Raw genomic sequence first — 54,845 nt, 5'->3', positions numbered from 1 at the left:
GCGGGCCTGTTGTTCGCCGTGTCGGTGGTCGGTTTCAGCCTCGGGGCGAGCCTGCCGCTGGTGTCGTTGCGTCTGCACGAGGCGGGGGCGGGGACGCTGGAGATCGGCATCATCTCGGCGATCCCGGCGGCGGGCATGATGCTCTCGGCGTTCATGGTCGACGCTTGTTGCCGGCACCTGACCCGCCGCGTCATCTACTTGCTGAGCTTCAGCCTGTGCACCCTTAGCATCGCCTTGCTCGAGTGGGCCTTCGACTCGATGCTGTGGCTGGCGCTGCTGCGCCTGGGGCTCGGTATTGGCATGGGCATCGCGATCATCCTCGGCGAGTCGTGGGTCAACGAGCTGTGCCCCGAGCACAACCGCGGCAAGATCATGGCGCTGTACGCCACCAGCTTCACCGGCTTCCAGGTGCTCGGCCCGGCGCTGCTGGCGCTGTTGGGCGCCAATAGCCCATGGCTGACCGGCGTGGTCACCCTCTGCTATGGCCTGGCCTTGCTGTGCATCCTGTTCACCGTGCCCAACGATCATGTCGAGCATGAGGAAGACGCCAAGAGCTTCGGCCTGGCCGGTTTCTTCCGTGTGGCCCCGGCCTTGTGCGTGGCGGTGCTGTTCTTCTCGTTCTTCGATGCCGTGGTGCTGTCGCTGCTGCCGGTGTACGCCACCAGCCATGGTTTCGCCGTGGGCGTGGCGGCGCTGATGGTGACCGTGGTGTTCGCCGGCGACATGCTCTTCCAGCTGCCGCTGGGCTGGCTCGCCGACCGGGTCGAGCGTACCGGGCTGCACCTGGTATGCGGGTTGGTGGCAATGATGATCGGCATCGCCTTGCCCTGGCTGCTGCAGATGACCTGGCTGCTGTGGCCGCTGCTGGTGGTGCTCGGCGCGGTGGCGGGGGGCATCTATACCTTGGCGCTGGTACTGATCGGGCAGCGCTTCAAAGGCCAGGACCTGGTCACGGCGAACGCCAGCGTCGGCTTGCTGTGGGGCGTCGGCAGCCTGGTCGGGCCGCTGGTCAGCGGCGCGGCGATGGACGTGGCGCCCCATGGCCTGCCCATGGCGCTGGCGCTGATGGCGGGGCTGTTCGTGTGCTTCGCCCGCCAGGCCTATCGCCGGGCAGGCAAGCTTCAGGCGGTGGCGGACTGACCCCCAGCCATCGAACGGCAGGTCAGAAGGTTCCGCGCAAGGTCACCGACACATTGCGCGGATCGCCCCAGTAGTACCCGGTCGGCGTCGGCGCCACCTGGCGGTAGTACTTCTTGTCGAACAGGTTGTTGGCGTTCAACTGCAACGAATAGTTGTCGTTGAAGCGGTAGTTCACCATCGCGTTGTACACCGCATACCCCGACTGCGAAGCTTCGGCTGTGCCGCTGCGGTTGTAGATGGCGCTCTGCGCCTGCACGCCGCCGCCCACGGTCCAGGCCTGCAGCTCGCCCGGCAGGCGATAGCTGGTGAACAGGCGCAGCATGCGCTTGGGGTCGGTGGTGCGGATCGGGTTGCCGTTGTTGCCGGTGGTGTCCTTGAGGTATTCGGTGGTGTTGTAGGTGTAGCCGCCGGTCACGTTCCAGCCCGGCAGCACTTCGCCGGAAATCTCCAGCTCGAAGCCCTGGCTGCGGTTCTTGCCCGCGGCGACCTTGCAATAGCCGCTGGTGTAGTTGGGCAGGCACGGGTTAGGCCCGCTGAGGTCGTCCAGTGCGTTGCCGACCTGGTAGATGCGGAAGAACGCCAGCGAGGTGTTCAGCCGGCCCTCGTAGAACTCGCCCTTGATCCCGGTCTCGTAGGCTTCGCCGGTGACCGGCTCGAGCACGGAGCCGGCGGCATCGGTGTTGGTCTGCGGGTTGAAGATCTCGGTGTAGCTGGCGTAGGTGCTGAAGTTCTCGTTGAGGTCGTAGATCAGCGCGGCGTAGGGCACGATCTCGTTGTCGACGCTGAACTTGCCGTTGGCCTTGGTGTTGTTTTCCTGCTCGTAGTCATACCAGTTGGCGCGGGCGCCGATGATCGCGGTGAGCGGATCGGCCAGGGAGATGCGCCAGGTGGCATAGGCACCTTCCTGGGTGGTGCGGGTGCGTACCGGGTGGGCGGTGATGTCGATGCTCGGGTTGGCCAGGCTGGTCTTCGGGTCCCAGGTGCGGATGTCGAACACGCCCGATTGCACATTGTTGGTGGCCGAGGCGTAGGAGTCGTTGCGGATGCGTTCGACGCCCAGCATCAGCTCGTGGCTGCGACCGAGCAGGTCGAACGGGCCGTTGAGGGTGGCACTGAGGTTGTTCTGCAGGCTCTCGCCGCCATCGCCTTCGGTGACCTGGTAGCTCATCAGGTAAGGGTTGCGGGTCGGGTTGGCGGTGCCGGTGGCACGGCTGAAGTAGGTCTGCTTGAAGCCGTTGTCGTCCAGCTCGAAGTGGGTGCGCTGGGCCATCAGCTTGAGCGTCCAGTCATTGTCGAAGCGATGCTCGAGCTCGGCGAAGGTCTGCAGGTTGCTGCGGTTCCAGCGGTTCCAGTCGGCGCCCAGGTAGGTGCTGCGGCCGAACGGCAGTGGCGAACCGTCGTAGTCGGCCGGCAGGTTGCCCCAGGCGCCGGTGGCGTCGAGCTGGGTCCACTCGAGGCCAGTGGTCAGGGTGGTGCTGTCGTCGAGATCGAAGGCCATGACCCCGTACAGCACATCCTTGCGCTCCTGGCGCGATTGCTGGAAGTGGTCCTTCTCGTCATGCACCGCGATCACCCGGCCACGCACGTTGCCAGTCTCGGTCAAGGGGCCGGAAAGGTCGGCGACGTAGCGCTGGGCATCCCAGGTGCCGAGGGTGACGCTGCCTTCGCCCTGGAACTCATAGGTGGGGCGCTTGCGCACCAGGTTGACGGTGCCGGAGGGGTTGCCGGCGCCGCGCAGCATGCCGGTGGCGCCGCGCAGGATCTCGGCGCGGTCGAGGATTGCCGAATCGCTCTGGATGAACGAACCACCGCCACTGCTCTGCACCACGGTGGCGCCGTCGTACTGGATGGCATCGATCTGGTAGCCGCGCGAGTAGTACTGCACCCGCTCACTGTCGGTCAGGTTGACCACCACGCCTGGGGTCTGCTCGAGCAGGTTGGTGAGGTTGGTGATGTTCTGGTCGTCGATGCGCTGGCGGGTGACCACGGTCACCGATTGCGGCGTGTGGCGGATGCTTTGCGGCGTCTTGCCGATGGTGACCGCCCCAGTGGTGTAGGAGCCGCTGTGCTCGGTGGTCTCGCCCAGGCGGTTGCTGGAGATGCTGGTGGCGCCCAGTTGCAGGGCATCGCCTATCTCCAGGGCGGGTATCAGCAGGAAGCTCTTTTCGCTTTCCTGCTGGACCTGCACATCGCTGCCCCGCAGCAGGATCTGCAACGCCTGCGCGCTGTCATGCCGGCCCTGCACGCCTTGGGTGGTCTTGCCCTGCAGGCTGCCGGCGTCGAACGACAGGTTCAGACCCCCCTGGCGCGCCAGCTGGTCCAGCGCGGCGGCCAACGGGCCGGCCGGGATGTTCCAGTCGCGCTGCTGGCTCTGGCTGGCGGGCGCGGCGACGGCGACTGTCGGCAGCACGCCTGCGCAGGCCATGCCCAGGCCGAGGGCGGCAGCGTGGATGGCATGGCGCAGGGTGGCGTTGCGAGGGGAACACGGGCGAATCATGAAGCGCTCCTGAAGGTTGTCAGACCACTGTTCGGGCTTGTTTTCCTTCAGGCCGGACGAGAATGAGATTCCACCTCATTTATTTTCATCAATTGTTCAGGCGGCGCCGATGCTCACCCAATAGCGTGTGCGGTAGTCGACGCGCACCGGCAGGCTACGGGCGACCAGCAGCAGGACCTGGTCGGTGTCGGCCAGCTGGTAGGTGCCGGAGATCTTCAGCCCGGCCACCTCCGGCGCGCAGCGCAACACGCCGGGGCGGTAGCGCGACAGCTCGTCGATGAACTCGCCCAGGGGCATCTGCTGCACGCTGAGCACGCCGTCGGTCCAGGCCCAGGGGTCGCCATGCACGGTGGCAGGCCGATAGTCGCCTTGGGCGAACACCTGCAGCACCTCGCCAGGCTTGACCGAATGCGCGGCGCTGGAGGCGGGGAACAACGTCACCTCGCCTCGGCGCACGGCCAGCAGCAGGCCCTGGGCGTTCTCGCGCAGCAGCAGCTGGCCGCCCTGGGTGCCGAGGGTGCCAACCGGGGTGTCGATGCTGAACGGGCGGTTGTCGTTGACGTTGCTGTCCAGGCTGATTTCGCCACGGAGCAGGGTCAGCCGGCGCTGGTCGGCGCTGTAGCGCAGGTCGATGGCACTGGCGGTGTTCAGGTGGATCAGGCTGCCGTCGCTGCCGAGCAGTTCACGGCGCTCGCCGGTGGCGGTGCGGCTGTCGGCCATCCAGGCCGACAGGCCCAGCGGTTCACGTGCCGCCCAGCCAGCGCCTCCGCCAAGGGCCAATACTGACAGCAGCTTGAGATGGTCGCGCCGGCTCATGCGTCGGCGCTCGGTACCGGCGAGGGTCTGCCGACTCAACTCGGAGGGCAGGCTGGCCAGTTCGTCACCGAGGCTGCTGACCCGCTGCCAGGCCTGGGCATGCTGCGGGTGGCTGGCCAGCCAGCGCTGGAACTGCTGTTCGGTGCGTGGGCCGGGGCTGTCGTAGCGCAGTTTGACCAGCCATTCGATGGCCTGGTCGACCTGGGCCTGGGTCGGTGACTGGTCAGGCGTCGGCATAGCGCATCCGGTAGCAGACGCCTAGGGCCTTGGCCAGGTCGCGTTCCACCGTGGCCCGGGAAACGTCCAGGCGCTGGGCGATCTGCGTCAGGCTGAGGCCGTCGAGCTGGGCCAGCAGGAAGGCCTGTCGGGCCCGGGGCTTGAGGCGTTGCAGGGCAAGGTCGAGGCGCTCGAGGGTGTCGAGGATCAACAGGCGTTGCTCCTCGCTGGGCGCCTCTTGTTCCGGCAGGTTGGCCAGGCTTTCCAGGTAGGCTTTTTCCAGGGCGCGACGGCGGAACTGGTCGATCATCAGGCCACGGGCGATGCTGCTCAGATAGGCGCGCGGCTCTTTGAGTGGCGAGGCCTGGCGCGCCTTGAGCAGGCGCACGAAGGTGTCCTGGGCCAGGTCCGCGGCGTTCTCCCGGCAACCCACCCGGGCGCCGAGCCAGCCGCGCAGCCAGCGGTGATGGGCCTGATAGAGCAGATCGACCTCGGCCGGTTTCAGCGTGTCTGATCTGCATCGTCTGGAGAGCCTGCGCGGATAATGTGATTGTTAATAGTTCTCAATTCTATGCGGGGCGCCACGGGCGGATCAATGGTATGCCAGCGATTAGATGCGCAAGATTGAGCGTTTCACCGATGAACGGTTGGGCTAGGCTGGGAGGCTGTGTCCATGGGAACGCCAACAATGATCCTTGCAGACCTTTCCCCGCAGGCCTTTGAGGCTGCCGCTGCCTGGCTGGCCGAGCAGGATGCGGACTGGGCGCGGCATATTGCCGCCGTGGGGCCCTGCCTGCATCGGGCGACCCCCGGTCGTGAGCCCTACGAGGCGCTGGTGCGGGCCATTGCCTACCAGCAGTTGCATGCGCGGGCGGCCGAGGCGATCCTCGGGCGGTTGCTGGCGTTGTTCCCGGATGGAGCGTTTCCCTCGCCCAGACAGTTGCTGGCGGTGACGCCGGAGGCGATGCGCGCCTGTGGGCTCTCCGCTAGCAAGATCGCCACGGTTCACGGGATCGCCCAGGCGCGTGTGGAGGGTGTGGTGCCCAGCCGGGAAGAGGCGCTGCATATGTCGGATGCCGCACTGGTCGAACGCCTGGTGGCGCTGCGAGGAGTCGGGCGTTGGACGGTGGAGATGCTGTTGATCTATAGCCTGGAGCGATCGGATATCCTGCCGGTGGATGATTTTGGCGTGCGTGAGGGGTATCGACGCATGAAGGGCCTGGACAAGGCGCCGACGCCCGCGCAAATGCGGGTATTGGGCGGGGCGTGGAGCCCCTATCGCACCGTGGCGGCCTGGTACCTGTGGCGGGCTTGACCCGTGATTGGCCCGTTAAAGATAACGCAAGATTCGGAGTGTTCACTTTCGGCCAAGCCGTCAAGCTCAGCGCATCGAACCAAGGAGAGGCGCCATGACCCCCGCCCCGACCACCTACACCACCGACGCTGAACGCTGGCACGCCGTGCAGTCCCGCGACACCGCCGCGACCGGCCACTTTGTCTACGCCGTGCGCACCACCGGCGTCTACTGCCAGCCCGCCTGCAAGTCGCGCCTGGCCAAGCGCGAAAATGTCGAGTTCTTTGCCGACCCCGGCCAGGCCGAGGCAGCTGGCTACCGCGCCTGCAAACGCTGCAAGGCCGGGCAGGGCAGCCGGCGCACTGACCTGGTGGCCCGCGCCTGCCGCCTGATCGAGGCCCGTGAAACCGCGCCCAACCTCGACCAGCTCGGCAGCGAGCTGAACGTCAGCCCCTTCCATCTGCATCGCCTGTTCAAGGCCGAGACCGGCCTGACCCCCAAGGCCTACGCCTCGGCCTTCCGCGCCCAACGTCTGCGCCAGCGCCTGGATGCCGCCGACAGCGTCACCGAGGCCATCTACGACGCGGGCTACAACTCCAACAGCCGGTTCTACGAGAGCGCCGCCGAGCGGCTGGGCATGCGCCCGCGGGAGTACCGTGCCGGCGGCCAGGGTGCCACCATCCATTTTGCCGTGGCCCAGTGCTCGCTGGGGGCGATCCTGGTGGCCCAGAGCGAGCGGGGCATCTGCGCGATCCTGCTGGGTGACGAGCCCGAGCCCTTGCTCAAGGACCTGCAGGACAAGTTCCCCAAGGCCCGGCTGATCGGCGGCGATGACGCCTTCGAGCGGCTGGTGGCCGAGGTGATCGGCTTTGTCGAGGCGCCGGCGCTGGGCCTGGCGTTACCCCTGGATGTGCAGGGCACGGCGTTCCAGGAGCGGGTCTGGCAGGCGCTGCGCGAGGTGCCGCCCGGGACCACGGTCAGCTACACCGACATCGCCGAGCGCATCGGCGCGCCCAAGGCCGTGCGGGCGGTGGCCCAGGCCTGCGCGGCCAACGCGATCGCCGTTGCCATTCCCTGTCACCGGGTGGTGCGCCGTGACGGTGACCTCAGTGGCTACCGCTGGGGCATCGAGCGCAAGCGTCAGTTGCTGGACCGAGAGACGGCACTCTCCTGAGCGCGCGGACCGAGTAGAATTCACGCCCTGTCGAGTTGCGTAGAGGAACATTCGATGAGGCGTGTCAGCCTTGACCGATTCTATGCGGGGATTTTCGCCCTGCTGTTGTGCCTGGCCGTCCCGGCCTGGGCTGCCCCGGCCACGCCGGCATCGCGCCTGGCCGTGGCCGAGCAGCAGGTGCTGGACGAGAACGCCAGCCTGGAAGAGTTGAGCGAACGCCTCGACCAGATCCGCCAGGGCGTCACCAGCAACGCCAACGATGACCTACTCGCGCAGTTGCGCCAGTCGGCCCTGCAGGTGCAGCGCCAGGCCGATGCGCTGGCCACCCAGCGCACCGCCGACGTGCAGCGCCTGGACGACCAGCTCAACGTGCTCGGCCCGCCCATGGCCGAAGAGGCCGAGAGCCTGACGCGGCAGCGCAAGCAGCTCACTGACGAAAAGAACAAGGTGGTCGCTGAGCAGAAAGACGCCACCACGTTGACCCAGTCGGCCCGTGACCTGTCCACGCAGATCGTCAACCTGCGCCGCAGCCTGTTCAACTCGCAGATCACCAGCCGCGCCGCCAGCCCGTTGAGCCCGGCGTTCTGGTCGAGCCTGATCCGCCCCACCGACGACGACGTGGCGCGCCTGCGCGACCTGCGCGACGAAGTCTCGGACGCCATGGCCAGCGCCCTCAGCGCCGAAAACCGCTGGTTGTTCATCACCGCGCTGGTGGCGGCGGTGCTGGTCTGGACCCTGGTACGGCGGCTGCTGGAGCGCCTGCTGGCCGATGCGATGATCCGCTGGCTACCCGAAGGCCGTCTGCGCCGCAGCGCCCTGGCCCTGAGCGTGAGCCTGGCCACTCTGGGCACCATCTCCGGCTCGGTGTCGCTGCTGCGTTGGGGCCTGGAGAGCAGCGCCGACCTGGGTACCGACGTCGCCAGCCTGACCAACCATATCCTGGCGCTGGTGATCTTCAGTGCCTTCATCTCCGGCCTGGGCCGCGCCATGCTGATGCTGCAGCGCCCGTCCTGGCGCCTGCCACCGATCCCTGACGAAGTGGCCAGCGCGCTGGGCTGGTTCCCCAAAGTCCTGGCCCTGGCACTGATGGTGCTGCTGACCCAGGAGCGCATCAACAGCGTGATCGGTGCCAGCCTGGCGCTGACGTTGGCCACCAACGGCGTGACCACGCTGGTGGTCTCGCTGCTGTTCGTCGTGGCCCTGCTGCGCTACCGTCGTGCCCGTCGTCAGCATGGCCTGGAGCGTCCCAAAGGCCTGGCCGGACTGATCCCGTTTGTAATCGTGGTGTGGGTGGTGGCGATCCTGCTGCCCCTGCTCGCCGGCTATCTGACACTTGCCTATTTCCTCACCGGCAAGCTGTTGTGGATCAGCGTGGTGGTGACCTGCGCCTACCTGCTGGTGACCGTGTTCGGCGACCTGTGCGAAACCCTGCTGTCGCCGCGTCAGCCTGGTGGCCTGGCGCTGGCCTCGGCGCTGGGCCTGCAGCAACGCCACCAGGCCCAGGCCAGCACGGTGCTGGCGGGAATCGGCCGCACACTGCTGCTGTTTGCCGCCGCGTTGCTGATATTCATGCCTTCGGGCACCAGCCCCGGCGAGCTGCTGCTGAGCCTGGCGGACTGGGACGGCACCGGTGGCAAGGTGCTGGGCAACCTGAACATCGTGCCCCAGGACATCTTCCTGGCCGTGGCGATCTTCCTCGGTGGCTGGTTCGCCATTCGCGTGGTCAAGCGCTGGCTGAGCGAACGCCTGCTTCCGGAAACCGACATGGACGCCGGCATGCGCGCCTCGCTGGTGACCCTGGTCGGCTACCTGGGCTTCCTGTTCCTGGCCATGCTGGTGATGTCCACCTTGCACATCAACCTGACCAGCCTGACATGGGTAGTCAGTGCGCTGTCGGTGGGTATCGGTTTCGGCCTGCAGCAGATCGTGCAGAACTTCATCTCCGGCCTGATCCTGCTCACCGAGCGCCCGGTGAAGGTGGGTGACTGGGTGAGCCTGGCGGGTGTCGAGGGTGATATTCGCCGGATCAACGTGCGCGCCACGGAAATCCAGATGTCTGACCGCTCGACGGTGATCGTGCCCAATTCGCAGTTCATCTCGCAGAACGTACGCAACGTGACCATGGCCAATGCCCTGGGGGTGGTGGGCATCACCCTGACGCTGCCGCTGGAGACCGACCCTGCGAAAGTGCGCGAGGTGTTGCTGGCGGCGTACAAGGAGCACGAGTCGATCCTCGACGCGCCGGCCACCTCGGTTACCTTCAAGGACCTGACCAGCAGTGGCATGGTCATCGGGGTAAGCGGCTATGTCGCTTCGCCTCGACAGGTATCGGGCACGCGCAGCGACCTGCTATTCACCATTCTCGGGCGCTTGCGCGAAGAGGGCATCGCCCTGTCGTCGCCGGCGAGCATGGTGCTGGTGCAGGAGAACGGGCGCCAGGCCGACGAACCGGCATAAGGCCAATCGCGGGGCCAGCCCGCTCCCACTGGTTGCACATGTCGGCGTGGGAGCGGGCTTGCCCCGCGATGGGGTTTGAATGCGATTGCGTGAAGGCTGGCAGGTGTTCGCCGATAGGCGTTGAAAAAACTCGCCGAACACCTGCCTGCCTCCCCGTTTTTTAAAAAGGGACGCCTAAAAAATCACCCCAAGCACCGCGTCACATGCTTCACCGACTGATACCCCGAAAGCCCCCAAGGCCCGAGCTCACGCCCGATCCCGCTACCCTTGGTCCCGCCCCACGAGGTTTCGACGAATACCGCCTGCACCGAGTTGATCCACACATGCCCCACCTCCAGCGCATCGGCCACGCGCTCGGCGCGTTCCAGGTCGGCGGAGCACACGGTGGCGACCAAGCCGAAGCGGCTGTCGTTGGCTTGGGCGATGGCCTCGGCCTCGCTGCCGAAGCGCCGCGCGCACAGCACCGGGCCGAAGATTTCTTCGCCCCACAGGCGACTGCTTACCGGTACATCCACATACAACGTCGGGCTGACGAACCAGCCGTCGCGGTCCAGCGCGGTGCCGCCGGCCAGGCACTTCAGGCCCTCTTCGCGGGCGGTGGCGAAATAGCCGGCGACCTTGAGCCACTGCGCTTGGCTGGTCAGCGGCCCCATGTCCACTTCTTCAGTGAGCGGGTTGCCCACGCGCAACGCCACCAGCGCCGCCTGCAAGCGCGGCAGCAGGGCATCGGCGATGCCCTCCTGCACCAGCAGGCGCGAGGTGGCCGAGCACATCTGCCCGGCGTTCCAGGTAATACCGGCGACGATCCACTCCACCGCCTGGTCGACATCGCAATCGTCGAACACCACGATGGCCGACTTGCCGCCCAGCTCCAGCGTTATCGGCCGGCACTGGGCCGCGGCGGCGCGCATCACTTGGCTGCCGACGCCGTTGCTGCCGGTGAACGATAGCTTGTCCAGGCCGTTGTGGCCGCTCAGCGCAGCGCCGGTCTCGGCCTTGCCGCCCACGATGTTCAGCACGCCGGCCGGCAGGCCCAGCACCTCGGCGATCTGGCCGTAGGCCTGCTCGATCAACGGGGTGATTTCGGAGGGCTTGAGCACCACGGTGCAGCCGGCCGCGAGGGCCGGGGCGAGCTTCCAGGCGCTGGTCACCAGCGGGAAGTTCCACGGCACGATAAGACCGACCACGCCCACCGGCTCAAGGCGAGTGCGGGCGGTGAAGCCCGGCGCGGCCAGGGGCACGTCACGGTTTTTCGCCGGTAACTGCTCGGCCAGGTCTGCGTAGTAGGCGAAGGTTGCACTGGCGTCGTCGAGGTCGATCTCGGCCTCATGGCGAGGCTTGCCGTTGTTGCGCATCTGCAACGCGATCAGTTCGTCGCGGCGCTGGCCCAGCTGTTCGGCGAAACCGCGTAGGTAGGTGGCACGCTCGGTGGCGCTGACCGTCTTCCAAGGCGCCAGGGCACGGCGCGCGGCGGCCACGGCCTGGTCGACCTGGGCGCTGCTGGCGGCCATCAGTTCGGCGAACGGCTGGCCGTCGGACGGGTTGTGGACAACGATGCAGTCGCTGCCCTGGCCTTCGACCCAGCGGCCGTCGATGTAGTGAGGTGTGGTCATGGTCGGATTCCAGTCAGGCCATTTCGGCAGTGGTCACAGGCTTTACCGGCGTGCTTTTGCAGCGCACCCAGCGCGGGCCACGGGGGCCATACACGCCAGCAGGTTCAGGGAACAGGTTGAGCAGGATCAGGTACAGCACGGCGGCGATGCCGAGGGTCGCCGGCAGGCTCAGGTCGATGCCGCCGGCGAGCTCGCCCAGCGGGCCGACGAACTGTCCGGGCAGGTTCACGAAGCACAGGCCAACCACCGCGCTGGGGATCCACGCGCCCATGCCGCGCCAGTTCCAGCCGTGCTCGAACCAGTAGTGGCCGCCTTGCTGGCCACGGGTGAACACTTGCAGGTCGTCGGCGTGGTAGAAGCCGCGGCGGGTGATCAGGCCGAGGATCATGATCACCATCCAGGGGCTTGTGCAGGTGATGATCAGCACGGCGAAGGTCGACACGCTCTGCACCAGGTTGAAGGTGAAGCGGCCGACGAAGATGAAGCCGATGGCCAGCACGCCGATCAGCAATGTGGCGGCGGCGCGGCTGAGCAGGCGCGGGAACACGCTGGACATGTCCAGGCCGGTGCCGTACAGCGCCGTGGTGCCGGTGGACATGCCGCCGATCACCGCGATCAGGCACACCGGCAGGAAGAACCAGCCCGGCGAAATTGCCAGCAGGCCGCCGACGTAGTTGTTGGCGGCGATGTAGTCTGGTGCCTGGCTGGCCACCAGGGTGGCGGTGCACAGGCCGAACAGGAACGGGATCAGCGTGGCGGCCTGGGCGAGAATCACCGCCAGCATGATGCGCGACTTGGGCGTTTGGCGCGGGATATAGCGCGACCAGTCGCCGAGGAAGGCGCCGAACGACACCGGGTTGCTCATGGCCAGGATCGCCGCGCCGACGAACGCCGCCCAGAAGCCGGCCTGGCCGAGGTAGACGCTGCCGGCGTAGCCCGCATCGAAGGGCCCGGCAAAAGCGAAGATGCCCAGCAGGAACAGCAGGCTCGAGGCCCACACCGCGATCTTGTTGACCCACAGCATGAAGCGGAAGCCGAAGATGCACACCACCAGCACCAGTATCGCGAACAGGCCGTAGGCCAGGCCCAGGGTCAGGTCGGTTTCCGGCAGGCCGACCAGGCGCTTGGCGCCGCCGACCAGGGCATCGCCGGAGCTCCATACCGACAGCGAGAAGAACGCGACGGCGGTCAGCAGTGACAGGAACGAGCCGACGATACGCCCGTGCACACCGAAGTGCGCGCCGGACGACACCGCGTTGTTGGTGCCGTTGAGCGCGCCGAACAGGCCCATCGGCGCGAGGATCAGCGCGCCCACGCCGACGCCGAGCAGGATCGCCCAGACCCCGGCCTGGAACGAGAGCCCGAACAGCACCGGGAAGCTGCCCAGCACGGCGGTGGCGAAGGTGTTGGCACCGCCGAAGATCAGGCGGAACAGGTCCAGCGGGGCGGCGTCGCGTTGATCGTCGGGGATCTGTTCGACGCCATTGGTCTCGATACCGGTCGAGTGGCTCATGGTGATGCTCCAGCGCGAATGTTGTCGGCCGTCGGGCGGCCTTGTTGTGGGTGCGATGGCAGTGCGGCAGGGCCGCTTGAAAGAGGATCAGGCCGGCGAGACGACCGACAGGTGCTCGTGACAGGCCAGCCAGCGGTCGCCGTGCAGGCGGAAGACGATGGTCTCGCGTTCATTCAGGTCGAGGGTCTCGCCGGCGACGTTCAGGCGTGTGGTCACGTCGTGCATGAAGATCGCCACCTCGCCCTGCAGGCTCACCTGGGCATTGCTTGACTCGCAGCCGAGCACAGCGAAACCGTCCGCCTGCCAGCTGGCCCAGAGTTCTTCATAGGCACGGCGCGACAGCAGCGGTTGCGGCACGGTGTGGAAGAGGAAGGTGGCGTCTTCGCTGAAGCAGGCGAAGTAGCGGGCGGTGTCGTTGTTGGCGAAGGCGGCGACGAGGTCGGCGGCGGCCTGCCGTACCTGGAGTGTCTGGTCCACGGGAGTGGCCTCACGGTTTATTGTGATTGTTGGTGAAGCGATTCTGGTGGGGGCCGGCGGGTGGAAGAATCGCTGTGGTCAAATAATCAGTTCAGGAAATCGTGAACCAATGGACTGACCGACCAAGTAACCGACCAAGTTATCGACCGAGTAGCGCTGCTGAAAATTACCGATCCATCGGATCGGTGATTGGGGCAGGCGTTTCATCATCGTTCCCCCAGCGCAACTCTGAGGGTTCACCCATGGGCCTACCGGCCCGCAACTCTCCTCTCTACCGTTAGGCCTGTCGCCCGCCTGGCCACAGGCCGCACGGGCATATTCCACGGCCCGCCGACTGACGGTCGCTTCGTTCAGCCTGCGTTGCCTACTCTCATAGTCCCCACTGTGGATGTGTGGGGCGCGGCCCGACCGCAGCGGCCAGGATGGCCAGTTCTCACACCAAGAGGAGAGAACGATGAGCAATTTCTCGCAAGCCGCCAACTTCGAAGGCCAGGTGCCATGCATCGACCCCGACAACGTCGCGATGCTGCTGATCGACCACCAGAGCGGCCTGTTCCAGACGGTCAAGGACATGCCCATGACCGAGCTGCGGGCCAATGCCATCACCCTGGCCAAGGTCGCCAGCCTGGCGAAGATCCCGGTCATCACCACCGCCTCGGTACCCCAGGGCCCCAACGGCCCGTTGATCCCGGAAATCCACGAGGCTGCGCCACACGCGCAATACGTGGCCCGCAAAGGTGAGATCAACGCCTGGGACAACCCCGAGTTCGTCGCTGCGGTGAAGGCCACCGGGCGCAAGCAACTGATCATCGCCGGCACCATCACCAGCGTGTGCATGGCCTTTCCCAGCATCAGCGCGGTGGCCGCCGGCTACCAGGTGTTCGCTGTCATCGACGCGTCAGGCACCTACTCCAAGATGGCCCAGGAAGTGACCTTGGCGCGGGTGGTCCAGGCCGGCGTGGTGCCAATGGACACCGCCGCCGTCTGCTCCGAGGTGCAGCGCACCTGGAACCGTCCGGATGCCGCGCAGTGGGCCGAGGCCTACAGCGCTGTATTCCCGCACTATCAACTGCTGATCGAGAGCTACGCCAAGGCCCAGGCCGTCGTCACCGGCCATGAGCAACTGGACTCGCAACGCAACTGAACCTGGCTGTTTCCCATCCAAGCAAGGAGATCCACCATGGCATTCCAATACAAGCGTCTGGACAAGAACAACGCCGCGGTACTGCTGGTCGATCATCAGACCGGGCTGCTGTCGCTGGTGCGCGACATCGACCCGGACCGGTTCAAGAACAACGTGCTGGCGCTGGCCGACCTGGCCAAGTACTTCAAGCTGCCGACCATCCTCACCACCAGCTTCGAGACCGGCCCCAACGGCCCGCTGGTGCCCGAGCTCAAGGAGCAGTTCCCCGAGGCGCCCTACGTCGCCCGCCCCGGCAACATCAACGCCTGGGACAACGAGGACTTCGTCAAGGCGGTGAAGGCCACCGGCAAGAAGCAGCTGATCATCGCCGGCGTGGTCACCGAGGTGTGCGTGGCCTTCCCGGCGCTGTCGGCGCTGGAGGAGGGCTTCGAGGTGTTCGTGGTCACCGACGCTTCCGGCACCTTCAATGAATTGACCCGCGACTCGGCTTGGCGCCGCATGGAAGCCGCCGGTGCCCAGCTGATGACCTGGTTCGGCGTGGCCTGCGAGCTGCACCGTGACTGGCGCAACGACATCGAAGGGTTGGGCACGCTGTTCTCCAACCACATCCCCGACTACCGCAACCTGATGACCAGCTACAGCAAGCTGGCCAAGTGACCGCCAACCCGGGCCCCGTTGCCGGGGCCCGGGCCTGGTGACGCCCACGGCCCCTGTGACGATCCCTGTAGAATGGCGGATGATGCAGCGGTGAGCCGTGGACGAGTGTTGCCGATGTTCGACCTGAACGACCTTTATCTCTATGCCAAGGTGGTGGAGCACGGCGGCTTCGCGCCCGCCGGGCGCATCCTTGGCCTGCCCAAGTCACGCCTCAGCCGGCGCGTGGCCAAGCTCGAGGAGCGCCTGGGCGTGCGCCTGATCCAGCGCTCCACGCGGCAGTTCCAGGTTACCGAGGTGGGCCTGGAGTATTACCGCCATTGCCTGGGCATGCTCGAGCAGGCCGTCGCCGCCGAGGATGCCGTCGAGCGCAACCGCGCCGAGCCCCGTGGCATCGTGCGCCTGGCCAGCAGCACCGCGCTGCTCGACTCGCGTCTGGCGCCGATGCTGGCGCGCTTCATGGCGCAATGCCCGGTGGTCGAGTTGTTGGTCAAGAGCTACAACCGCCGGGTGGATGTGATCGGCGAGGGCTTTGACCTGGTGCTGAGCGTGCAGCACCAGCCACTGGAAAGCAGCGAGCTGGTGATGCGTCGCCTGGCCCCGAGCCGTCAGTGCCTGGTGGTTGCGCCGGGCCTGCTGGCCGAACACGGGCGGCCCGTGTCACCGGAAGGGCTCCAGGTCCTGCCGAGCCTGAACTGGGGCGCCAATGTGCAGGACGCCACCTGGATGCTGATCGGGCCTGCGGGCGCCGAGGCTGCCGTGCGCCATCGCCCTCGTGTGGTGTCGGACGACCTCACGGTACTGCGCGAGGCCGCCCTGGCCGGTGTGGGCGCGGTGCTGTTGCCCGAGGAGGCGGTGCGTGCCGACCTGGCTGACGGGCGGCTGGTGCATGTCCTCGACGATTGGGCTCCACGGGAAGGGGAGGTGGTGGCGCTGTTCCCTTCCCGGCGCGGGTTGATGCCCGCGGTGCGCAAGCTGATCGACTACCTGGCCGACGCCTTCGAGCAGGAGCAGCAGACCGCTACGCCGGTTCGCGCTTGCTGAAAACTGGCTCGGCAGGAGGGCGGGCCGACCAGAATGCCAGGCCCGCCGCCAAGGCGGTCAGCGCGGCGCCGGCCCAGGGGGTGGCCGCCAGCGTCGCCCCGGTGATCACCACGCCGCCGATGGCCGAACCCAGCCCGACACCGAGGTGCATGGCCGACATGTTCAGGCTCATGCCAGCCGGGAAGGTATCCGGGCCACGGGTCACCAGGTAGCTCTGCACCACCGGTGAGGTGGTCCAGCTCAGCCCACCCCAGAGCATCATGGTCGCCAGGAACCACCATGGCGTGCCCACGCTCAAGGGCAGTACCAGCAAGCTGGCGAGATAGAGCAGCGGCGCCAGCGCGATGGAGCGGCCTGCGCCGAGTCGGTCCGCCATCCAGCCGCCGACATAGCCGCCCGAAACACCGGCGATGCCGAAGGCGGCGAACACTGCCGCCAGCCATTGCAGCGGAATGTCGGCGACCTGGTGGGCATAGGGGGCCAGGTAGGCGAAGACCGTGAAGTGCCCGGCAATCATCAGCAACGACACGCCCTGGGCTGCCATCAGGTGGCTGTCGCGCAGATGGCGGACATAGCTGCGCAGGGCGATGCGTTCGCTGCTCTGCAGCTGCGGCAACCCTTGCCAGGCCATCAGCAGTACCGCCATTGCCAGCACGCTCAGCCCGGTGAAGACGCCACGCCAGCCCAGCACGTCGCACAGCAGCATCCCAGCCGGCACCCCCAGCACCAGTGAGCTGCAGATGCCCATGAAGATCACCCCGATGGCGCGGCCACGCTGGGCCTCGGGCACCATGCGCGTGGCCATCAGAGTGCAGGTCAGGCAGGTCAGGGCGCTGGTCGCGGCCATGCCTATGCGCGCCACCAGCAACGCGGTATAGCCAGGCGCCAGGGCTGCTGCAAGGTTGCACAGGGCAAAGATCGCCAGGGTGGCGCACAGCAGGCGGCGCAAGGGCAGGCGTGTGGTCAGCAGGGGAGAGAAGGGCGCGGCGAGGGCGAAGCTCAGGGAGAACACCGTGGTCAGCTGCCCGGCAATACCGAGCGGGACTTGCAGGCCATCGGCCAGGGCCGGCAGGATGCCGACCGTGATGTTTTCTGCCATGCCCGTGACGAACGTCGCCAGGGCCAGCAGCCAGATACGCGGGCTCATTGTGTTGCCTCCGATAAACAGGCCGGCCAAGGTCCGGACCCATTTGTCCCGACGGTTGACCGGCAAGGGTCAGGTCCATCGGGTTTCGAGGCAGTGCTTCGGTTATCCCGGTTCAAGCAGGGGGAGTGTAGGGCCGCTGGGGTACACGCGCAACCTGGGCAGGCGCGCGCTTGTTCATCACTTCAGCTCGGTTTCGATGAACACCACTTCGTGATCGCTGGCATTGACCACGTTGTGCTCCACACCGGCCTTGCGAAAGTAGCTCTGGCCCGCCTCCAGAGGGGCGAGCTTCTCGCCTTCCGGGGTCTCCAGCAACAACGTGCCATCGGTCATCGGCACCACCACGTAGTCATGGCCGTGCAGGTGCCGGCCAGTCTCGGCACCTGGGGCGAAGCGCCATTCGGTGACGATCACTTCTTCGGTGTTCACCTGAACGGTGGGTACGGCTTTGGGACGTTGGGTTGTTTGCGTCATGGAAGCATGCCTGTTCACGGAAAGGCGACTAGCCTGGACCGGTGCCGAGCGACGTTAAATGCAACTCTGCTGGCAATCAGTTACGCAACTGCTCAACTTTTCCCGGCACAAATGCATCGCGGGGCAAGCCTGCTCCCACGCGTCCAGTACAGATTACGTGGGGAGCGGGCTTGCCCCGCGATGGGAGGGCGCCGGGCTGTGCTTAGACGTTGAAGCGGAAGTGCATCACGTCGCCGTCCTTGACGATGTAGTCCTTGCCTTCAAGGCGCCATTTGCCGGCTTCTTTTGCACCGCTCTCACCCTTGAACTGGATGAAGTCGTCATAGGCCACCACTTCGGCGCGGATGAAGCCTTTTTCGAAGTCGGTGTGGATAACGCCGGCCGCCTGTGGCGCGGTGGCGCCCACGCGCACGGTCCAGGCACGCACTTCCTGCACGCCGGCAGTGAAGTAGGTCTGCAGGTTGAGCAGCTCGTAGCCGGCGCGGATCACGCGGTTCAGGCCAGGCTCTTCCAGGCCCAGGGCCTCGAGGAACATGTCCTTCTCCTCACCGTCGTCGAGCTCGGCGATCTCGGCTTCGATCTTGTTGCACACCGGTACCACCACCGCGCCTTCTTCCTCGGCGATGGCCTTGACCACGTCCAGGTGCGGGTTGTTGTCGAAGCCATCTTCGGCAACGTTGGCGATGTACATCACCGGCTTGCTGGTCAGCAGGTGGAAACCGCGGATGACGGCTTTTTCGTCGTCAGCCATGTTCTTCATCAGGCTGCGTGCTGGCTTGCCTTCGGTGAAGTGCGGGATCAGTTTTTCCAGGATGGCCTTCTGTGCCAGGGCATCCTTGTCGCCGCCCTTGGCGTTGCGGGCGACCTTCTGTAGTTGCTTCTCGCAGCTGTCGAGGTCGGCGAAGATCAGTTCGAGGTCGATGATCTCGATGTCGCGCTTGGGGTCGACGCTGTTGGAAACGTGGATCACGTTCTCGTCTTCGAAGCAGCGCACCACGTGGGCGATGGCGTCGGTTTCGCGGATGTTGGCGAGGAACTTGTTGCCCAGGCCTTCACCTTTCGAGGCGCCAGCGACCAGGCCGGCGATGTCGACGAACTCCATGGTGGTCGGCAGGATGCGGTTCGGCTTGACGATCTCGGCCAGCGCGGCCAGGCGTGCGTCGGGCATCGGCACGATGCCGCTGTTCGGCTCGATGGTGCAGAAGGGGAAGTTCTCCGCCGCGATGCCGGACTTGGTCAGGGCGTTGAACAGGGTGGACTTGCCGACGTTGGGCAGGCCGACGATGCCGCAATTGAAACCCATGGGTATTCCCCTATCTAAAAGTGTCAGGCCTTCTGGCTGTGCAGTTCGCGCATCGCCTTGGCGAAGTCGCCGGCAAGCACGTCGGGCATCACGCCGAGGGCAAAATCGATGCTGGCGTCGAGCTTCTCCTGCTCGGCGCGCGGCGCGCGGCCCAGGACGAAGTTGGAGACCAGTTTGGCGTCACCCGGGTGGCCGATGCCAAGCCGCAGGCGGTGGAAGTCGTTCTGGTTGCCGAGCTGCGCGATGATGTCGCGCAGGCCGTTGTGCCCACCATGGCCGCCGCCTCTCTTGAGCTTGGCGACGCCGGGGGGCAGGTCGAGTTCGTCGTGCGCCACCAGGATAGCTTCCGGCTTGATGCGGAAGAAATTCGCCAGAGCCGCCACGGACTGGCCGCTGCGGTTCATGTAGGTGGTGGGGATCAGCAAACGAACATCGTTGCCTTGATGGCTGAACTTAGCCGTCAGGCCGAAATACTTTTTGTCAGCGGACAGCGAGACGCGCTGGGCGCTGGCGAGGCGTTCAACGAAAAGAGCCCCTGCGTTATGCCGGGTCTGTTCGTATTCGGGGCCGGGGTTACCCAGGCCGACGATCAACTGGATGGCGGTCACGTCAGGGGCTCTTCCTTGGAGTTGGTGGGTTACGGTGCGCGCGGCACTGTAACCCGATCAACGCCGGCGTGCGAGTGGATTACTCGGCAGCGCCTTCAGCAGCTTCAGCGGCAACGCGCGGGGCGTGGACGTTGGCAACAGCTTTGTCATCACCGTGGGCCAGAGCGACGAACTCTACGCCTTTCGGAGCTTTCAGGTCCGACAGGTGGATGATGGTGCCGACTTCGGCCTTGGACAGGTCGACTTCGATGAACTCAGGCAGGTCTTTGGCTTCGCAGGAAACTTCGATCTCGGAAACGACGTGGGAGATCTCGCCGCCTTTCTTGATCGGGGCTTCTTCGCCGACGAAGTGAACCGGAACCTTGGCGGTCAGCTTCTGGCCAGCAACGACGCGAACGAAGTCGGCGTGCATGATGAAGCCTTTGGCCGGGTGACGCTGCATGGCCTTGACCACGACGTTCTGCTTGGCGCCATCGACGTTCAGTTCGATAACGTGGCTGAAGGCAGCTTCGTTTTCGAACAGCTTGGCGATTTCCTTGGCCACGATGGTCAGGGACTGGGCTTCTTTATCGCCACCGTAGACAACGGCAGGGATGTTGGCGGAGTGACGCAGGCGGCGGCTCGCACCTTTCCCCAGGTCAGTACGCGCTTGGGCGTTCAGGATGAAATCAGTCATTTTGCTTCTCCAAAATAGCCCCCCGAGGGCGTTTGCGACCAGCGCCAACGGGGATGGCAAAAAAGCCCCGCCCCAACGAAAGCTGGGGCGGGGCGCTTCATATCAACACGTGTTCCGCTTAGCGGAACATCGCGCTGATCGATTCTTCGTTGCTGATGCGGCGTACCGCTTCAGCGACAACCGGTGCGATATCCAGCTGGCGGATACGGTCACAGGCTTGAGCCGCGGCGGACAGCGGAACGGTGTTGGTCACCACCAGCTCGTCCAGTACCGACTTCTCGATGTTCTCGATCGCGCGGCCCGACAGGACAGGGTGCGTGCAGTAGGCGTAAACCTTGGCAGCACCGTGTTCTTTCAGGGCCTTGGCCGCGTGGCACAGGGTGCCAGCGGTGTCGACCATGTCGTCTACCAGGATGCAGGTGCGTCCTTCGACGTCGCCGATGATGTGCATAACCTCGGAGTGGTTAGCCTTTTCGCGGCGCTTGTCGATGATCCCGAGATCGACGCCCAGGGACTTGGCGACGGCGCGAGCACGCACCACGCCACCGATGTCTGGGGAAACGATCATCAGGTTCTCGAAACGCTGGTCTTCGATGTCGTCGACCAGTACGGGCGAGCCGTAGATGTTGTCGACGGGGATATCGAAGAAACCCTGGATTTGGTCAGCGTGCAGGTCGACGGTGAGTACACGGTCGATACCTACGACAGTGAGCATGTCAGCGACGACTTTGGCGCTGATGGCTACACGTGCCGAACGCGGACGGCGGTCCTGGCGGGCGTATCCGAAGTAAGGAATCACGGCGGTGATTCGCGACGCTGAGGAGCGGCGGAAGGCGTCGGCCATCACTACCAGTTCCATCAGATTGTCGTTGGTTGGGGCACAGGTGGGCTGAATGATGAAGACGTCTTTACCGCGGACATTTTCGTTGATTTCAGCACTGATTTCGCCGTCGGAGAACTTACCGACAGAAACATCACCCAGTGGAATATGCAGCTGACGTACGACACGCCGAGCCAGATCGGGGTTAGCATTCCCCGTGAAGACCATCATCTTGGACACGCGCAGTACCTGAAGGCTGAGGGTAACCTGGATGAGTATAAGAAATGGCAGGGGCGGCTGGATTCGAACCAACGCATGGCAGGATCAAAACCTGCTGCCTTACCGCTTGGCGACGCCCCTGTATCTGTTGCTGCGAATTCTTATGAACTCGACTTCTTGATCAGACTTTGCAGCTTGCGATGCAACATCGAAACATTGCTTCCTTTCGCCACAAACCCTGTTTGGGTCTCTGAAAGAAGGGCCAGAACTTTATCAGCTTCGGCTTTGCTTGGGAAGGCCCCAAACACACAGCTTCCAGTGCCGGTCATTCGAGCTTCGGTAAATTTACCCAGTGAAATCAACGCATTGCGAACTTCAGGGTAACCTTGCTCTACCACCGGTTGGCAGTCATTTCGACTGTTTCCCTCGGGAACGGGGCGCATCTTAAGGGGGAGGGAATCACGTGTCAACTCTGGATGCGAAAAAATTTCCGCTGTGCTGACAGACACTTGCGGTACCAGTACGACATACCAGGGTTCGGCGGGGTCGACCGGGGTAAGTTGCTCGCCGACACCCTGGGCAAAGGCAGCATGGCCACGGACGAACACCGGCACATCGGCGCCGAGCGAAAGGCCCAGGGTCGCCAGGCGGTCTTCGTCCCAGTCCAGTTGCCACAAGTGCGCAAGTGCCAGCAGGGTGGTCGCCGCGTCAGAGCTGCCGCCTCCGATACCGCCTCCCATGGGCAGTACCTTGTTTAGCCAGATGTCGGCGCCGAGCTGGGTACCGGACTGGGTCTGCAGCATCCGCGCCGCGCGAACGATCAGGTTGCTGTCGTGGGGCACGCCGTCAATTTCCGTGCGCAGGCAGATCTGGCCATCTTCGCGCAGGGCGAAGCTCAGTTCGTCGCCATGCTCGAGAAACTGGAACACGGTTTCCAGCTCGTGATAACCATCGGCGCGGCGCCCGGTGATGTGCAGCCACAGGTTGAGCTTGGCCGGCGCAGGCAGTGTCAGCTTTTGCATCGAATCAGTGCCCCAGCTGGCGTGGCTGCCAGTCCTTGACCACCAGGGTTACGTCGATGTTCTCGCCGTGCAGCTTCAGGCGCTCGGGCAGCCAGTAGCCGTTCTGCTCCACATAGCTCAGGTATTCAACCTTCCAGCCGTCCTGGGCGAGGCTGGCCAGGCGGCTGTCGCCGTCGAGGGTCAGCTGGCTCTTGCTGTCCGGGGCGGGCAGGCCGCGCACCCACCAGACCAGGTGCGACACAGGCAGGCGCCAGCCCAGTTGCTCTTCCAGCAGGGCCTCGGGGTTGGCCGCCTCGTAGCGGCCCTGGTTGGCGACTTCCAGCACCACGCCGCCGGGGCGCCCGGTCAGGCGTGCCGCGCCGCGGCCCAGGGGACCGGCCAGGCGGATGTCGTAGTAGTCCTGGCGTTGCAGCCAGAACAGCGTGCCGCTGCCCGAATCACGCGGGGCGCGGATGCCGACCTTGCCGTTGATCTGCCAGCCGTCGAGGCTGCCCAGCTGCTGCTTGTGCTCGCGCCACAGCTGCGGGTTGCCCTGGCCCTGTACGGCTTCCTTGCTGCCGAAGCCAGCGCAGCCGGCGAGCAGGGCGATGAGGGTGAAGGTGATGCAATGACGCAGAAGCATGGTTTACAGGCTCTCGGATCCGGTCAGGCGCAACAGGGTCTTGCGCAGGATGGGGCTGTCGGCCTGGGCTTCGAAGCCCTTGGCCCAGACTTGGCGGGCTTCGCGGCGCTTGCCGTTGGCCCAGAGGACTTCGCCCAGGTGGGCGGCGACTTCATGATCGGGGAAGCGTTCGAAGGCCAGGCGCAGCTGGCGCTCGGCTTCCTCGAGGTTGCCCGTGCGATAGGCGATCCAGCCCAGGCTGTCGAGCACGGCCGGGTCGTCCGGGGTGAGCTGGTGGGCTTTGTCTATCAGCGCCTTGGCTTCGCCGTAGCGGGTGGTGCGGTCGGCCAGGGTGTAGCCCAGGGCGTTGAGGGCCATGGCGTTTTCCGGCTCGCGGGCGATGATGGTGCGCAGGTCTTTTTCCATCTGTGCCAGGTCGTTGCGCTTCTCTGCGAGCATGGCGCGGGTATAGAGCAGGTTGAGGTCATCCGGGTAACGTTTGATCGCCTGCTCCAGCACTTGAGATGCCTGGGCCTCCTTGCCGTTGTTACCCAGGCTTTCTGCTTCGATCAGGTACAGTTGGATAGCGTAGTCCGGCTGTGCCTCACGGGCTTCGCCGAGCAGCTTCGAGGCTTCGGCGCTACGTCCGTTGGCAATGAGGATATCGGCCTGTCGCAGTTGCGCCGGCAGGTAGTCTGGGCCGGGCCCGACCAGGGCGTACTCGCGCAGGGCGGCGGCGGGTTGGCTGCGTTCTTCGCGGATGCGGCCGAGGTTGAGGTGGGCGGCGTCGACATTGGCGTCCCGTTCGACAAGCTCCTGCAGGTAGCCTTCGGCTTCGTCCCAGTGCTTGGTTTCCAGGCATACCAGGGCAAGCGAGTAGCGGATCTCATCATCTTCCGGATACTGCTGCAGCAGGCTCTCGAATTCGGCCTTGGCGTCGTTGATGCGGTCCTGCTCGACCAAGGTGCGCGCGTAGGTCAGGCGCAGACGCTTGTCTTCAGGGTTGTCGCGAATCGCCCTACGCAGCAGTGGCAGGGCCTCGGGGCCGCGGTCCAGGGCTTGCAACAGGCGGGCGCGCAGCAACATCGGTGCAATCTCGCCATTCTGCGGTGGGTGGGTCTCGAGCAGGTCGAGGGCCTGTTGTGGCTTGTCGTCTTGGTTGAGAAGCAGGGCCTTGCCGAATACCAGCTGACCGTTGTCGGGGTATTTCACCAACAGGCGGTCGAAGCTTTGCATCAAACCGTCGCGGGTGTGCTGGTCGGTTTCGGCGGCCGACAGGGCGAGGAAGTCGAAGTGGGTGTCGCCCTGGCCTTGCAGCACCTTTTCCATATAGGTCATGGAGTCGTCGTAGCGTCCGGCACGGGCTAGCTGGATGGCGGCGGCGCGCTGGGCGTCGAGATTCTGCGGGTCGTTGCGGGCCCAGATCAGCGCGGTGTCCAGGGCCGGTTCGTCGGCGCCCAGGTACTCGGCGATACGATAGGCGCGTTCGGAGACGGCCGGGTCCTGGGTCTTCTCGGCCTGGTCGACGTAGTTGGCCAGGGCGATGTCGAAGCGGTTGCGCTGGCCGGCCAGCTCCGCCACCAGCAGGCTGTACAGGGTGTCCTGCTTGAACGATCCGTACACCACGGGCTTTTCCGCGCTCTTGCCGGCGTCGGCGGCGGGCGTCTGGACGTCCGTCTTCGGGGCCAGGCTCTGGCAGCCTTGAAGCAGGGCGAGGGCAAGCAGCAATGCGTAGGATTTGTTCATAGAGGCTTATAAAGAGGCTAAACCGGCGGTCGGAGCATGATGACACAAGCGCGATGGCAAACCCACCTGCGAAGGTCGTGGTGTGAAGCGGTGCTTCGGAGTATAGGGACAATGAGCCGGAGCGGTGGTTCGCAACCACTCCACGGCATCCTGCCCTTGCCCCTTGCCCCTTGCCCCTTGCCCTTGTTTTTGCTTTTGCTTCTAAGCGCGCGGTAGTTTAGGCAATGCCAATTGCGACTTCAGGAGGCCGAACGCAGGTCTTGCGGAGGGAGGTGACGGGCATGGATGCCCGTCAAGCGCTGCGCCCCAGGATGGGGCGTTCAGCGCGGTCCTCCCGGGAGCAAGGCCGGAGTGAGGGGACCCCGGAGCGAAGCGTAGGGGCCGGATGAATGGAGCCGGGCGGCTTTGGTTACTGGCCGTCCAAAGTAACCCGCCGTAAGGGTGGAAAGGTGACTGTGAGTCGCCGCAGCGAATGAATGCGCATACAGCTTTCAATACACACGCTCTAAAAAGCCAAAGCCAAAGCCAAAGCCAAAGCCAAAGCCAAAGCCAAAGCCAAAGCCAAAGGCAGATAGAGGTGGCAGGACAGCCGATAGCCTGGCCGCATTAGCACAATAGCGAACGGTGGTTGTTCTAAAACCTGCGAAGTAGGACAATTATCGGCTTCACGTCCCAACCAGCGATCTTGCATGGCCTTTCTTGCCCTTGGTATCAACCATAAGACTGCCTCGGTAGACGTACGCGAGCGCGTGGCGTTTACGCCCGAGCAGCTGGTCGATGCCCTGCAGCAGCTGTGCCGACTGACCGCCAGCCGCGAAGCGGCGATCCTGTCGACCTGCAACCGTAGCGAACTCTATATAGAACAGGACCACCTTGCCGCCGATGCCGTGCTGCAATGGCTGGCCGACTATCACCAGCTGAGCCTCGACGAGCTGCGCGCCAGTGCCTATGTCCACGAGGAGCACGACGCGGTCCGGCATATGATGCGCGTGGCCTCCGGCCTCGATTCGCTGGTGCTCGGTGAGCCGCAGATCCTCGGCCAGATGAAGTCGGCCTACGCCGTGGCGCGCGAGGCCGGCACCGTCGGCCCGTTGCTTGGGCGCCTGTTCCAGGCCACCTTCAGCGCCGCCAAGCAGGTGCGCACCGATACCGCCATCGGCGAGAACCCGGTGTCGGTGGCGTTTGCCGCAGTGAGCCTGGCCAAACAGATCTTCTCCGACCTGGGCCGCAGCCAGGCGCTGCTGATTGGCGCCGGCGAGACCATCACCCTGGTCGCCCGCCATCTGCACGAGCAGGGCGTGCGCCGTATCGTCGTGGCCAACCGTACCCTGGAGCGCGCCAGTATCCTCGCCGAGCAGTTCGGTGCCCATGCGGTGCTGCTGGCGGACATCCCGCAGGAGCTGGCCAATAGCGACATCGTCATCAGTTCCACCGCCAGCCAATTGCCGATCCTGGGCAAGGGCGCGGTGGAGAGTGCGCTGAAACAGCGCCGGCACAAGCCGATCTTCATGGTCGACATCGCCGTGCCGCGAGACATCGAGCCGCAGGTCGGCGAGCTGGACGACGTCTACCTCTATACCGTCGATGACCTGCATGAAGTGGTCGCGGAAAACCTCAAAAGTCGTCAGGGCGCCGCCCAGGCCGCCGAGGAGCTGGTCTCGGCCGGCGCGGATGATTTCATGGTGCGCCTGCGTGAGCTGGCGGCGGTGGACGTGCTCAAGGCCTATCGCCAACAGAGCGAGCGCCTACGCGACGAGGAACTGCAAAAGGCCCAGCGCCTGCTGGCCAACGGCGGCAACCCCGAGGACGTGCTCATGCAACTGGCCCGGGGTCTGACCAACAAGCTATTGCATGCACCCAGCGTACAACTGAAAAAGCTCTCCGCCGAAGGCCGCCTCGATGCGCTGGCCATGGCCCAGGAACTCTTCGCCCTCGACGAGGGCTCGACGGACAAATCCCCGCAATGAAAGCGTCGCTGCTGAACAAACTGGACACGCTCCAGGACCGCTTCGAGGAACTCACCGCGCTGCTCGGTGATGCCGAAGTCATTTCCGACCAGACGCGCTTTCGCGCCTATTCCCGTGAATATGCCGAAGTGGAACCGGTCATCGGGGCCTATAAAGAATGGCGCAAGGTCCAGGACGACCTTGAAGGCGCCCAGGCGCTGCTCAAGGACGCCGATCCCGATCTGCGCGAGATGGCGGTGGAGGAAGTGCGTGAAGCCAAGGAGCTGTTGGTGGGCCTGGAGTCGCAGCTGCAGCGCATGCTGCTGCCCAAGGACCCCAACGACGGGCGCAACGTGTTCCTGGAAATCCGTGCCGGCACCGGTGGCGACGAGGCGGCGATCTTCTCCGGCGACCTGTTCCGCATGTACTCGCGCTATGCCGAGAAGCGCGGCTGGCGCCTGGAGATCCTCTCCGAGAACGAAGGCGAGCACGGTGGCTACAAGGAAATCATCGCCCGGGTCGAAGGGGATAGCGTCTACGGCAAGCTGAAGTTCGAGTCCGGCGCGCACCGTGTGCAGCGTGTGCCGGAAACCGAGTCGCAAGGCCGTATCCATACCTCCGCCTGCACCGTGGCGGTGTTGCCCGAGCCCGACGAGCAGGTGGCGATCGAGATCAACCCGGCCGACCTGCGCGTGGACACCTACCGCGCATCCGGTGCCGGCGGCCAGCACGTCAACAAGACCGATTCGGCGATCCGTATCACCCACTTGCCCACCGGCATTGTGGTCGAGTGCCAGGAAGAACGTTCGCAGCACAAGAACCGTGCCCGCGCCATGTCCTGGCTGTCGGCCAAGCTCAACGACATGCAGACCAGCGCCGCGCAGAACGCCATCGCCAGCGAGCGCAAGCTGCTGGTCGGCTCGGGCGATCGCTCCGAGCGCATCCGCACCTACAATTACCCACAGGGACGGGTTACCGACCATCGCATCAACCTCACCCTTTATTCGCTCGACGATATTCTCGCCGGCGGTGTGGACGCGGTGATCGAACCGTTGCTGGCCGAATACCAGGCCGATCAGCTGGCTGCCCTGGGGGACTGAAATGACCATCATCGCCAGCTTGTTGCGCAACGCACAGTTGCCGGACTCACCGACCGAACGGCTGGACGCCGAGTTGCTCCTGGCTGCGGCCCTGGGCAAGTCGCGCAGCTACCTGCACACCTGGCCCGAGCGCATCGTCAGCAGCGAGGCGGCAGCCGCCTTCGCCGGCTACCTCGAGCGCCGTCGCGCCGGTGAACCGGTGGCCTATATCCTCGGCCAGCAGGGGTTCTGGAAGTTGGACCTGGAAGTGGCACCGCACACGCTGATCCCGCGTCCGGACACCGAGCTGCTGGTGGAGACCGCCCTGGAGCTGGTTTCGCCCAAGCCCGCCCGGGTGCTCGACCTGGGCACCGGTACTGGGGCCATCGCCCTGGCCCTGGCCAGCGAGTGTCCTGGTTGGCAGGTGATGGCGGTGGACCGTATCGACGAGGCCGTGGCCCTGGCCGAGCGCAACCGCCAGCGCCTGGGTCTGGGCAATGTCCAGGTGCTTGTCAGCCACTGGTTCGACGCCCTCGCCGGTGAGCGCTTTGACCTGATCCTCAGCAACCCGCCCTATATCCGCGCCGCCGATCCGCATCTGGTGGCCGGTGACGTGCGTTTCGAGCCCAGTAGCGCACTGGTGGCCGGTGAAGACGGATTGGACGATCTGCGCGTGATCGTGGCCCAGGCGCCAGGGCACCTATTGCCTGGTGGCTGGCTGCTGCTCGAGCATGGGTATGATCAATCCGCCGCGGTACGTGCATTGCTGGTGAGCGGCGGCTTCACCGAGGTGGTCAGCCGGGTCGACCTGGGTGGCCATGAACGCATCAGCCTGGGACGTCTGCCATGTTGAGCGACCAGGAGCTTTTGCGCTACAGCCGGCAGATCTTGTTGTCGCAGGTGGATATCGACGGTCAGTTGCGTCTGAAACACAGCAAGGCCCTGGTCATCGGCCTGGGCGGGCTAGGCTCGCCGGTGGCGCTGTACCTCGCGGCGGCGGGTGTCGGTGAGCTACATCTGGCCGACTTCGACACCGTCGACTTGACCAACCTGCAGCGACAGGTGATCCACGACAGCGACAGCGTCGGCATGAGCAAGGTCGATTCGGCGATCAGGAGGTTGCAGGCGATCAACCCGCAAGTCAGCCTGGTTACCCATCGCCAGGCGCTGGACGAGGATTCGCTGGCCGTCGCCGTGGCGGCGGTGGACGTGGTGCTGGACTGCTCCGACAACTTCGGCACCCGCGAGGCGGTCAACGCCGCCTGCGTCGCCGCTGGCAAACCGCTGGTCAGCGGCGCGGCGATCCGCCTCGAGGGCCAGTTGTCGGTGTTCGACACCCGTCGCGACACCAGTCCTTGCTACCACTGCCTGTATGGTCATGGCAGCGAGGCCGAACTGACTTGCAGCGAGGCCGGGGTGATTGGCCCTTTGGTAGGTTTGGTCGGCAGCCTGCAGGCGCTGGAGGCCTTGAAGTTGCTGGCAGGGTTTGGCGAGCCATTGGTGGGGCGCCTGTTGCTGATTGATGCATTGAGTACGCGCATGCGCGAGCTGCGGGTCAAGCGCGACCCAGCCTGCGCCGTGTGCGCCAGCCGTCATGGCTGAGCGTTTGGCGCCTATTGGCGTGATGGACTCCGGTGTTGGCGGCTTGTCGGTACTAGCCGAAATCCAGCGCCTGCTGCCCAGCGAGTCGTTGCTGTATGTCGCCGACAGCGGCCATGTGCCGTATGGCGAAAAATCCCCGGACTACATCCGTCGGCGCCTGCGTCACATTGCCGAATTCTTCCGCGAGCAAGGCGCCAAAGCCATGGTGTTGGCATGCAACACCGCCACAGTGGCGGCAGTGGCCGACCTGCGTGAGCTGTACCCGGACTGGCCGTTGGTGGGGATGGAGCCGGCGGTCAAGCCGGCGGCGGCAGCGACCCGTTCCGGCGTTGTCGGTGTGCTGGCAACCACCGGCACCCTGCAGAGTGCCAAGTTCGCCGCTTTGCTTGATCGCTTCGCCAATGACGTGCAAGTGATTACCCAGCCGTGCCCGGGTTTGGTCGAGCGCATCGAGGCGGGTGACCTGGTCAGCGAGCAGTTGCGCCAATTGTTGTCGGGCTACGTGAAACCTTTGCTGGCGGCTGGATGCGATACGCTGATCCTGGGCTGCACCCACTATCCGTTTTTGCGGCCCATGCTGGCGGAAATGGTGCCGGCGGATGTGGCGATCATTGACACCGGTGCTGCCGTGGCGCGACAACTGCAGCGCTTGCTGGGCGCTCGTGAACTCCTCAGCGACGGACCGGCGCAGGCGACGGCGTTCTGGAGCAGTAGCGAGCCAGGCAGCTTGGAGCAGGTGCTGCCGCTGCTGTGGAACCAGCCCGGCAGCGTGCAGCGCTTCGTGCCTTGAATCACGCTGTCAGCTGTTCTCTGGCAGTGGCCACAGTTCGCTGGGCTTGAGCACTTCCAGCACCAGCTGGGGTTGGCGCTGCTCCAGGCGCGACAGCAACTCTTGCGCAGCACTTTGCGCCGACCAGGGTTCAGGTACAGCCTGTGCCGAGGTCACAGGGCTTTTCAGCAACTGCGGCGCCACGACGGTCAGATCGATACCCAGCGTTTGCAAGGTGGCGCGCTGCTCATTCAACCAGGTCGGCAGGCTGTTGCCGCCAGTGAGCGGCTGGTTCGGCTCGAACAGTTGCAGGGCCGAATAGCGGCTGAGGATGGCCATGACCTGAGGCTTCTTGCCTTTGGCCAGCAAGGGCAGCGCCGCGGCCAGGCACTGGTGAGTAGCTTGCAGGTTGCTGCTGGCGATCTGCTCGAATAGATCTTTATCCGCCAGACTGTCTGGCAGGTAATCGCAGGTCCCAGCATTGATGATCAATGCATCCAGCGCATCCGATTGGGCTCGAAGCTGATGGCTGGCGTCCTGCAAGGGGCCGGAAAGGCGCAACAAGCGTGTGCCGTAACCTTGGCCCAGGGTATGGAGTTCCTGGCTATCCTTGCCACTGGCGGTCACCGTGTGTCCCTGTGCGAGCAACTCTTCCACCAAGGCCAGGCCGAGTCCGTGGCCGGCTCCTGTAATCCAGAATCGACGTGTCATGGTTTATGCCCCTGATCCTGCCAGCTGGACAAGCTTTTGAAAGCTTCCAATGCGCGTTGGCGACTACTTTCGAGATCGACTATCGGGTTGGCGTAAAGATTTGTAGCAAATAGATCGGCAGATATCACTGGGTAGTGAATCGATTTGTCGTCCCTGGCTTGCAGTTCGGGCAGCCAGCGACGAATGAACGCGCCATTGGGGTCGAAGCGTTGTGACTGAGTAACAGGGTTGAATATCCGGAAATACGGCACGGCGTCGGTGCCGGTCGATGCGCTCCATTGCCACCCGCCGTTATTGGCGGCTAAGTCGCCGTCTATCAGATGCCGCATGAAATGCCGTTCGCCATGCCGCCAGTCGATCAACAGGTTCTTGCTGAGGAACATCGCGACAATCATGCGTAAGCGGTTGTGCATCCAACCGGTGTCCAGTAACTGGCGCATGGCAGCATCGACGATAGGAAAGCCCGTGCGGCCCTCCTTCCAGGCTTGCAGATCGGCGGGCGCATCGCGCCAAGCCAATCCCTCGGTGTGGAGGCGAAAGGCGCGATGCCGCGAGACGCGGGGGTAACCCACCAGTGTGTGCTTGTAGAACTCACGCCACAGCAGCTCGTTGACCCATGTCTGAGCGCCCGCGCTGCCGCTGTCGAACTCGCCTCGGTTGCTCGCCAGGACCGCGTGCAGGCACTGGCGTGGCGAGATCACGCCCGCAGCGAGATAGGGCGAAAGCTGGCTGGTTCCGGCCTTGGCGGGCAGGTCGCGCAATTGCGCGTAGTCTTCGACGATTTCGTCGATGAAGCGCTGCAACCGCTGGCGAGCTTCCTTCTCACCCGCAGGCCAGCAATCGCGCAAGGTTTGGGTAGGACTCTCGAAGCCTTCAATGTGCTCGGGAATGGCGTCACTACGGATCCCCAAGGCCTCTTGACGCTGTACCGTTGGGGCTAGGGGCGGCAGGGCACGGTGCAGGTGTTCGAGGCAGACCCGTTTGAACTGGCTGAATACCTGGAAATACTGCCCACTACGGGTCAGCACAGTTCCGGGCTGGAACAACAACTGGTCGAGATGGCCGGTGGCCTCGACCCCTGCTCGCTGCAATGACTCACGCGTGGCCTCGTCGCGTTGCGCCTCGTTGATACCGTACTCGTCATTCCAGTGCACGGCTTCGATGCCGTGCTGGCGGCAGACTTCGAGCACGCATCGAGGCGTATCCGCCCAAGTGGAGACCTGGCGAACCAGCAGTGGAATGTTCAGCGCCTCCAGCGACTGGCGCAGCAGCCGCAGGTTGCGCAGCCAAAAGTCGACCTTGCAGGGCGCGTCGTCATGGGCCAGCCATTGCCCGGGGCTGGCGATCCAGAGGGCCATGGTCGGGCCGCGCTGGCAGGCTGCCGCCAGGGCGGTGTTGTCGTCGATACGCAGGTCACTGCGTAGCCAGATCAGTTGCATGGAGAACGGGTCCACGATTGGTCAGGGTTGCTGGAAGCGGCGCAAGGCGGCTTGCGGGCTGTCGAACAGATACAGGTCGGTCAGCGGCAGGGCACGAAGCTCAGCTTCATGAAGAGTGACCGTGCTACCGCCCAGGAGTTTCTTCACGTTGGTTTCCCGAAGTGCTCGCCCCAATGCGGTCAGGTCTGGACGCCGCCCGAGATGCAGCAGCAGCGTATGCGGTCGCAGTCGATCCACGGCCAGGCGCAGCTGGCGAGGCTCGACGGACCACTCGAGAATCTCCAGGTGATGGCCATTGCTGCTCAGCAGCCAGGCGCAGAGCCAGAACTCCGTGTCAAAGGGGGTATCGTCGGTGCGGGCGAGCAGTATGCAGGGGCCGGTTAGTGATTGGCCATCGTGATAAACACGGGCGCCCAGCTTGCTGCGCAGCCAGGTATGGAAAAAGACCTGCTCGAGACGGGCGTCGAAATGGGTTTGCCAGCGCGATGTGAGTGCCTCTAGTAGCGGCAAGAGCAGGCGTTCACAGACGGTCACGGCAGGGTAGAGGGCCATCATCTGGTTCAGTAGTTGGTCCAAGGGGCGCTGGGCCAGGCGTGTAGTTGCCGTGATCATTTGCTCGATACGTTCACCCCATTCGCCCTGGAGGGTTGGCGGAGTGTTCGTTGAGCCGTCCAGCAGCTCGCGCACCTGGCTGATTGCGGCGCCGCGCTCCAACCAGCACAACGCGGCCTGGACCCTTTGCACCTGGTCTTGGGAATAGAGGCGATGGCCCTTGGGAGTGCGCTGGGGCTTGATAAGGCCGTAGCGACGCTCCCACGCGCGCAAGGTGACCGGATTGACGCCGGTGAGTCGCGCTACCTCGCCGATGGGCAGCAGTTCGTCAGATGGCATTGCGTAATCCAAGGTTTTCCGGATGGGGTTGCAGGTACGCCTGCTGCATGAGGTAGGGATCGGGATGGTTGCGCAAGTGGTGCTTGAGCAGGGTCAACGGCACGACCAGTGGCACCACGCCTTTCTGGTATTGGCCGATGAGCTGTTGCAGTTCAGCCTTGTCGGCTCGATCCAGGTCATTGCGCAGATAGCCGCTCAGGTGCTGCAGCACGTTACCGTGGGTGCCGCGGCTGGCGCAGCGACGCAGCGCCTGCATCAGCTGGCTGAAGTATTGGCTACCGATGTGCGCGGGATCATCGTCACGGTTCAAGCTGCCAAGCAGGCGGCCGAGGCTGCGATAGGCCTGTGGGTTGTGGGCCATGAGCAGGTACTTGTAGCGCGCATGAAAGCGGGTCAGCGCGTCTCGGCTCAGGCCCTGACGCAGTTGTGATTGCCAGTCGGCGTAAGTGTAGACCCGGGCAATGAAGTTCTCCCGCAGTACCGGATCGTGCAAACGCCCCTCTTCCTCGACCGGCAGATCCGGGCGCCGGGCACAGAACGCCGCAGCGTACACCCCCCGTCCAGCCCGCTGCGCAGGACGGCCTTCATCCTGATAGACCTTCACTCGTTCAAGCCCGCAAGACGGCGATTTCTGCATGAAAATGTAGCCGCAGATGTCGTCGATCTGCTCGGCCATTTGCTCGCCGTATTCGCGTAGCGGGCCGGTGAAGTCGGTGGTGCTGTTGAGCGTGCCGGTGACCACCGGATGTTCGGGATCACCGACCAGACGAATCGGCTCGCGCGGGGTTCCCAGGCCGATGGCGACTTCAGGGCACAACGGTACCCAGTCGAAATGTTCATCGAGCAGGTCCAGACACAAGCTGGAGGCTTTATGGCCAGCGTTGTAGCGCACATTCAGGCCAGTCAGGCAGGCACTGATGGCCAAGCGTGGCTTGCGGCTGGAAAGGGGAGCGTTCATCGCGGTCTCCGAAATACTTGTACAGGCTGAAAAATTTGTACAAGTTAATTTCAGCACAGATGAAAACTTATACAAGCGAAATTTTTGTATAAGTTTTCAGCGCGACTATTCGAGGTGCTCCAGCAGTCGCCTGGCGGCTTCCTGGCCGCTGAGCCAGGCACCTTCGACGCGCCCGGACAGGCACCAGTCGCCACAGGCATACAAACCCAGGTCGGCATCGGCCAGCGTGCCCCACTCGTGGTTGACCGCGGGGCGGGCGTACAGCCAGCGGTGGGCGAGGGCAAAGGTAGGCGCGGGCACCGAGCAGCTGAGCATTTCGGCGAATGCACCCCACAGTTGTTCAATCACCTCTTCCTTGGCCAGGTCGATGTGCTGTTTGCTCCAGTCGGACGTGGCGTGCAGTACCCAGGTATCGAGGTGTGCGTCCCGGCCTGGCTTGCTACGGTTACGAGCCAGCCAGTCGAGCGGGTTGGCCTGTACGAAGCAGCCCTGCATCGGCGTGTCGAGTGGTGTCTCGAAGCCCAGGGCGATGGCCCAGGTGGGTTCCATCTGCACGCCTGCGGCGACCGCCGCGAGTTTCGGTGCGGCGGCCAGCAGCGGTGTGGCCTGGGGGGCCGGCACAGCGATCACCACTCGGCTGAACGGTCCATGGCTGCAGCCTTCGGTGTCCTGCAAATGCCAGTACTGCTTACCGCGGAACACTTCGGCGATGCGGCAGCCGAAGTTGACCGTGACATCCTTGAGCAAGCCGCGGGTGATGGCGCTCATGCGCGGCACGCCGACCCAGCGGACCTGTTCGTCCGGGGAGGGCGTCAGTTCGCCATCTCGGTAGTTGTACAGTTGCGGTTTCCACTGCGCGGCCCAGCCCGAAGCGACCCAGTGCTGGACCTGCTCGACGAAGCGCCGGTCACGGGCAGTGAAGTATTGTGCACCAAGGTCGAGGGCCCCGGCATCGCTGCGCTTGCTGGCCATGCGGCCGCCGCTGCCATGGCCCTTGTCGAACAAGTGGACGGTCTGCCCGGCCTTCTGCAGGGCCTGGGCTGCGGACAGGCCGGCGATACCGGCTCCGATGATGGCGATAGGTACTGTCATGATGGCCTCTTCGAACCTAGCTTCACGCAGCGTACGCTGCCAGGCAAACCTGTACAATGCACAATGTTTGTATAAGGTTATTCCGCTCGATAGGCAGGTGGCCTATGTTTATCCGAGAGCGATCAGTCAAAAAAGTGCCTTGATCTTAAAAATAGACCACGGCCGCCAAGTGTGAGGACACAGCCATGCATATATTGCTGACCGGCGGTACCGGCCTTATCGGCCAACACCTGTGCCAACTGTGGCGGGGCCAGGGGCATCGGCTGACTGTCTGGAGCCGCAGGCCTGAACAGGTGGCGAAAATCTGTGGCACTGGAGTGCGTGGTGTTGCGCGGCTGGACGATATCGCCAAGGACGACCCAGTGGATGCAGTCATCAACCTGGCCGGCGCGCCGATCGCCGATCGCCCCTGGACTGCGGCGCGCCGGACCCTGCTCTGGGCCAGTCGGGTGACCCTTACCGAACAGTTGCTGGCCTGGCTGGATAGCCGTGAGCAGCGGCCGTCGGTGCTGATTTCCGGCTCTGCGGTGGGTTGGTACGGCGACGGCGGTGAGCGCGAACTCACGGAGACCTCGGCCCCGGTGAAGGAGGACTTCGCCAGCCAGCTGTGCATCGCCTGGGAGGAGACCGCCCTGCGTGCACAGGCATTGGGGATCCGCGTGGTGCTGGTGCGAACTGGCCTGGTGCTGGCGGCCGATGGCGGCTTTTTGTCGCGCCTGCGACTGCCCTACAAACTGGGCCTGGGCGGGCCTCTGGGCGATGGCCGGCAGTGGATGCCCTGGGTGCATATCGATGATCAAATCGCCCTGATTGATTTTCTCATGCAGCACAAGGAGGCCAGCGGTCCCTATAATGCCTGCGCGCCGGAGCCGGTGCGCAATCGCGAGTTCGCCAAGCGCCTGGGGCGCACCTTGCATCGTCCGGCGTTCATGCCGACGCCGGCGCTGCTGCTCAAGGCCGTGCTCGGCGAGCTGTCGACGCTACTGCTCGGTGGCCAGCGTGCCCGCCCTGTACGCCTGTTGGCGGCGGGCTTCACGTTCCGTTTCAACGATCTGCAATCGGCCCTGGACAACCTGTCCAGCCGCCTCTGACATAGGACGCTGCATGACTGATCATGCCCTGCTGCTGGTCAACCTGGGTTCGCCGGCTTCCACCTCGGTAGCCGACGTGCGCCGTTACCTCAACCAGTTTCTGATGGACCCCTATGTGATCGATCTGCCCTGGCCGGTGCGGCGGTTGCTGGTGTCGCTGATCCTGATCAAGCGGCCGGAGCAGTCGGCCCATGCTTACGGCTCGATCTGGTGGGATGAAGGTTCGCCCCTGGTGGTGCTGACCCGCCGCCTGCGCCAGGCGATGCTCGAGCATTGGCCCCATGGCCCGGTGGAGATCGCCATGCGCTATGGCGAGCCAGCACTGCCTGACGTGCTCGAGCGCCTGGCCACGCAAGGTGTGCGCAAGGTGACGTTGGCACCGCTTTATCCACAGTTCGCCGACAGTACCGTGACTACGGTGGTGGAGCTGGCCAAGCAGACCATCGCCGAGCGCCGGCTGCCCTTGCAGACCCGCGTGCTCCAGCCGTTCTACGAGCATCCCGACTATATCGAGGCATTAGCTGCCAGCGCCCGCCCGTACCTGGAGCAGGACTACGATCACCTGTTGCTGAGCTTCCATGGCCTGCCCGAACGGCACCTGAAAAAGCTCGACCCCACCGGCAACCATGACTTCCAGGCGGCCGACTGCTGCAAGGACGCCAGCGCCGAGATGCGCGCGGTGTGCTATCGCGGCCAGTGCCTGGCCACGGCCAGGGCGTTCGCCGAGAAGATGGGCATCCCCGAGGGCAAGTGGTCGGTGTCGTTCCAGTCGCGTCTGGGCCGAGCCAAGTGGATCGAGCCGTATACCGAAACGCGTCTTGACGAGCTAGGCAAGGCGGGGGTGAAGAAGTTGCTGGTGATGTGCCCGGCGTTTGTCGCCGATTGCATCGAGACGCTGGAAGAGATCGGCATGCGCGGCAGTGAGCAGTTCATCGAGGCCGGCGGCAAGGAGCTAGTGTTGGTGCCGTGCCTTAACGATCACCCAGAGTGGGTGAGAGTGCTGGCGGGACTGTGCGAGAAGGCCTGAGCGGGAATCCGTGATGCTGCGTGGGAGCGGGCTTGCCCCGCGAAGGCGATGGCCTGGGCTTAGCCATCGCGGGACAAACCCGCTCTCACATGGGTGCAACTACTTGGTCATTCAAGGCAACTGATCATCCAGTTTCTTGTTCTTCCAGCCATCATTGCCCGGCAGGATCAGGTTCAGGGCAATGGCCACCACGGCGCACAGGGCGATGCCCTTCAGGCCCCAATCGTCCGGGCCGTCACCGCTGCCGATCAGCACGCCGCCGATACCGAACACCAGGGTCACCGACACGATCACCAGGTTGCGGGCCTCGGCCAGGTCGATCTTGTGGCGGATCATGGTGTTCATGCCCACTGCGGCGATCGAACCGAACAACAGGCAGAGAATGCCGCCCATCACCGGCACCGGAATGCTCTGCAGCAATGCGCCGAACTTGCCGATGAAGGCCAGGGTGATGGCGAATACCGCCGCCCAGGTCATGATCTTCGGGTTGTAGTTCTTGGTCAGCATCACCGCGCCGGTCACTTCGGCGTAGGTGGTGTTGGGCGGGCCGCCGAACAGGCCGGCTGCCGTGGTGGCCAGGCCGTCACCAAGCAGCGTGCGGTGCAGGCCGGGCTTTTTCAGGTAGTCGCGGCCGGTCACGCTGCCCACCGCAATCACCCCGCCGATGTGTTCGATCGCCGGGGCCAGGGCTACGGGCACGATGAACAGAATGGCCTGCCAGTTGAAGGCTGGCGCTGTGAAGTTGGGCAGTTCCAGCCATGGGGCCGCGGCGATCTTGGCAGTGTCGACCACGCCGAAGGCGAACGACAGCGCGAAGCCCACCAGCACGCCGGAGATGATCGGTACCAGGCGGAAGATGCCTTTGCCGAACACGGCCACGATCAGCGTGGTCAGCAGTGCCGGCATGGAGATCAGCATGGCGGTCTTGTACGGCATCAGCGCAGCACCGTCACCACCCTTGCCCATCGCCATGTTGGCGGCGATCGGCGCCATGGCCAGGCCTATGGAAATGATCACCGGGCCGATGACCACCGGCGGTAGCATGCGGTCGATGAAGCCGGTGCCCTTGATCTTCACCATCAGGCCCATGAAGGTGTACACGAAGCCTGCCGCCATGACACCGCCCATGGTCTCGGCCAGGCCGAACTGGCCCTTGGCGAGGATGATCGGGGTGATGAAAGCGAAGCTCGAGGCCAGGAACACCGGGACCTGACGGCCTGTGACCAGCTGGAACAGCAGGGTGCCGATGCCGGCGGTGAACAGTGCCACGTTGGGGTCGAGGCCGGTGATCAGCGGCATCAGCACCAGCGCGCCGAATGCCACGAAGAGCATCTGCGCGCCCGAAACGACCTGGCGCCAGAGCGGGTCGTTGAAGCCGTCCTGCATGGTCAGGCGTCCTTCTGCTTGGTGCCGAAGATCTTGTCGCCGGCATCACCCAGGCCCGGCACGATGTAGCCGTGCTCGTTGAGGCGCTGGTCGATCGAGGCGGTGTAGATCTGCACGTCCGGGTGGGCTTTTTCCACCACTTCGATGCCTTCGGGCGCCGCGACCAGGACCATGGCGCGGATTTCCTTGCAGCCGGCTTTTTTCAGCAGGTCGATGGTGGCGACCATCGAGTTGCCGGTGGCCAGCATCGGGTCGATGATCAAGGCCAGGCGCTGGTTGATGTCCGGCGCGAGCTTCTCGAGGTAGGTATGGGCCTCGAGGGTTTCCTCGTTGCGGGCCACGCCCACGGCGCTGACCTTGGCGCCGGGGATCAGGCTGAGCACGCCGTCGAGCATGCCGATGCCGGCGCGCAGGATCGGCACTACGGTGATCTTCTTGCCGGCGATTTTCTCGACTTGCACCTTGCCGCACCAGCCGTCGATCTCGTAGGTTTCGAGCGGCAGGTCCTGTGTGGCTTCATAGGTCAGCAGTGCACCGACTTCCTGGGCGAGTTCGCGAAAATTCTTGGTGCTGATATCGGCACGGCGCATCAGGCCGAGCTTGTGGCGGATCAGCGGATGGCGGATCTCACGAGTAGGCATAGGGGGAGGGCTCCGGGAGGCGGGCAAAAAAACCGCGCTAGATTAATCTATTCAGTCCTTGATGTCGTGCAGTCATTGTGCACGTTAGTCCATAAAGGCTTGATCTGGGACGAGCGGATGCGTACCTTTGCTCGCTTTTCCAAAACGCACCCCCTGGAGAGCGCCATGTCCGCCGATCTCGAGCATATCCGTCAAGTGATGCGCGAGGCTGATTGCCTGTACAACGAAGCCGAGGTCGAGGCCGCCATCGCCGAGGTCGGTAAACAGATCTGCAAGGACCTGCACGACAAGAACCCGGTGGTCTTCTGCGTGATGAACGGTGGCCTGATCTTCTCCGGCAAACTGCTGACCCACCTGCAGTTCCCGCTTGAAGCCTCGTACCTGCACGCCACCCGCTACCGCAACACCACCAGCGGTGGCGAGCTGTTCTGGAAGGCCAAGCCGGAAGTGTCGTTCATCGACCGCGACGTGCTGATCGTCGACGATATCCTCGACGAAGGGCACACCCTCAGCGCCATCATCGAGTTCTGCAAGCACGCCGGCGCCCGCGCCGTGCACACCGCGGTGCTGATCGACAAGGACCACGACCGCAAGGCCAGTCCGGACCTGAAGGCCACCTACACCGGCTTGTCGTGCGTCGATCGCTACGTCTTCGGCTACGGCATGGACTACAAGGGTTACTGGCGCAACGCCAACGGCCTCTTCGCCGTCAAGGGGATGTGAGCATGCGCCAGCCTGCGTTCCTCGATCAGTCGTTGTTCGTCGGGCTGGCACAAAAGGCCGCCGAGAGTCCGCGTGGCCGCCAGCACCACAACTTCCACCAGATGGAAGAGCCCTGCCACCGCATGGCGGTGGGCTTGCAGCCAGCTACCTATATCCCGCCGCACAGGCACCTGAGTGACGACAAGGCCGAGGTCTTGATCGTCCTGAAAGGGCGCTTGGGTTTGCTGATTTTCGATGACCTGGGACAGGTCACCGACAAACGTGTGCTGCAAGCGGGCGGCGAGTGTCTTGGGGTCGACCTGGTGCCTGGCACCTACCATGGCCTGGTGGTGCTCGAGGCCGACAGCGTCATGTTCGAGTGCAAGGCCGGGCCGTACCGGCCGGTGGGCGAGGGGGAGCACGCTCATTGGGCGCCGCGTGAAGGTGAAGCGGCCGTTGCCGAGTATCACGCCTGGATGCGCGCGCAGTTCGATTGAGCTTGCGCCAATCTTGAGCCCGCGCCCTCACCTCAGGACCGGGCTTGCTCCGCGACAGGGCCTGTGCGTAGAGTGCCTGCTCATGCCAAGGAGCCCCACATGCGTGCGATCGTCCCCCTCCTGCTGGCGGTGAGCCTGCCGCTTGCCGCCGCGCCGCTGCACAGCCAGTTCCTCCCGCCCGACGACCTCTCACTGCGCCAGGAAGCACCGGTCAGCCAGCAACTGCTGCAGGTCACCGACTACAGCGTGGTGGTCGGCACCCAGCGCCAGTCCGACCAGCAGCCGATCCCGATCACCTCTTCCTTGCAGGTGCGCCTGAAGGGCAAGCCGCTGAGCAAGGGCTCGACCATTGGCCAGGTCTTGCTCAATTTCGACGGCGAGGGCGGCAAGAGCCTGAAGAAACCGGTGTACGACGACAAGGCCCGCACGCTGACGCTCAACTATCCGTTGGCCGACTATCGGGTGATCATCGACCTGCTGCGTAACGAGACGCTCTACGTACAGTTCCTCACCTATGCCAACGGCCATATCTGGGCCGACCTGCACACCGGTACCGTACGTACGCGTTGAGGCTCGCCGTCGCCGGGGGGTACACTGCCGGCCTTCGAAAATGTCCGTGATGGTCCAGTTGGAGTCGGCGATGCGTAAAGACAAGAAACAAGTGATTGGTGACGAGATCAGCGACGAGTACATCAAGACGTTCCTGCAGTTCGAACCGGCCGATGGCCTGACCTCGCCTTCGCATCACAAGCTGATCAAAGGCTACCGTGGTTTGCGCGTCGACGACTTCGAGCGTTACGTCGGTTTCTTCGTGTCGGCCGGCTACGATCTGGATGGCAAGGACGAACATGGCAAGACCTTCGCCGAGGCCATAGCCGACCAGCGCAATGCGCCGGAGTACATCGAGATCATCGAAAAAGCTCGCGGCTGATCTGGCTGCCCCGCTTTGCGGGCTCGGCCCAGGCAAAAAAAACGCCCCGGGGGGGCGTTTTTTCGTTTCAGCCGGATCAGGCGTAATGCTTGGCCGGGCTGCTTTCCACCAGCTCCAGCGCCACATCGTTTTCAGCGCTGATCTTGTGGTATAGGGCCGCGTCGGTGGCCAGGGTCTTCTCACGGGCGGGGAAGATTTCCTTGAGCTTGGCGGCCCAGGCGCCCTTGGCCTGCTCTGGGAAGCAGCGCTCGATCAGCTCGAGCATGATCGACACGGTCACCGATGCGCCCGGCGATGCGCCCAGCAGGGCAGCCAGGCTGCCGTCTTCGGCCGAGACCAGCTCGGTGCCGAACTGCAGGATGCCGCCTTTCTTCGGATCCTTCTTGATGATTTGCACGCGCTGGCCGGCCACTTCCAGGCGCCAGTCCTCGGCTTTCGCCTCCGGGTAGAAGCGGCGCAGCGATTCCAGGCGCTGCTCCATCGACTGCATCACTTCGCTGACCAGGTACTTGGTCAGGTCCATGTTGTCACGGGCTACGGCCAGCATCGGGCCGATGTTGCCCATGCGCACCGACAGCGGCAGGTCCATGAAGGAGCCGTGCTTGAGGAACTTGGTGGTGAAGCCGGCGTATGGCCCGAACAGCAGTGATTTCTTGCCGTCGACCACGCGGGTGTCCAGGTGTGGTACCGACATCGGCGGGGCGCCGACCGCGGCCTGGCTATAGACCTTGGCCTGGTGCTGCTTGACGATCTCCGGGTTGTCGCAACGCAGCCACTGGCCGCTGACCGGGAAGCCGCCGAAGCCCTTGCTTTCCGGGATGCCGGACACCTGCAGCAGGGGCAGGGCGGCGCCACCGGCACCGAGGAAGACGAAGCGGGCGTCCACTTCACGGCTGCCGCCGCTGTTGACGTCCTTGATGCTCACGGTCCAGCCGCTGCCGTTGCGGCGCAGGCCGACGACCTTCTTGCTGTACTTGACCTGGGCATCGGGCGAGTCGCCAAGCAGCTTGAGGAGCTTGTTGGTGAGGGCACCGAAGTTGACGTCGGTGCCTTTCATCACGCGGGTGGCAGCGATGTGCTGGTCGGCCGGGCGGCCTGGCATCATCAGCGGCATCCAGTCCTTCATCACCGCCTTGTCTTCGGTGTATTCCATCTCGGCGAAGGCGTGGTGCTGCTTGAGCAGCTCGAAACGCTTCTTGAGGAACGAGACGCCCTTGTCACCTTCGACGTAGCTCAGGTGCGGCACCGGGTTGATGAAGGCGCGCGGCGAGCCGAAGTTGCCTTTGCGGCTCAGGTAGGCCCAGAACTGGCGCGAAACCTCGAACTGGGTGTTGATGTGCACGGCCTTCTTGATGTCGATGCTGCCATCGGCGGCCTGCGGGGTGTAATTGAGCTCGCACAGGCCGGCATGGCCGGTACCGGCGTTGTTCCAGGGGTTGGAACTCTCCGCGGCTCCGGAGTCCATCGCCTCGACGACCTCTAGCTTCAGGGTCGGGTCGAGCTCCTTGAGCAGTACGGCCAGGGTGGCACTCATGATGCCCGCGCCTACCAGTACCACATCAACCGATTCGTTCTGCGCCATTAACGCGTCTCCACAATCTACAGCACCTAATTGACAGCATAGGATCCCTGGGTTGGCCAGGATCGCCATGTCCGACTCTTCGCAGTTCTTGCAACTTCCGCGGACACCGCCAATCAGTCTTGGGTGTTCGGCTATTGAACGCCCATTGCCACGGGTGCGGCAATTCGACTTATGGTCAAGTGGTCCGTCGTGCGTTATGGACCGGCCTCAGGCGTTCATCAGGGATGAGCGCTCTTGCCGTCTGTTCAGGGCTGTTCGGTACACATCTGCCGCTCTTGCACATGCCAGACTGTTCATTTGCTCGCCACACTCTCGTGAAGTTGTGAAAAACCGTTTTTTCACGCTCTTTTGGAGTCGTGAACCTCAAAAGTGGACTGCGCGATGGCAACCCGCAGGTTCATGCGCAGCGGACGGCCGAAAACAGCAGGCACGACAGCCAATGCAAGACCTGAGTGGAAGGCTCTCTGTGGGCGAAGCGTCGAGGGTGCCGGGTTGAAGCGGCGAATGCGGGGCCCGATCAGGAGACGTCCTTATAATCGGGGGGAGATTATAACGATGTCGCGGGCGGAAAGGGCGTACTTGTTGGTTTTTATTGCAGCGTTTGTCAGGCTGCGAGGGTGCGTTGCTGCCAAAGGCGCATTGCACCCTGGCAAACCCGGGCGCTGGCCGGCAGCGGGCGGCCCAGCCAGGCCAGTCGCGCTTCGCTGACCTGCACCCAGGTGCCGTTGCCCGGCGGTGTGGCGCAGTGCTTGAAGGCCAGGCAGGTGCCATCGCTGTCGAGGCGGGCGTAGGTGGCGTGGCGCGGGCGGTGGAAGAGCAGGGTCCAGAGCGAGGCCATGACGTGGTGTCCTGTGAGGGAGGGCTGACGCAAGGATAAACGCAGGGGCATGAAACGATTGTGACAAGCGGGCCGGGCGATGGCTGGCGTGTGGCGCGCTAGGTATACTGTGGGCCTTTGCCGCTTTTTCTGGAGAAATGCGCATGTTGCAACGTCTGTTGGTCGGTTTGTTCGCGGTGGCCAGCCTGAGCCTGGCCGGTTGTGCCCACAGCCCGCAGCAACTCAGCCCGCAACCCAAGCTCACCCAGCAATTGGCCCCGGTCGGCCACGGCCAGCCGGTGGTGGTCAGGGTCGTCGATGGGCGCGCCTCGCAGTCGCTCGGCACCCGTGGTGGCATGTACCCCGAGACCAGCACCATCACCGTCAATGGCAATGACGTGGTGCCCAAGCTGCAGGCCCAGGCCGAAGCGGCGGTGCGCCTGCTGGGCTTCACCCCGACGCCGAATGCCGGCAATGCCCCGCAGTTGACCGTGACCCTGGCCGAGCTCAAGTACCAGTCGCCCAAGGACAAGATGTACGTGACCGAGGCGACCATCGGTGCCACCTTCCGCGCTGATGTGTCGAACGCCAACCGTCGCTACAGCGGCCGTTATGGTGCGTCGCTGGACCAGCGGTTCGGCATGGCGCCGAACCAGGAAACCAACACCAAGCTGGTGAGCGACGTGCTCAGCGATGCCCTGACCCGCCTGTTCAAGGACCCGACCGTCGGTCAGGTACTGGGCGAGTAAGCACGCCGATACCGCGTCAAAAAGCCCGCTGCCTGGGATCAGGCAGCGGGCTTTTTCATGGCTGTCTCTAGTGTTGTGTTTCACAAATAACGACCATAACTCGCGGTGCTTTTTGCGCTCATGCGGCGTTGTCGCTCCTCGCCGTAGCTGGGCTACGACTCGTCGCGACGCCTTGCCTGAGCGCAAAAATCACTCGCGAGTTATTGGTCGTATTTGCAAAACACCACACTAGGGCCAGTCAGGCGGCCTGGACGTGAAAGTCCAGAAGGCTGATGCCCGTGTGCGGGTCGATCTCCGGCAGGTCGTCATGGGCATGCCCGCCCAGGGCGCAATACACCAGCCACTGACGGTCCTGGACGTTGATCGCGAAGCTGTCGATCAGCGCCTGTTGTTCGTCGCTCTGGGCCACGAGGTAGAGGCGGTCCTGGTTTTCGGCGTGCAGCATGACAAGCTCCGGTCAGTTGAAGGCCGACAGGGTGGCCTGTCTTGATGACGAGCGTGTGACAGGTGAAATTAGATGACAGCTGGTCGCAAAGTGGCGGTGGTCGATGTGGGCTTGGGTAGAATGCCGGGCTTTGCCACATGTGATACCGAGGTCGCGTAATGTCGTTGCAAGTGCTCTGGGGCTTCCTGGCCGCCCATCCGGCCAAGCTGATCAATCTGCTGGCTTTGCTGATCACTTGCCCGGGCGGCTTGCTGCTGCACGGCGCCCGGCGCCGCGAGGCGCTTGCGAGGGAAAGCCTGGCGATGGATGAAGGGGTGGTGGACGTGCTCGAGCAGCGGGTGCCGCGCTATTACTACATCCTCGGCTTCTGCTGCCTGGCGATGGCGTTGCTGCTGTCCTGGTTCAGTACCTGGATCTGAATCGCTGATGTCGACCCTGTAGGAGCGGCTTCAGCCGCGATCCAGGCAACGCGGTGCCTGGCACCCGCTTTGCGGGTGATCGCGGCTAAAGCCGCTCCTACAGGTGTGTTGTCAGGCTGAAGTGGGCTGACGCTTCACCTGATACTGATTGCGCACCGGCGTCGCGTACTGCTGCACCAGGTACGGCTGCTGCTCGACCGGGCAGGCATCCAGCCGGCGCTGCCATTCTTCCTTGGCCTTGGCCAGTTCATCGGCGGGGAACAGTTTTTCCGCGCTCGGCACTTCGAGTGCCGCATCTTTCTCCGCCCACATCGCATAGGCCAGGTAATGCACCGGGAACAGCCGGTAGCCGCCAAGGATCTGCCGGTCGATGGCCTGCGCCAGCTGCTTGGTGTCCTCGTGGTACTCGGTCACCGGAGGGGCGAAGTTGATGTGAACCCGCCCTTTGTAGCCGGTGATGCCCTGGGCGATGCTGTTGTCGTCCTCGCCGGGTGCCTTCTTGTAGGTGCCGGTGGTGGCGCGGATGTACAGCTCGCGGGCCTTGGCCTGGTCGCAGGGGTCGTACTCGTAGCTGATCGACACGGGGATCAGGTTCAGGCTCTGGATCACCGCGCCGAACGGTTCGTCCTTGCGGCTCATGTGGAACATTTTCAGGATCGCCGAATCGGTGCGGTCGTCACCGTCCTTAGCGCGGCCTTCGGCCTGGGCGATCCAGATCGACGCGCCATCGTTGCGGATCGAATGGTTGATGTAGGCCGAGAGCAGTTGATAGGCGGCCAGTTTCTCGCGGCGGCCGCTGATCGAACGGTGCACGATGAAACTCTTGTTCAGGCGCATCATGTCGCTGACGAACGGCTTTTGCAGCAGGTTATCGCCGATGGCGATGCGCGGTGTCGGCAGGCCGGCGTGGTACACCGCATAGTTGACGAAGGCCGGGTCCATCACGATGTCACGGTGGTTGGCCAGGAACAGGTAGGCGGTACCGGACTTGAGCTGTTCGACGCCGCTGTAGGTGACGCCGTCGGTGGCGCGGTCGATGGTGCGGTCGACGTAGTACTCGACCTTGTCCTGCAGCGTGGATACGCAGGTCACGCCGGCAAATTCCTTGCGCAGGCGCCGGGCGATCAGTGGTTTGAGCAGCCAGCCGAAGGCACCCGCCGCGCGCGGAAAGCGGAAGTGGGTGAGGATATCGAGGAATGCCGGGTCGCTGAGCAGGCGTGCCAGCACAGCAGGGACCTCAGCGTCGTCGTACGGTCGGATGGCATCGAATTCGCCCATCATGCTCTCTTGTTGGAAACGGCTAGGGTAATTAGGTAGGGGCGGGCTCCGAAAAACGGCTCGGACGCACACAGGCCCTGTAAACAGACCGGCAATTATACGCACAAGTCACTCCGGAGGCCGCGATGCTGGAAACTGCGATCTACGATTGCCCTTACTGTGGCGAGGAAGTCGAAACCACGGTGGACTTGTCCGGCGGCGACCAGGAATACATCGAGGACTGCCAGGTGTGCTGCAAGCCCATTCGCTTCGTGCTGCAGGTCCATGGTGAGGAGTGGATGCTCGATGTCTACGGTGAGAACGACTGATGCGGCGAATCTATGAACCGGAAAGCCTGCTGGAGGCCCAGGTACTGGTGGGCATGCTGGCCAGCGAAGGCATCGAGGTGCACCTGGTCGGGCGCGACCTGATGGGCGCCGTGGGCGAGTTGCCGATGCACGGCTTGCTCGGTCTGGCGGTGCCCGACGAGCAGGCCGGGTACGCACGGCAGCTGATCGATGAGTACAATGCCGCCCAGCCGCTTGCCGGTGACGAACCGGAGAGTTATCCCGGAACCCTGATCTGCTAGGTTTTGATTTCGCCCATGTGTGGACGCTACGCCCTGTTTCGCTGGTCCCAGAGCTTCGCCGGCCTGCCGGGCTTCCCCCCGGGCCAGAAGGCCCAATGGAATATTGCGCCCGGCGCCTCGGTACTGATTCAGCGCCAGGTCGACGGCCAGCTGCAGCTGGCCAGCGCTCGTTGGGGGCTGACCCCGGCCTGGCTCACCGACCTTTCCCGCACACCGGCACAGGCCCGTGCCGAAACCCTGGCCGAGCAGCCGATGTTCCGCGAACCCCTGCGCCAGCGCCGTTGCCTGATGCCCGCCAACGGCTTCTACGAATGGCGCGGCACGGCGCGCAAGCGCCCGTACTGGGTAACGCCGGGGGAGGGCGCGTCGTTGTTCTTCGCCGCGGTGTGGGAGATCTACCCGGTGCAGGAACAAGAGTGGCTGAGTTGTGCGGTGGTCACGCAAGCGGCGATGAACCAGCGTCGGCCGCTGATTATGGACGAGGCCGAGCAGGCGCTGTGGCTGGACCCCGGCACGCCGATGGCAAAACTGCACGAGCTGCTGGCCAAGCCGCCGACGGCACTGCGTGAGCGGGCGCTGGCACATTTCGTCAACGATCCGAAGCTCGATGGGCCGGAGTGCCTGACCCCCGCCTGACGGCGTAAGCTGTGAGTTGCAAGCGGCAAGTCAAAGCGGTTCGTGCTCGGCTTTGACTTGTCGCTATACACTTGCGGCTTAAAGCTCAGACCCTGAATTGATTGATCAGGCGGCGCTGCTGCTCCGCCAGCTTGGTCAGCTCGGCGCTGGCCTGGCTCGACTCGTCGGCACCGCCCGCCACTTCGCCGGCCACCTGGCCGATGTTGATCACGTTGCGGTTGATGTCCTCGGCCACGGCACTCTGTTCCTCGGCGGCACTGGCGATCTGGGTGTTCATGTCGTTGATCACCGACACCGCCTGGGTGATGCTTTCCAGCGCCTCGGCAGCGCGGCTGGCCTGCAGCACGCTGTCGTCGGTCTTGCCCTGGCTGTCTTCCATCACCTTGACCACTTCGCGGGTGCCCTGCTGCAGTTGCTGGATCATCTGCTGGATTTCTTCGGTGGCCTGCTGGGTCTTCTGCGCCAGGTTGCGCACCTCGTCGGCGACCACGGCGAAGCCACGGCCCTGCTCGCCGGCGCGGGCGGCCTCGATGGCGGCGTTGAGCGCCAGCAGGTTGGTCTGCTCGGCAATGGCGCGGATGGCCACGAGGATCGCATTGATGTTTTCGCTGTCGCGGGCCAGGTCCTGGACCACGGTGACTGCGCGGCCGATCTCGCTGGCCAGGGCGCTGATGGCGCTGGAAGTGTCGCGCACGATTTCCAGGCCCTGGTTGGCGGCGCGGTCGGCCGCGCTGGCGGCCTGGGCGGCTTGCGTGGCGTTGCGCGCGACATCCTGGGCGGTAGCGGTCATTTCATGCACGGCGGTGGCCACCTGGTCGATCTCGGCCATCTGCTTGTGCACGCCCTGGTTGGTTCGGATGGCGATGTCGGCGGTGTGCTCGGACGAATCGCTGACCTTCTGCACCGAACCCACTACCTGGCTGATCATGGCCTGCAACTTGGCCAGGAAGGTATTGAAGCCCTTGGCGATGGCACCCAGCTCGTCGGCGCGGTCGCTGTGCAGGCGACGGGTCAGGTCGCCTTCGCCCTGGGCGATGTCGTCGAGCATCGCCACCATCTGCTTGAGCGGGCGGGCGATGCCCAGGGCCAGCAACCAGATCACCAGCAGGCCAAGGGCGGCGATGCCGAGGCCAACGAGGGTCATGCCCGTGATATCGGTACGACGCTGTTCGGCCAGATCCTTCTGCAGCTGGTTGACCTCAGCCATCACGGCGCTCAGCGGCAGTTCCAGCAGCAGTGTCCAGCGGGCATCGGTGTTGGCGACCTTGAACGGCAGGTACAGCTCGATGCGATCCTTGCCGGCGTCCACTTCGTAGTGCAGGGTTTCGCCGCTCAGGCTGTTGAGGGTGCTGGCTTCGTCGCTGTCCAGCACATCGCTGGCCTTCTCGCCGAATTTCGCCGGATCACGGGTATAGGCCACCAGGCGGCCGTTGCTGGAAACCAGCGCCAGCTCGCCGGCGCCGTCGTACAGCTGGCGATCGGCGGCATTGAGCAGGTCCTGGATGAAGTTCACCGACAGGTCGGCACCGGCCATGCCCTGGAACTGGCCATCGACCATGATCGGTTCGACGAACGACGCCAGCATGACCATCTTGTCGCCCACTTTATAAGGCGCGGGGTCGATCACGCAGGCCTTCTTCGACTCCTTGGGGCACAGGTAGTACTCGCTGGCGCGCACGCCGGTGGCGAGGACTGTGCGGTCGTCGACATCGGCCAGCTTGTCCTGGCCAAGGCTGCCATCGCCATTGCGGAACCACCAGGGCAGGAAGCGGCCGTTGGCGCTGTCGATACCCACCAGGCTGCTGCCGACGTAGCGGGCATCGGCATGGTCGAGGGCGTTTGGCTCCCAGCCAAGGTAAGCGCCGAGCACGCTTGGATTGACCTCCACGGTGCGCTTGAGCTGGTTGATCAGGTGCTCGCGGTCGACCCTCATCAGCGCTTGGCCGTCGCTTCCCTGCATGCCGAGCATGGCGTTGCCAGTGGCCAGGCCGCGGGCGATCGACAACGGAGCTTCGAGGCCGCGCTGGATCTCGCTGACCTGGGTGCGCGCCAGGGCGGTGAGGCGCTGCTCGATGACGTTTTCGAACTGTTGCTGGGTGCGCTGTTGCACCAGGGCCTGGGTGCGTTGCCCGGAGTAGACGGCGTACAGCACCAGGGCCGCGACAATACTCAGCACGATGGCACCGGCCAGGGCGGCTACGGAAAACTGGATCGACTTGAACTTCATGGCAAAGCTCCGCGCGCAAGGAGGTCGTTACCGAGTGTTATCGGCGGGCTAATACCAAAGCATGAGGACCTTGTCAGAAATCTTACCTGCGGCTCTGGCAGGGGCGGGCGTCTGGGCCTAGGATACGCGGCACGTAAAAAGGGAGTGTTTTCATGCGTAAGTCATTCGTTGTCAGCATGCTGACGGTCGGCGTCCTGCTCGGCGGCTGCCAGGCGGTCAATACCACCAGTGGTGGTGCCGTGGGCGTCCAGCGCCAGCAATACATGTTCAGCATGCTTTCGACCGATGAGGTCAACAAGATGTACGCCCAGTCCTACCAGCAGACCCTCGGCGAGGCGTCGAGCAAGGGCGTGCTGGACAAGAGCAGCAATGATGCCAAGCGCGTGCAGGCCATCGCCAAGCGCCTGATCGCACAGGCGCCACAGTTCCGGCCGGATGCCGCGCAGTGGAACTGGGAAGTCAACGTGATCAAGAGTGACGAGCTCAACGCCAATTGCGGCCCGGGCGGCAAGATCATCGTCTACACCGGGCTGATCGATCAGCTGCAGCTGACCGACGCCGAGATCGCCGCAGTGGTGGGCCATGAAATCGCCCACGCCCTGCGCGAGCACAGCCGTGAAGCGATGTCCAAGGCCTACGGCGTGGAAATGGCACGCCAGGGTGCCGGCGCGATCTTCGGTCTGGGGCAGGACAGCATGGCCATGGCCGACACCGTGGTGAACTACGCCATGACCTTGCCCAACAGCCGGGCCAACGAGAACGAAGCCGACCTGATCGGTCTCGAACTGTCGGCCCGTGCCGGCTATGACCCGAACGCCGCGATCACCCTGTGGAACAAGATGAGCAAGGCGTCCGAAGGCGCGCCGCCAGAGTTCATGAGCACCCACCCGGCTTCGAGCAGCCGTATCGCCTCGTTGCAGGCGGCGATTCCGAAGGTGATGCCGCTGTATCAGGCGGCCAAGAAGTAATCCTTCGGGGATATGCAAGGCGTGGGAGCGGGCTTGCCCCGCGATGAAGGTGTAAAACCCAGCATCTTCAGAGCGAAAGCAAGCCCGCATCTACGGTCAGCCTATCCAGCCACTGGTCTTCATCGCCGAATACACCGCGACGATGGCCAGCACCACGAACGCGGTCGCCGCCAGGCGACGGATCAGCGTCAGCGGCAGTTTCTCCGCCGCGAAGTTGCCTGCCAGCACCACCGGCACGTTGGCGATCAGCATGCCCAGGGTGGTGCCGATGATCACCATGATCAGGTGCGGATACTGGGCGGCCAGCATCACCGTCGCCACTTGGGTCTTGTCGCCGATTTCGGCGAGGAAGAACGCGATCAGCGTGGTCACGAATGGCCCGAACCGTCGTGCGCTGCTGGTTTCTTCATCGTCCATCTTGTCCGGCACCAGGGTCCACAACGCGGTGGCGGTGAAGCTCGCGGCGAGGATCCAGTGCAATACCGACTCGGTGAAGAAGCTGCTGACCCAAGCGCCGACCGCGCCAGCGGCGGCATGGTTGGCCAGCGTCGCGGCGACAATCCCGGCAATGATCGGCCAGGGCTTGCGGAAACGGGCCGCGAGGATGAGCGCGAGCAATTGCGTCTTGTCGCCGATTTCGGCAAGCGCGACGATCGCGGTGGGGACGAGCAATGATTCCAGCATCAGGATTCCTACGGGGGCGGGTCGACACGGCTATGACACGTACGACCTCCCCGCCCCGGGTAAGGTGTGCGTGTCATAGGTCTTGTCAAACCCTGGACCTGTCTGCGCAGATCGTGGGTCGCACGCGCCATGGCCTGTGGGCCAAGTGTGTTGACGCGTACCGGGCGAGCTGGGTGCTCGCGGGAGACTACTCCCCTAGGACGGAGCGGATTCTGCCTAGGCGAATCGCTTTCGGCAAGCCCTGTTTTTATCCATGTGTTGCGCGGTAGATGCGAAAACCTTGTGCTTCGGCACGGATCTCACAGTTGCCCAGGGCACCTTCGATGAGCGGTTGGTAACGAAGGAAACTGTTGGCTACCAAACGGATTTCACCGCCTTTTCGCAGATGTTCCCTGGATTTTTTCAGCAGGTTTTCCGAGGCGTGATAGTCGGTATGTACACCGGTATGGAACGGCGGATTGCTCAGGATTACGTCCAGGTCGGTGGGGGCCGCATCGATCCCGTCACCGCTGATCACCTCGCCTTCCAGACCATTGGCGGCCAGAGTCAGGCGACTGGCCGCGACCGCAAAGGCGTCGACATCGAGCAAGGTGACCTGGCTCTGCGGATAGCGACGCTTGATCGTGGCCCCGAGCACCCCGGCACCACAGCCGAAGTCCAGGACATGACCGCTCGGCAGGCCGTCGAGGTGTTCCAGGAGCAGGGCCGTGCCTTTGTCCAGGCGCCCGTGGCTGAACACGCCGGGCAGGCTGATCACCTGCAGCGGGCCATCTTCGAGGGGCAGTTCAAAGCGTTCGGCCAGGCTTTCCAGAGGCTTGGCCTCGGGCGCGTTGTCCACGGTCACCTGCCATAGCTGGCAGTGGCGGGCGCTGTCGAGCTTGCGTGGCCGGCCGAAGGCCTGCAATTGCTTGGCCGCGCTCTCGACGCCACCGCGTTTCTCCCCCACCAGGTACAGCGTGCGACCGGTAAGGCGCGAGGCCAGGGCGTTGAGCAGGTAGGCCGCCAGCTCGCGTGACTTGGGCAGGAACAGCACGGCGGCGTCGAAGGCTACCTCGGGCACTTCGACACCGTAGTGGCTGCGCCCGGCGAAGCGGCTCTCGAGCACGGCCTGGTCGCCGGCATGCCAGGTCCAGCCGTGGGCCCCAGGCAACTGGCCGAGCAGGCCATCGGCCTGGGCGCCGGCGACCAGCAGCGGGCCTTGGAACAGCTCTGCCTGGCGGAGCAACACTTCACTGCGCGGGTCCATGGACGACGCCTCCTGAAAAAGTGGCGCAGTGTACCAGAGGCGGGTCAGCCGACCACGCGCCGCGGCTGCCCGGCGAAGTAGGCCTGGGCGTTCTCGGCCAGCTGGCCGACGATGCGCTGGCGCGACTCCACCGCGCCCCAGGCACTGTGCGGGGTGATGATCAGGCGGGGGATGTCCGCCGCCAGCAGCGGGTTGCCGTTGACCGGCGGTTCGACGCTCAGCACATCGGTAGCTGCGCCACCCAGGTGGCCGCCGCGCAGGGCGTCGGCCAGGGCCTGTTCGTCGATCAACCCGCCGCGGGCGGTGTTGACCACCAGCGCGCCGGGCTTGAGCAGAGCCAGCTCGCGGGCACCTATCATGTGCCGGGTCTGCTCGTTGAGCGGGCAGTGCAGGGTCAGGGCATCGACCTGTGGCAGCAATTCGTGCAGTGGCAGGCGATCGGCCCGGGGTGGCCGGCCGGGGATCTGCCCGCTCAGCACGCGCATGCCGAAGGCCTCGGCCAGTCGCGCCACCGCGCCGCCCAGTTCGCCATGGCCGAGCAGGCCGAGGGTCTTGCCCTCCAGCTCGACGATTGGGAAATCCAGCAGGCAGAACTGGCTGGCCTTGGCCCATTGCCCGGCCTTCACCGCCTGGTCGTAGTCGCACAGGCGCGTGGCCAGGGCCAGCAGCAGGGCCAGGGTGTGCTGGGCCACCGACGGCGTGCCGTAGCCCTGGCAGTTGCTCACGGTGACGCCCTGAGCACGGGCGGCGGCCAGGTCGACATTGTTGGTGCCGGTGGCGGCCACCAGGATCAGCTTGAGTTGCGGGTTGGCGGCCAGCGTGGCGGCATCGAGCATCACTTTGTTGCTGATGACGGCCACGGCACCTTGCAGGCGTTCGGCGACCTGGTCCGGGTGAGTCGTGGCATGCAGTTGCAACGTGTCGAACTGGGCATGCAAGGGTGAAAGGTCGAGGTCACCCAGGTCCAGTGACTGGTGATCGAGAAACACGGCGCGACGTGGGCTGGACATCAGGGGCTCCGGTGGCAGGGCAGGATGGGCTCGGCGCAGTGTCCGGCCCGGCGCCGCCGCTCGTCAACGGTCGCGCCTGCGCTCATACCCGCACGGCACAAATCATTCCTTCGGCTGATTTGACCGCTGCGTCACCGAACTACAGTTGTTGCCTGAACTGTCCTGCCCGCTTTGAAGAAAAGGGATACCCATGTTGCAGACGCGCATCATCCAGCCCGCCGAGGGCGCCTACCAGTACCCACTGCTGATCAAGCGCCTGCTGATGTCCGGCGGCCGTTACGAAAAGACCCGCGAGATCGTCTACCGCGACCAGATCCGCCTAACCTACCCGCAACTGAGCGAGCGCATCGCCCGCCTGGCCAACGTGCTGACCGAGGCAGGGGTGAAGGCCGGCGATACCGTGGCAGTGATGGACTGGGACAGCCACCGCTACCTGGAATGCATGTTCGCCATCCCGATGATCGGCGCCGTGGTGCACACCATCAACGTGCGCCTGTCGCCGGAGCAGATCCTCTACACCATGAACCACGCCGAAGACCGCTTCGTGCTGGTCAACAGTGATTTCATCGGCCTCTACCAGGCCATCGCCGGGCAACTGACCACGGTGCAAGGTACCGTGTTGCTGACCGATGGGCCGGACAAGTCTGCCGACCTGCCGGGCCTGCAAGGCGAGTACGAGCAGCTTCTGGCCGCGGCGAGCCCGCATTATGACTTCCCCGATTTCGATGAAAACTCGGTGGCCACCACCTTCTACACCACCGGCACCACGGGCAACCCCAAGGGCGTCTACTTCACCCAT

56 protein-coding genes, 1 tRNA gene, 1 pseudogene and 1 riboswitch (2 of these 59 only partly in view) are annotated in these 54,845 nt (G+C 64.4%); of the genes and pseudogenes, 25 read left to right on the top strand and 33 right to left on the bottom strand.

Features of this window, described 5'->3' with window-relative positions; genetic code table 11:
• On the top strand, positions 1-1,140 hold the 3' portion of the coding sequence (locus BMY03_RS04170; RefSeq protein ID WP_038707339.1) for an MFS transporter. The gene continues 18 nt to the left of window position 1, outside the view; 1,140 of the gene's 1,158 nt are visible here — the last part of the coding sequence; its start codon lies off the left edge, out of view; its stop codon occupies positions 1,138-1,140.
• A 22-nt stretch (positions 1,141-1,162) separates the two neighbouring features.
• Here BMY03_RS04170 and BMY03_RS04165 read toward each other — a convergent pair whose 3' ends face one another.
• The 3 genes from BMY03_RS04165 to BMY03_RS04155 form a co-directional block, all read right to left on the bottom strand.
• Complete coding sequence (locus BMY03_RS04165) at positions 1,163-3,637, bottom strand: TonB-dependent siderophore receptor (protein ID WP_094010312.1); 2,475 nt, start codon at positions 3,635-3,637, stop codon at positions 1,163-1,165.
• 96 nt (positions 3,638-3,733) lie between these two features.
• Positions 3,734-4,690, bottom strand: a complete 957-nt coding sequence (locus BMY03_RS04160) for a FecR domain-containing protein (RefSeq protein WP_094010311.1) — start codon at positions 4,688-4,690, stop codon at positions 3,734-3,736.
• Positions 4,677-5,174, bottom strand: coding sequence for a sigma-70 family RNA polymerase sigma factor (locus tag BMY03_RS04155; RefSeq protein ID WP_094010310.1), 498 nt, complete (start codon positions 5,172-5,174; stop codon positions 4,677-4,679). Before BMY03_RS04155 ends, BMY03_RS04160 begins: the two co-directional genes overlap by 14 nt.
• A gap of 183 nt (positions 5,175-5,357) precedes the next feature.
• On the opposite strand from BMY03_RS04155, the gene BMY03_RS04150 reads away from it, so the two are divergent.
• The 3 genes from BMY03_RS04150 (at position 5,358) to BMY03_RS04140 (ending at position 9,594) form a co-directional block, all read left to right on the top strand.
• Entirely contained in the window at positions 5,358-5,984 is a 627-nt protein-coding gene (locus tag BMY03_RS04150; RefSeq protein WP_094010309.1) for a DNA-3-methyladenine glycosylase family protein, read from the top strand.
• Positions 5,985-6,078: 94 nt separating this feature from the next.
• Entirely contained in the window at positions 6,079-7,137 is a 1,059-nt protein-coding gene (gene ada, locus BMY03_RS04145) for a bifunctional DNA-binding transcriptional regulator/O6-methylguanine-DNA methyltransferase Ada (protein WP_094010308.1), read from the top strand.
• 54 nt (positions 7,138-7,191) lie between these two features.
• Positions 7,192-9,594 carry a DUF3772 domain-containing protein gene (locus BMY03_RS04140; protein ID WP_094010307.1) on the top strand — a complete coding sequence of 801 codons (2,403 nt, stop codon included), beginning with the start codon at positions 7,192-7,194 and terminating at the stop codon, positions 9,592-9,594.
• A 182-nt stretch (positions 9,595-9,776) separates the two neighbouring features.
• On the opposite strand, the gene BMY03_RS04135 is transcribed toward BMY03_RS04140, so the two are convergent.
• The 3 genes from BMY03_RS04135 to BMY03_RS04125 form a co-directional block, all read right to left on the bottom strand.
• Positions 9,777-11,207 carry an aldehyde dehydrogenase family protein gene (locus tag BMY03_RS04135; protein ID WP_094010306.1) on the bottom strand — a complete coding sequence of 477 codons (1,431 nt, stop codon included), beginning with the start codon at positions 11,205-11,207 and terminating at the stop codon, positions 9,777-9,779.
• Positions 11,208-11,220: 13 nt separating this feature from the next.
• A complete protein-coding gene (locus BMY03_RS04130; RefSeq protein WP_094010305.1) occupies positions 11,221-12,720 on the bottom strand; it encodes a purine-cytosine permease family protein in 1,500 nt (499 codons plus the stop codon).
• Between the two features lie 87 nt (positions 12,721-12,807).
• Positions 12,808-13,197, bottom strand: a complete 390-nt coding sequence (locus tag BMY03_RS04125) for a YybH family protein (protein WP_094010304.1) — start codon at positions 13,195-13,197, stop codon at positions 12,808-12,810.
• A gap of 454 nt (positions 13,198-13,651) precedes the next feature.
• Between BMY03_RS04125 and BMY03_RS04120 the strand changes: the two genes are divergently transcribed.
• From BMY03_RS04120 to BMY03_RS04110, 3 genes are all read left to right on the top strand, one after another.
• Positions 13,652-14,341 (top strand): hydrolase, encoded by a 690-nt coding sequence (locus BMY03_RS04120; RefSeq protein ID WP_094010303.1) that lies wholly within the window; start codon positions 13,652-13,654, stop codon positions 14,339-14,341.
• Between the two features lie 36 nt (positions 14,342-14,377).
• Entirely contained in the window at positions 14,378-14,998 is a 621-nt protein-coding gene (gene ycaC, locus BMY03_RS04115; RefSeq protein WP_023632674.1) for an isochorismate family cysteine hydrolase YcaC, read from the top strand.
• Between the two features lie 114 nt (positions 14,999-15,112).
• Positions 15,113-16,039: a LysR substrate-binding domain-containing protein gene (locus BMY03_RS04110; protein ID WP_094010302.1), complete on the top strand. Its 927-nt coding sequence runs from the start codon at positions 15,113-15,115 to the stop codon at positions 16,037-16,039.
• Here BMY03_RS04110 and BMY03_RS04105 read toward each other — a convergent pair.
• The 11 genes from BMY03_RS04105 to BMY03_RS26055 form a co-directional block, all read right to left on the bottom strand.
• Positions 16,017-17,186 carry an MFS transporter gene (locus BMY03_RS04105; protein ID WP_094010301.1) on the bottom strand — a complete coding sequence of 390 codons (1,170 nt, stop codon included), beginning with the start codon at positions 17,184-17,186 and terminating at the stop codon, positions 16,017-16,019. The two genes, BMY03_RS04110 and BMY03_RS04105, sit on opposite strands and share 23 nt — an antisense overlap.
• A gap of 177 nt (positions 17,187-17,363) precedes the next feature.
• Positions 17,364-17,660 (bottom strand): cupin domain-containing protein, encoded by a 297-nt coding sequence (locus BMY03_RS04100; protein WP_023629553.1) that lies wholly within the window; start codon positions 17,658-17,660, stop codon positions 17,364-17,366.
• Between the two features lie 202 nt (positions 17,661-17,862).
• The gene (gene ychF, locus BMY03_RS04095) at positions 17,863-18,963 is read right to left on the bottom strand and encodes a redox-regulated ATPase YchF (RefSeq protein ID WP_023629554.1); all 1,101 of its coding nucleotides are present in this window, start codon (positions 18,961-18,963) and stop codon (positions 17,863-17,865) included.
• A 23-nt stretch (positions 18,964-18,986) separates the two neighbouring features.
• Complete coding sequence (gene pth, locus BMY03_RS04090; protein ID WP_023629555.1) at positions 18,987-19,571, bottom strand: aminoacyl-tRNA hydrolase; 585 nt, start codon at positions 19,569-19,571, stop codon at positions 18,987-18,989.
• Positions 19,572-19,650: 79 nt separating this feature from the next.
• Entirely contained in the window at positions 19,651-20,247 is a 597-nt protein-coding gene (locus tag BMY03_RS04085; protein WP_011532196.1) for a 50S ribosomal protein L25/general stress protein Ctc, read from the bottom strand.
• A gap of 118 nt (positions 20,248-20,365) precedes the next feature.
• Positions 20,366-21,307 (bottom strand): ribose-phosphate pyrophosphokinase, encoded by a 942-nt coding sequence (locus tag BMY03_RS04080; RefSeq protein WP_016391678.1) that lies wholly within the window; start codon positions 21,305-21,307, stop codon positions 20,366-20,368.
• Positions 21,308-21,352: 45 nt separating this feature from the next.
• A tRNA-Gln gene (locus BMY03_RS04075) sits at positions 21,353-21,427 on the bottom strand.
• 20 nt (positions 21,428-21,447) lie between these two features.
• A complete protein-coding gene (gene ispE / locus BMY03_RS04070) occupies positions 21,448-22,308 on the bottom strand; it encodes a 4-(cytidine 5'-diphospho)-2-C-methyl-D-erythritol kinase (RefSeq protein WP_094010300.1) in 861 nt (286 codons plus the stop codon).
• A gap of 4 nt (positions 22,309-22,312) precedes the next feature.
• Complete coding sequence (gene lolB / locus BMY03_RS04065) at positions 22,313-22,930, bottom strand: lipoprotein insertase outer membrane protein LolB (protein ID WP_094010299.1); 618 nt, start codon at positions 22,928-22,930, stop codon at positions 22,313-22,315.
• A gap of 3 nt (positions 22,931-22,933) precedes the next feature.
• The gene (locus BMY03_RS04060) at positions 22,934-24,655 is read right to left on the bottom strand and encodes a tetratricopeptide repeat protein (protein ID WP_023632113.1); all 1,722 of its coding nucleotides are present in this window, start codon (positions 24,653-24,655) and stop codon (positions 22,934-22,936) included.
• 505 nt (positions 24,656-25,160) lie between these two features.
• Positions 25,161-25,346 carry a hypothetical protein gene (locus BMY03_RS26055; RefSeq protein ID WP_143067516.1) on the bottom strand — a complete coding sequence of 62 codons (186 nt, stop codon included), beginning with the start codon at positions 25,344-25,346 and terminating at the stop codon, positions 25,161-25,163.
• Between BMY03_RS26055 and hemA the strand changes: the two genes are divergently transcribed.
• From hemA to murI, 5 genes are read left to right on the top strand one after another with little or no spacing between them, the layout of a single operon-like run.
• A complete protein-coding gene (gene hemA / locus BMY03_RS04050; RefSeq protein ID WP_038707349.1) occupies positions 25,345-26,622 on the top strand; it encodes a glutamyl-tRNA reductase in 1,278 nt (425 codons plus the stop codon). The two genes, BMY03_RS26055 and hemA, sit on opposite strands and share 2 nt — an antisense overlap.
• Positions 26,619-27,701: a peptide chain release factor 1 gene (gene prfA, locus BMY03_RS04045; RefSeq protein ID WP_023632111.1), complete on the top strand. Its 1,083-nt coding sequence runs from the start codon at positions 26,619-26,621 to the stop codon at positions 27,699-27,701. The genes hemA and prfA overlap by 4 nt, the downstream gene beginning before the upstream one ends.
• A 1-nt stretch (position 27,702) precedes the next feature.
• Positions 27,703-28,533 (top strand): peptide chain release factor N(5)-glutamine methyltransferase, encoded by an 831-nt coding sequence (gene prmC, locus BMY03_RS04040; protein ID WP_038707350.1) that lies wholly within the window; start codon positions 27,703-27,705, stop codon positions 28,531-28,533.
• A complete protein-coding gene (locus BMY03_RS04035; protein WP_094010298.1) occupies positions 28,527-29,282 on the top strand; it encodes a molybdopterin-synthase adenylyltransferase MoeB in 756 nt (251 codons plus the stop codon). Before prmC ends, BMY03_RS04035 begins: the two co-directional genes overlap by 7 nt.
• On the top strand, positions 29,275-30,072 hold the full coding sequence (gene murI, locus BMY03_RS04030; RefSeq protein WP_094010297.1) for a glutamate racemase: 798 nt from the start codon (positions 29,275-29,277) through the stop codon (positions 30,070-30,072). Before BMY03_RS04035 ends, murI begins: the two co-directional genes overlap by 8 nt.
• A 9-nt stretch (positions 30,073-30,081) precedes the next feature.
• On the opposite strand, the gene BMY03_RS04025 is transcribed toward murI, so the two are convergent.
• The 5 genes from BMY03_RS04025 to BMY03_RS04005 all read right to left on the bottom strand — a co-directional run bounded on the left by BMY03_RS04025 (position 30,082) and on the right by BMY03_RS04005 (position 35,142).
• Positions 30,082-30,762, bottom strand: coding sequence for an SDR family NAD(P)-dependent oxidoreductase (locus BMY03_RS04025; protein ID WP_094010296.1), 681 nt, complete (start codon positions 30,760-30,762; stop codon positions 30,082-30,084).
• The gene (phrB, locus tag BMY03_RS04020) at positions 30,759-32,201 is read right to left on the bottom strand and encodes a deoxyribodipyrimidine photo-lyase (RefSeq protein ID WP_094010295.1); all 1,443 of its coding nucleotides are present in this window, start codon (positions 32,199-32,201) and stop codon (positions 30,759-30,761) included. The genes BMY03_RS04025 and phrB overlap by 4 nt, the downstream gene beginning before the upstream one ends.
• 21 nt (positions 32,202-32,222) lie before the next feature.
• Positions 32,223-33,092 carry a MerR family transcriptional regulator gene (locus BMY03_RS04015; protein ID WP_094010294.1) on the bottom strand — a complete coding sequence of 290 codons (870 nt, stop codon included), beginning with the start codon at positions 33,090-33,092 and terminating at the stop codon, positions 32,223-32,225.
• Positions 33,082-34,050, bottom strand: coding sequence for a YbgA family protein (locus BMY03_RS04010; protein WP_094010293.1), 969 nt, complete (start codon positions 34,048-34,050; stop codon positions 33,082-33,084). Before BMY03_RS04010 ends, BMY03_RS04015 begins: the two co-directional genes overlap by 11 nt.
• A 105-nt stretch (positions 34,051-34,155) precedes the next feature.
• The gene (locus BMY03_RS04005) at positions 34,156-35,142 is read right to left on the bottom strand and encodes an NAD(P)/FAD-dependent oxidoreductase (RefSeq protein ID WP_023630156.1); all 987 of its coding nucleotides are present in this window, start codon (positions 35,140-35,142) and stop codon (positions 34,156-34,158) included.
• 185 nt (positions 35,143-35,327) lie between these two features.
• Between BMY03_RS04005 and BMY03_RS04000 the strand changes: the two genes are divergently transcribed.
• Together BMY03_RS04000 and hemH are read left to right on the top strand one after the other, a co-directional pair.
• Positions 35,328-36,233 carry a TIGR01777 family oxidoreductase gene (locus BMY03_RS04000; RefSeq protein ID WP_094010292.1) on the top strand — a complete coding sequence of 302 codons (906 nt, stop codon included), beginning with the start codon at positions 35,328-35,330 and terminating at the stop codon, positions 36,231-36,233.
• A gap of 13 nt (positions 36,234-36,246) precedes the next feature.
• Complete coding sequence (gene hemH / locus BMY03_RS03995; protein ID WP_023630158.1) at positions 36,247-37,260, top strand: ferrochelatase; 1,014 nt, start codon at positions 36,247-36,249, stop codon at positions 37,258-37,260.
• 111 nt (positions 37,261-37,371) lie between these two features.
• Here hemH and BMY03_RS03990 read toward each other — a convergent pair whose 3' ends face one another.
• Both BMY03_RS03990 and upp read right to left on the bottom strand, forming a co-directional pair.
• Positions 37,372-38,646 carry a uracil-xanthine permease family protein gene (locus BMY03_RS03990; RefSeq protein ID WP_038707351.1) on the bottom strand — a complete coding sequence of 425 codons (1,275 nt, stop codon included), beginning with the start codon at positions 38,644-38,646 and terminating at the stop codon, positions 37,372-37,374.
• 2 nt (positions 38,647-38,648) lie between these two features.
• Entirely contained in the window at positions 38,649-39,287 is a 639-nt protein-coding gene (gene upp / locus BMY03_RS03985; RefSeq protein WP_023630748.1) for a uracil phosphoribosyltransferase, read from the bottom strand.
• 165 nt (positions 39,288-39,452) lie between these two features.
• Between upp and BMY03_RS03980 the strand changes: the two genes are divergently transcribed.
• The 4 genes from BMY03_RS03980 (at position 39,453) to BMY03_RS03965 (ending at position 41,417) form a co-directional block, all read left to right on the top strand.
• Positions 39,453-40,010 carry a hypoxanthine-guanine phosphoribosyltransferase gene (locus tag BMY03_RS03980; RefSeq protein ID WP_023630749.1) on the top strand — a complete coding sequence of 186 codons (558 nt, stop codon included), beginning with the start codon at positions 39,453-39,455 and terminating at the stop codon, positions 40,008-40,010.
• Positions 40,011-40,012: 2 nt separating this feature from the next.
• Positions 40,013-40,486, top strand: coding sequence for a WbuC family cupin fold metalloprotein (locus BMY03_RS03975; RefSeq protein WP_023630750.1), 474 nt, complete (start codon positions 40,013-40,015; stop codon positions 40,484-40,486).
• A gap of 99 nt (positions 40,487-40,585) precedes the next feature.
• On the top strand, positions 40,586-41,056 hold the full coding sequence (locus tag BMY03_RS03970; protein WP_023630751.1) for a hypothetical protein: 471 nt from the start codon (positions 40,586-40,588) through the stop codon (positions 41,054-41,056).
• Positions 41,057-41,126: 70 nt separating this feature from the next.
• Positions 41,127-41,417 (top strand): PA4642 family protein, encoded by a 291-nt coding sequence (locus BMY03_RS03965; RefSeq protein WP_023630752.1) that lies wholly within the window; start codon positions 41,127-41,129, stop codon positions 41,415-41,417.
• Between the two features lie 76 nt (positions 41,418-41,493).
• On the opposite strand, the gene mqo is transcribed toward BMY03_RS03965, so the two are convergent.
• The gene (gene mqo / locus BMY03_RS03960) at positions 41,494-42,999 is read right to left on the bottom strand and encodes a malate dehydrogenase (quinone) (RefSeq protein ID WP_023630753.1); all 1,506 of its coding nucleotides are present in this window, start codon (positions 42,997-42,999) and stop codon (positions 41,494-41,496) included.
• A gap of 604 nt (positions 43,000-43,603) precedes the next feature.
• Positions 43,604-43,837, bottom strand: coding sequence for a hypothetical protein (locus tag BMY03_RS03955; RefSeq protein ID WP_094010291.1), 234 nt, complete (start codon positions 43,835-43,837; stop codon positions 43,604-43,606).
• Between the two features lie 143 nt (positions 43,838-43,980).
• Between BMY03_RS03955 and BMY03_RS03950 the strand changes: the two genes are divergently transcribed.
• Positions 43,981-44,565 (top strand): YajG family lipoprotein, encoded by a 585-nt coding sequence (locus tag BMY03_RS03950; RefSeq protein ID WP_023630961.1) that lies wholly within the window; start codon positions 43,981-43,983, stop codon positions 44,563-44,565.
• 238 nt (positions 44,566-44,803) lie between these two features.
• On the opposite strand, the gene BMY03_RS03945 is transcribed toward BMY03_RS03950, so the two are convergent.
• Positions 44,804-45,010, bottom strand: a complete 207-nt coding sequence (locus BMY03_RS03945) for a hypothetical protein (RefSeq protein WP_031315277.1) — start codon at positions 45,008-45,010, stop codon at positions 44,804-44,806.
• 158 nt (positions 45,011-45,168) lie between these two features.
• On the opposite strand from BMY03_RS03945, the gene BMY03_RS03940 reads away from it, so the two are divergent.
• Positions 45,169-45,429, top strand: coding sequence for a hypothetical protein (locus BMY03_RS03940; RefSeq protein ID WP_023630962.1), 261 nt, complete (start codon positions 45,169-45,171; stop codon positions 45,427-45,429).
• Between the two features lie 111 nt (positions 45,430-45,540).
• Here BMY03_RS03940 and BMY03_RS03935 read toward each other — a convergent pair whose 3' ends face one another.
• The gene (locus BMY03_RS03935; protein WP_023630963.1) at positions 45,541-46,707 is read right to left on the bottom strand and encodes a 1-acyl-sn-glycerol-3-phosphate acyltransferase; all 1,167 of its coding nucleotides are present in this window, start codon (positions 46,705-46,707) and stop codon (positions 45,541-45,543) included.
• Between the two features lie 125 nt (positions 46,708-46,832).
• Between BMY03_RS03935 and BMY03_RS03930 the strand changes: the two genes are divergently transcribed.
• The 3 genes from BMY03_RS03930 to BMY03_RS03920 are packed head-to-tail and all read left to right on the top strand — an operon-like array spanning position 46,833 to position 47,911.
• Complete coding sequence (locus BMY03_RS03930; RefSeq protein ID WP_010225771.1) at positions 46,833-47,015, top strand: CPXCG motif-containing cysteine-rich protein; 183 nt, start codon at positions 46,833-46,835, stop codon at positions 47,013-47,015.
• The gene (locus tag BMY03_RS03925; RefSeq protein ID WP_023630964.1) at positions 47,015-47,275 is read left to right on the top strand and encodes a putative signal transducing protein; all 261 of its coding nucleotides are present in this window, start codon (positions 47,015-47,017) and stop codon (positions 47,273-47,275) included. The genes BMY03_RS03930 and BMY03_RS03925 overlap by 1 nt, the downstream gene beginning before the upstream one ends.
• Before the next feature lie 15 nt (positions 47,276-47,290).
• Positions 47,291-47,911 carry an SOS response-associated peptidase gene (locus tag BMY03_RS03920; RefSeq protein WP_094010290.1) on the top strand — a complete coding sequence of 207 codons (621 nt, stop codon included), beginning with the start codon at positions 47,291-47,293 and terminating at the stop codon, positions 47,909-47,911.
• 85 nt (positions 47,912-47,996) lie between these two features.
• On the opposite strand, the gene BMY03_RS26895 is transcribed toward BMY03_RS03920, so the two are convergent.
• Positions 47,997-48,740 (bottom strand): methyl-accepting chemotaxis protein, encoded by a 744-nt coding sequence (locus BMY03_RS26895; RefSeq protein WP_371041509.1) that lies wholly within the window; start codon positions 48,738-48,740, stop codon positions 47,997-47,999.
• A gap of 111 nt (positions 48,741-48,851) precedes the next feature.
• Positions 48,852-49,055: pseudogene (locus BMY03_RS26890) on the bottom strand (HAMP domain-containing protein); the annotation flags it as partial.
• Between the two features lie 1,235 nt (positions 49,056-50,290).
• Here BMY03_RS26890 and BMY03_RS03910 point away from each other — a divergent pair.
• Complete coding sequence (locus BMY03_RS03910; protein WP_023631454.1) at positions 50,291-51,106, top strand: M48 family metallopeptidase; 816 nt, start codon at positions 50,291-50,293, stop codon at positions 51,104-51,106.
• A gap of 96 nt (positions 51,107-51,202) precedes the next feature.
• Here BMY03_RS03910 and BMY03_RS03905 read toward each other — a convergent pair whose 3' ends face one another.
• The 3 genes from BMY03_RS03905 to BMY03_RS03895 form a co-directional block, all read right to left on the bottom strand.
• Positions 51,203-51,787, bottom strand: a complete 585-nt coding sequence (locus BMY03_RS03905; RefSeq protein ID WP_177182881.1) for a TMEM165/GDT1 family protein — start codon at positions 51,785-51,787, stop codon at positions 51,203-51,205.
• A gap of 90 nt (positions 51,788-51,877) precedes the next feature.
• Positions 51,878-51,999: riboswitch (yybP-ykoY riboswitch) on the bottom strand.
• Between the two features lie 38 nt (positions 52,000-52,037).
• Positions 52,038-53,036, bottom strand: coding sequence for a methyltransferase (locus tag BMY03_RS03900; protein ID WP_094010289.1), 999 nt, complete (start codon positions 53,034-53,036; stop codon positions 52,038-52,040).
• A 44-nt stretch (positions 53,037-53,080) separates the two neighbouring features.
• The gene (locus BMY03_RS03895) at positions 53,081-54,046 is read right to left on the bottom strand and encodes a 2-hydroxyacid dehydrogenase (RefSeq protein WP_094010288.1); all 966 of its coding nucleotides are present in this window, start codon (positions 54,044-54,046) and stop codon (positions 53,081-53,083) included.
• A gap of 190 nt (positions 54,047-54,236) precedes the next feature.
• Here BMY03_RS03895 and BMY03_RS03890 point away from each other — a divergent pair, with 190 nt between their 5' ends.
• Positions 54,237-54,845 carry the 5' end (the start) of a fatty acid--CoA ligase gene (locus BMY03_RS03890; RefSeq protein WP_094010287.1) on the top strand. Its footprint extends 1,074 nt past the window's final position, so only the first 609 of its 1,683 coding nucleotides appear in the window; its start codon is at positions 54,237-54,239; the stop codon falls past the right edge of the window.

The sequence above is a fragment of the Pseudomonas soli genome (genome assembly GCF_900110655.1).
Lineage (GTDB): Bacteria > Pseudomonadota > Gammaproteobacteria > Pseudomonadales > Pseudomonadaceae > Aquipseudomonas > Aquipseudomonas soli.
This window is presented reverse-complemented; position numbering and strand designations above follow the sequence as displayed.

Coding starts and splice junctions, on each gene's coding strand:
- BMY03_RS04165 (WP_094010312.1), bottom strand. CDS start 3,637: ATGATTCGCCCGTGTTCCCCTCGCAACGCCACCCTGCGCCATGCCATC.
- BMY03_RS04160 (WP_094010311.1), bottom strand. CDS start 4,690: ATGCCGACGCCTGACCAGTCACCGACCCAGGCCCAGGTCGACCAGGCC.
- BMY03_RS04150 (WP_094010309.1), top strand. CDS start 5,358: ATGATCCTTGCAGACCTTTCCCCGCAGGCCTTTGAGGCTGCCGCTGCC.
- ada (WP_094010308.1), top strand. CDS start 6,079: ATGACCCCCGCCCCGACCACCTACACCACCGACGCTGAACGCTGGCAC.
- BMY03_RS04140 (WP_094010307.1), top strand. CDS start 7,192: ATGAGGCGTGTCAGCCTTGACCGATTCTATGCGGGGATTTTCGCCCTG.
- BMY03_RS04135 (WP_094010306.1), bottom strand. CDS start 11,207: ATGACCACACCTCACTACATCGACGGCCGCTGGGTCGAAGGCCAGGGC.
- BMY03_RS04130 (WP_094010305.1), bottom strand. CDS start 12,720: ATGAGCCACTCGACCGGTATCGAGACCAATGGCGTCGAACAGATCCCC.
- BMY03_RS04120 (WP_094010303.1), top strand. CDS start 13,652: ATGAGCAATTTCTCGCAAGCCGCCAACTTCGAAGGCCAGGTGCCATGC.
- ycaC (WP_023632674.1), top strand. CDS start 14,378: ATGGCATTCCAATACAAGCGTCTGGACAAGAACAACGCCGCGGTACTG.
- BMY03_RS04110 (WP_094010302.1), top strand. CDS start 15,113: ATGTTCGACCTGAACGACCTTTATCTCTATGCCAAGGTGGTGGAGCAC.
- BMY03_RS04105 (WP_094010301.1), bottom strand. CDS start 17,186: ATGAGCCCGCGTATCTGGCTGCTGGCCCTGGCGACGTTCGTCACGGGC.
- BMY03_RS04100 (WP_023629553.1), bottom strand. CDS start 17,660: ATGACGCAAACAACCCAACGTCCCAAAGCCGTACCCACCGTTCAGGTG.
- ychF (WP_023629554.1), bottom strand. CDS start 18,963: ATGGGTTTCAATTGCGGCATCGTCGGCCTGCCCAACGTCGGCAAGTCC.
- BMY03_RS04085 (WP_011532196.1), bottom strand. CDS start 20,247: ATGACTGATTTCATCCTGAACGCCCAAGCGCGTACTGACCTGGGGAAA.
- ispE (WP_094010300.1), bottom strand. CDS start 22,308: ATGCAAAAGCTGACACTGCCTGCGCCGGCCAAGCTCAACCTGTGGCTG.
- lolB (WP_094010299.1), bottom strand. CDS start 22,930: ATGCTTCTGCGTCATTGCATCACCTTCACCCTCATCGCCCTGCTCGCC.
- BMY03_RS04060 (WP_023632113.1), bottom strand. CDS start 24,655: ATGAACAAATCCTACGCATTGCTGCTTGCCCTCGCCCTGCTTCAAGGC.
- hemA (WP_038707349.1), top strand. CDS start 25,345: ATGGCCTTTCTTGCCCTTGGTATCAACCATAAGACTGCCTCGGTAGAC.
- BMY03_RS26055 (WP_143067516.1), bottom strand. CDS start 25,346: ATGCAAGATCGCTGGTTGGGACGTGAAGCCGATAATTGTCCTACTTCG.
- prfA (WP_023632111.1), top strand. CDS start 26,619: ATGAAAGCGTCGCTGCTGAACAAACTGGACACGCTCCAGGACCGCTTC.
- prmC (WP_038707350.1), top strand. CDS start 27,703: ATGACCATCATCGCCAGCTTGTTGCGCAACGCACAGTTGCCGGACTCA.
- BMY03_RS04035 (WP_094010298.1), top strand. CDS start 28,527: ATGTTGAGCGACCAGGAGCTTTTGCGCTACAGCCGGCAGATCTTGTTG.
- murI (WP_094010297.1), top strand. CDS start 29,275: ATGGCTGAGCGTTTGGCGCCTATTGGCGTGATGGACTCCGGTGTTGGC.
- BMY03_RS04025 (WP_094010296.1), bottom strand. CDS start 30,762: ATGACACGTCGATTCTGGATTACAGGAGCCGGCCACGGACTCGGCCTG.
- phrB (WP_094010295.1), bottom strand. CDS start 32,201: ATGCAACTGATCTGGCTACGCAGTGACCTGCGTATCGACGACAACACC.
- BMY03_RS04015 (WP_094010294.1), bottom strand. CDS start 33,092: ATGCCATCTGACGAACTGCTGCCCATCGGCGAGGTAGCGCGACTCACC.
- BMY03_RS04010 (WP_094010293.1), bottom strand. CDS start 34,050: ATGAACGCTCCCCTTTCCAGCCGCAAGCCACGCTTGGCCATCAGTGCC.
- BMY03_RS04005 (WP_023630156.1), bottom strand. CDS start 35,142: ATGACAGTACCTATCGCCATCATCGGAGCCGGTATCGCCGGCCTGTCC.
- BMY03_RS04000 (WP_094010292.1), top strand. CDS start 35,328: ATGCATATATTGCTGACCGGCGGTACCGGCCTTATCGGCCAACACCTG.
- hemH (WP_023630158.1), top strand. CDS start 36,247: ATGACTGATCATGCCCTGCTGCTGGTCAACCTGGGTTCGCCGGCTTCC.
- BMY03_RS03990 (WP_038707351.1), bottom strand. CDS start 38,646: ATGCAGGACGGCTTCAACGACCCGCTCTGGCGCCAGGTCGTTTCGGGC.
- upp (WP_023630748.1), bottom strand. CDS start 39,287: ATGCCTACTCGTGAGATCCGCCATCCGCTGATCCGCCACAAGCTCGGC.
- BMY03_RS03980 (WP_023630749.1), top strand. CDS start 39,453: ATGTCCGCCGATCTCGAGCATATCCGTCAAGTGATGCGCGAGGCTGAT.
- BMY03_RS03975 (WP_023630750.1), top strand. CDS start 40,013: ATGCGCCAGCCTGCGTTCCTCGATCAGTCGTTGTTCGTCGGGCTGGCA.
- BMY03_RS03970 (WP_023630751.1), top strand. CDS start 40,586: ATGCGTGCGATCGTCCCCCTCCTGCTGGCGGTGAGCCTGCCGCTTGCC.
- BMY03_RS03965 (WP_023630752.1), top strand. CDS start 41,127: ATGCGTAAAGACAAGAAACAAGTGATTGGTGACGAGATCAGCGACGAG.
- mqo (WP_023630753.1), bottom strand. CDS start 42,999: ATGGCGCAGAACGAATCGGTTGATGTGGTACTGGTAGGCGCGGGCATC.
- BMY03_RS03955 (WP_094010291.1), bottom strand. CDS start 43,837: ATGGCCTCGCTCTGGACCCTGCTCTTCCACCGCCCGCGCCACGCCACC.
- BMY03_RS03950 (WP_023630961.1), top strand. CDS start 43,981: ATGTTGCAACGTCTGTTGGTCGGTTTGTTCGCGGTGGCCAGCCTGAGC.
- BMY03_RS03945 (WP_031315277.1), bottom strand. CDS start 45,010: ATGCTGCACGCCGAAAACCAGGACCGCCTCTACCTCGTGGCCCAGAGC.
- BMY03_RS03940 (WP_023630962.1), top strand. CDS start 45,169: ATGTCGTTGCAAGTGCTCTGGGGCTTCCTGGCCGCCCATCCGGCCAAG.
- BMY03_RS03935 (WP_023630963.1), bottom strand. CDS start 46,707: ATGGGCGAATTCGATGCCATCCGACCGTACGACGACGCTGAGGTCCCT.
- BMY03_RS03930 (WP_010225771.1), top strand. CDS start 46,833: ATGCTGGAAACTGCGATCTACGATTGCCCTTACTGTGGCGAGGAAGTC.
- BMY03_RS03925 (WP_023630964.1), top strand. CDS start 47,015: ATGCGGCGAATCTATGAACCGGAAAGCCTGCTGGAGGCCCAGGTACTG.
- BMY03_RS03920 (WP_094010290.1), top strand. CDS start 47,291: ATGTGTGGACGCTACGCCCTGTTTCGCTGGTCCCAGAGCTTCGCCGGC.
- BMY03_RS26895 (WP_371041509.1), bottom strand. CDS start 48,740: ATGGCCGAGATCGACCAGGTGGCCACCGCCGTGCATGAAATGACCGCT.
- BMY03_RS03910 (WP_023631454.1), top strand. CDS start 50,291: ATGCGTAAGTCATTCGTTGTCAGCATGCTGACGGTCGGCGTCCTGCTC.
- BMY03_RS03900 (WP_094010289.1), bottom strand. CDS start 53,036: ATGGACCCGCGCAGTGAAGTGTTGCTCCGCCAGGCAGAGCTGTTCCAA.
- BMY03_RS03895 (WP_094010288.1), bottom strand. CDS start 54,046: ATGTCCAGCCCACGTCGCGCCGTGTTTCTCGATCACCAGTCACTGGAC.